Annotated in this window: 39 protein-coding genes and 2 pseudogenes; 19 read left to right on the top strand and 22 right to left on the bottom strand. The window is 35.7% G+C overall.

Going from position 1 to position 45434, the window contains the following annotated elements; all coding sequences use genetic code 11:
* Positions 1 to 541: 541 nt before the first annotated feature.
* From Q0358_RS08415 to Q0358_RS01270, 4 genes and pseudogenes are all read left to right on the top strand, one after another.
* Positions 542 to 2548: pseudogene (locus Q0358_RS08415) on the top strand (N-6 DNA methylase); the annotation flags it as partial.
* The gene (locus tag Q0358_RS08410; RefSeq protein WP_366120808.1) at positions 2543 to 4093 is read left to right on the top strand and encodes a restriction endonuclease subunit S; all 1551 of its coding nucleotides are present in this window, start codon (positions 2543 to 2545) and stop codon (positions 4091 to 4093) included. The pseudogene Q0358_RS08415 and the gene Q0358_RS08410, both read left to right, overlap by 6 nt.
* A 44-nt stretch (positions 4094 to 4137) precedes the next feature.
* On the top strand, positions 4138 to 4731 hold the full coding sequence (locus Q0358_RS01275; RefSeq protein ID WP_299546193.1) for a restriction endonuclease subunit S: 594 nt from the start codon (positions 4138 to 4140) through the stop codon (positions 4729 to 4731).
* A gap of 40 nt (positions 4732 to 4771) precedes the next feature.
* Positions 4772 to 5662 carry a fumarylacetoacetate hydrolase family protein gene (locus Q0358_RS01270; protein ID WP_299546191.1) on the top strand — a complete coding sequence of 297 codons (891 nt, stop codon included), beginning with the start codon at positions 4772 to 4774 and terminating at the stop codon, positions 5660 to 5662.
* Between the two features lie 5 nt (positions 5663 to 5667).
* Here the strand turns inward: Q0358_RS01270 and Q0358_RS01265 are convergent, their stop codons facing one another.
* Positions 5668 to 7260, bottom strand: coding sequence for an ABC-F family ATP-binding cassette domain-containing protein (locus tag Q0358_RS01265; protein WP_299546189.1), 1593 nt, complete (start codon positions 7258 to 7260; stop codon positions 5668 to 5670).
* 106 nt (positions 7261 to 7366) lie between these two features.
* On the opposite strand from Q0358_RS01265, the gene uvrB reads away from it, so the two are divergent.
* Positions 7367 to 9343, top strand: coding sequence for an excinuclease ABC subunit UvrB (uvrB, locus tag Q0358_RS01260; protein WP_299546187.1), 1977 nt, complete (start codon positions 7367 to 7369; stop codon positions 9341 to 9343).
* A gap of 100 nt (positions 9344 to 9443) precedes the next feature.
* Here the strand turns inward: uvrB and queF are convergent, their stop codons facing one another.
* The 4 genes from queF to moaA all read right to left on the bottom strand — a co-directional run bounded on the left by queF (position 9444) and on the right by moaA (position 12834).
* Entirely contained in the window at positions 9444 to 9914 is a 471-nt protein-coding gene (queF, locus tag Q0358_RS01255) for a preQ(1) synthase (protein WP_299546185.1), read from the bottom strand.
* A 3-nt stretch (positions 9915 to 9917) separates the two neighbouring features.
* Positions 9918 to 11129: a sodium/glutamate symporter gene (gltS, locus tag Q0358_RS01250; RefSeq protein WP_299546183.1), complete on the bottom strand. Its 1212-nt coding sequence runs from the start codon at positions 11127 to 11129 to the stop codon at positions 9918 to 9920.
* Positions 11130 to 11300: 171 nt separating this feature from the next.
* Positions 11301 to 11738 (bottom strand): DNA starvation/stationary phase protection protein, encoded by a 438-nt coding sequence (locus Q0358_RS01245; protein WP_299546181.1) that lies wholly within the window; start codon positions 11736 to 11738, stop codon positions 11301 to 11303.
* Between the two features lie 97 nt (positions 11739 to 11835).
* The gene (moaA, locus tag Q0358_RS01240; protein ID WP_299546179.1) at positions 11836 to 12834 is read right to left on the bottom strand and encodes a GTP 3',8-cyclase MoaA; all 999 of its coding nucleotides are present in this window, start codon (positions 12832 to 12834) and stop codon (positions 11836 to 11838) included.
* Between the two features lie 90 nt (positions 12835 to 12924).
* Here moaA and Q0358_RS01235 point away from each other — a divergent pair, with 90 nt between their 5' ends.
* The 5 genes from Q0358_RS01235 (at position 12925) to Q0358_RS01215 (ending at position 18256) form a co-directional block, all read left to right on the top strand.
* Positions 12925 to 13497: a molybdenum cofactor guanylyltransferase gene (locus Q0358_RS01235; RefSeq protein WP_299546177.1), complete on the top strand. Its 573-nt coding sequence runs from the start codon at positions 12925 to 12927 to the stop codon at positions 13495 to 13497.
* Positions 13498 to 13499: 2 nt separating this feature from the next.
* Positions 13500 to 14564, top strand: coding sequence for a flagellar biosynthesis protein FlhB (gene flhB / locus Q0358_RS01230; protein WP_299546175.1), 1065 nt, complete (start codon positions 13500 to 13502; stop codon positions 14562 to 14564).
* Positions 14565 to 14643: 79 nt separating this feature from the next.
* Positions 14644 to 16071: an Asp-tRNA(Asn)/Glu-tRNA(Gln) amidotransferase subunit GatB gene (gatB, locus tag Q0358_RS01225; protein ID WP_299546173.1), complete on the top strand. Its 1428-nt coding sequence runs from the start codon at positions 14644 to 14646 to the stop codon at positions 16069 to 16071.
* A 3-nt stretch (positions 16072 to 16074) separates the two neighbouring features.
* The gene (locus Q0358_RS01220) at positions 16075 to 16830 is read left to right on the top strand and encodes an EI24 domain-containing protein (protein WP_299546171.1); all 756 of its coding nucleotides are present in this window, start codon (positions 16075 to 16077) and stop codon (positions 16828 to 16830) included.
* Positions 16814 to 18256, top strand: coding sequence for a replicative DNA helicase (locus Q0358_RS01215; RefSeq protein ID WP_299546199.1), 1443 nt, complete (start codon positions 16814 to 16816; stop codon positions 18254 to 18256). Before Q0358_RS01220 ends, Q0358_RS01215 begins: the two co-directional genes overlap by 17 nt.
* Here the strand turns inward: Q0358_RS01215 and Q0358_RS01210 are convergent.
* The 11 genes from Q0358_RS01210 to Q0358_RS01160 form a co-directional block, all read right to left on the bottom strand.
* Positions 18249 to 18395 (bottom strand): FeoB-associated Cys-rich membrane protein, encoded by a 147-nt coding sequence (locus tag Q0358_RS01210; protein ID WP_299546169.1) that lies wholly within the window; start codon positions 18393 to 18395, stop codon positions 18249 to 18251. The two genes, Q0358_RS01215 and Q0358_RS01210, sit on opposite strands and share 8 nt — an antisense overlap.
* 42 nt (positions 18396 to 18437) lie before the next feature.
* On the bottom strand, positions 18438 to 19238 hold the full coding sequence (locus tag Q0358_RS01205) for a DUF4198 domain-containing protein (RefSeq protein WP_299546168.1): 801 nt from the start codon (positions 19236 to 19238) through the stop codon (positions 18438 to 18440).
* A 17-nt stretch (positions 19239 to 19255) separates the two neighbouring features.
* Positions 19256 to 19564 (bottom strand): hypothetical protein, encoded by a 309-nt coding sequence (locus tag Q0358_RS01200; protein ID WP_299546166.1) that lies wholly within the window; start codon positions 19562 to 19564, stop codon positions 19256 to 19258.
* The gene (locus Q0358_RS01195) at positions 19561 to 21819 is read right to left on the bottom strand and encodes a ferrous iron transporter B (RefSeq protein ID WP_299546164.1); all 2259 of its coding nucleotides are present in this window, start codon (positions 21817 to 21819) and stop codon (positions 19561 to 19563) included. Before Q0358_RS01195 ends, Q0358_RS01200 begins: the two co-directional genes overlap by 4 nt.
* Positions 21816 to 22037 (bottom strand): FeoA family protein, encoded by a 222-nt coding sequence (locus Q0358_RS01190; RefSeq protein ID WP_299546162.1) that lies wholly within the window; start codon positions 22035 to 22037, stop codon positions 21816 to 21818. The genes Q0358_RS01195 and Q0358_RS01190 overlap by 4 nt, the downstream gene beginning before the upstream one ends.
* A gap of 176 nt (positions 22038 to 22213) precedes the next feature.
* Positions 22214 to 23536, bottom strand: a complete 1323-nt coding sequence (locus Q0358_RS01185) for a major outer membrane protein (RefSeq protein WP_299546160.1) — start codon at positions 23534 to 23536, stop codon at positions 22214 to 22216.
* Between the two features lie 154 nt (positions 23537 to 23690).
* Positions 23691 to 23942 carry a hypothetical protein gene (locus tag Q0358_RS01180; RefSeq protein ID WP_299546158.1) on the bottom strand — a complete coding sequence of 84 codons (252 nt, stop codon included), beginning with the start codon at positions 23940 to 23942 and terminating at the stop codon, positions 23691 to 23693.
* On the bottom strand, positions 23926 to 24243 hold the full coding sequence (locus Q0358_RS01175; protein WP_299546156.1) for a hypothetical protein: 318 nt from the start codon (positions 24241 to 24243) through the stop codon (positions 23926 to 23928). Before Q0358_RS01175 ends, Q0358_RS01180 begins: the two co-directional genes overlap by 17 nt.
* A gap of 93 nt (positions 24244 to 24336) precedes the next feature.
* A complete protein-coding gene (lpxD, locus tag Q0358_RS01170) occupies positions 24337 to 25341 on the bottom strand; it encodes a UDP-3-O-(3-hydroxymyristoyl)glucosamine N-acyltransferase (protein WP_299546154.1) in 1005 nt (334 codons plus the stop codon).
* 8 nt (positions 25342 to 25349) lie between these two features.
* Positions 25350 to 25823, bottom strand: a complete 474-nt coding sequence (gene ilvN, locus Q0358_RS01165) for an acetolactate synthase small subunit (protein WP_299546152.1) — start codon at positions 25821 to 25823, stop codon at positions 25350 to 25352.
* A gap of 3 nt (positions 25824 to 25826) precedes the next feature.
* The gene (locus Q0358_RS01160) at positions 25827 to 27518 is read right to left on the bottom strand and encodes an acetolactate synthase large subunit (RefSeq protein WP_299546150.1); all 1692 of its coding nucleotides are present in this window, start codon (positions 27516 to 27518) and stop codon (positions 25827 to 25829) included.
* Positions 27519 to 27699: 181 nt separating this feature from the next.
* Between Q0358_RS01160 and gltX the strand changes: the two genes are divergently transcribed.
* From gltX to ispG, 3 genes are read left to right on the top strand one after another with little or no spacing between them, the layout of a single operon-like run.
* Positions 27700 to 29100 (top strand): glutamate--tRNA ligase, encoded by a 1401-nt coding sequence (gene gltX / locus Q0358_RS01155; protein ID WP_299546148.1) that lies wholly within the window; start codon positions 27700 to 27702, stop codon positions 29098 to 29100.
* Between the two features lie 56 nt (positions 29101 to 29156).
* Positions 29157 to 31334 carry a WD40 repeat domain-containing protein gene (locus Q0358_RS01150; RefSeq protein ID WP_299546146.1) on the top strand — a complete coding sequence of 726 codons (2178 nt, stop codon included), beginning with the start codon at positions 29157 to 29159 and terminating at the stop codon, positions 31332 to 31334.
* Positions 31335 to 31346: 12 nt separating this feature from the next.
* Positions 31347 to 32429, top strand: a complete 1083-nt coding sequence (gene ispG / locus Q0358_RS01145) for a flavodoxin-dependent (E)-4-hydroxy-3-methylbut-2-enyl-diphosphate synthase (protein WP_299546197.1) — start codon at positions 31347 to 31349, stop codon at positions 32427 to 32429.
* 1 nt (position 32430) lies between these two features.
* On the opposite strand, the gene Q0358_RS01140 is transcribed toward ispG, so the two are convergent.
* Complete coding sequence (locus Q0358_RS01140; RefSeq protein WP_299546144.1) at positions 32431 to 33240, bottom strand: HDOD domain-containing protein; 810 nt, start codon at positions 33238 to 33240, stop codon at positions 32431 to 32433.
* Positions 33241 to 33382: 142 nt separating this feature from the next.
* Between Q0358_RS01140 and rfaD the strand changes: the two genes are divergently transcribed.
* From rfaD to Q0358_RS01120, 4 genes are read left to right on the top strand one after another with little or no spacing between them, the layout of a single operon-like run.
* Entirely contained in the window at positions 33383 to 34399 is a 1017-nt protein-coding gene (rfaD, locus tag Q0358_RS01135) for an ADP-glyceromanno-heptose 6-epimerase (protein ID WP_299546142.1), read from the top strand.
* Between the two features lie 15 nt (positions 34400 to 34414).
* A complete protein-coding gene (rfaE1, locus tag Q0358_RS01130; protein ID WP_299546140.1) occupies positions 34415 to 35950 on the top strand; it encodes a D-glycero-beta-D-manno-heptose-7-phosphate kinase in 1536 nt (511 codons plus the stop codon).
* A complete protein-coding gene (gene gmhA / locus Q0358_RS01125; protein WP_299546138.1) occupies positions 35950 to 36510 on the top strand; it encodes a D-sedoheptulose 7-phosphate isomerase in 561 nt (186 codons plus the stop codon). The genes rfaE1 and gmhA overlap by 1 nt, the downstream gene beginning before the upstream one ends.
* The gene (locus Q0358_RS01120) at positions 36511 to 36945 is read left to right on the top strand and encodes a hypothetical protein (RefSeq protein ID WP_299546136.1); all 435 of its coding nucleotides are present in this window, start codon (positions 36511 to 36513) and stop codon (positions 36943 to 36945) included.
* On the opposite strand, the gene Q0358_RS01115 is transcribed toward Q0358_RS01120, so the two are convergent.
* From Q0358_RS01115 to purM, 5 genes are read right to left on the bottom strand one after another with little or no spacing between them, the layout of a single operon-like run.
* The gene (locus Q0358_RS01115; protein ID WP_299546134.1) at positions 36922 to 38157 is read right to left on the bottom strand and encodes a polynucleotide adenylyltransferase; all 1236 of its coding nucleotides are present in this window, start codon (positions 38155 to 38157) and stop codon (positions 36922 to 36924) included. The genes Q0358_RS01120 and Q0358_RS01115 overlap by 24 nt on opposite strands.
* On the bottom strand, positions 38135 to 38695 hold the full coding sequence (raiA, locus tag Q0358_RS01110; RefSeq protein WP_299546132.1) for a ribosome-associated translation inhibitor RaiA: 561 nt from the start codon (positions 38693 to 38695) through the stop codon (positions 38135 to 38137). The genes Q0358_RS01115 and raiA overlap by 23 nt, the downstream gene beginning before the upstream one ends.
* 40 nt (positions 38696 to 38735) lie before the next feature.
* On the bottom strand, positions 38736 to 39518 hold the full coding sequence (locus tag Q0358_RS01105; protein WP_299546130.1) for a shikimate dehydrogenase: 783 nt from the start codon (positions 39516 to 39518) through the stop codon (positions 38736 to 38738).
* 3 nt (positions 39519 to 39521) lie between these two features.
* A complete protein-coding gene (locus Q0358_RS01100; RefSeq protein ID WP_299546128.1) occupies positions 39522 to 40274 on the bottom strand; it encodes an SH3 domain-containing protein in 753 nt (250 codons plus the stop codon).
* A gap of 56 nt (positions 40275 to 40330) precedes the next feature.
* Positions 40331 to 41317 (bottom strand): phosphoribosylformylglycinamidine cyclo-ligase, encoded by a 987-nt coding sequence (gene purM / locus Q0358_RS01095; protein WP_299546126.1) that lies wholly within the window; start codon positions 41315 to 41317, stop codon positions 40331 to 40333.
* A 138-nt stretch (positions 41318 to 41455) separates the two neighbouring features.
* Here purM and Q0358_RS01090 point away from each other — a divergent pair, with 138 nt between their 5' ends.
* Positions 41456 to 43561, top strand: coding sequence for an RNA degradosome polyphosphate kinase (locus tag Q0358_RS01090; protein ID WP_299546125.1), 2106 nt, complete (start codon positions 41456 to 41458; stop codon positions 43559 to 43561).
* A 570-nt stretch (positions 43562 to 44131) separates the two neighbouring features.
* Positions 44132 to 45434: pseudogene (locus Q0358_RS01085) on the top strand (hypothetical protein); the annotation flags it as partial.

Genomic DNA, 45434 nt, shown 5'->3' with positions numbered 1-45434 from the left:
GCTATAAATACAATTTTTATCTTTGTTTAAATTTAAAATAAAGTTGTTTGGTGTTGTTTAAAGATTTGTGAGTCAATTTAAAGATTCATTTCTTAATTTAAGCTCTAGAATCACAAGTGTTGATAATGTTAAAACGCCTTTAAATCAAAGTTTTTTCCATTTAAAAACGAAGCACTTTGATTTTAAATAGAAAAAATAAATAAAGATAAAGCTAAAATCAATCTTTAAAAAGCATTAAAAGGTAAAAATATAATTTCTTAAATAGTCCTATTGAAAATAGTAAAAAGGAGCAATATATGACAACTTCTAAAGTAGAGCCTGAAAAAACAACTTTTTAATGCTTTAAATAATGTGGTATTATTTTTTTGTGATTATGAATAAAAGAATATTTTTGTGAGTGAATGGTATTTTAGTGGAAGTTGGTGAAGGAAGTCCTTGTTTTATGGGATTATGAGAAGATAAAGGCTATAATTGTGCAAGGAGTTAATTTAAAATAGGAATCACAAAAATAAATCGTAATTTGAAATATAAAGGGAAGCAAATGACAGAATGGAAAAAGGAAGTGCAAGTTGATGAATGGGTAAGAGAGAAGCTAAAGTCTATGGGCTTAAAGCTAGGCAAAGATGTCTTAGAAAAGGATGCAAGTGCTTATCTAAAAGACGCCCTAAAAGGTGCGAGTAAGACTAAAAAGCAAAGCGGCACAGGGATACCTGATTTTGTATGTGAATGCTATGATTTACCTGTTGTGATAGAGTGTAAGCTAGGTTTATTAATGCTAGAAAACAAAGAAAATCACAAAATAAGCCTTAGTCAAACATCTATACAAAACTACGCAATCAATGGTGCTTTACACTATGCAAAACATCTTATTAAAAGCAAAAAATATAAAGAAGTTATTGCCATTGGCGTGGCTGGAGATAGCGAACAAAAGGTTGCTGTTAAGATTCTTTATATCTATGATGAAAACACCTACATACAAGCGAAAAAAGGCGATTTTTTATTTTTAGAAAACAAAGATAGCTTTGCTGAATTTTATGAAGATATTATTTTAAACGATGAGCAAAAGCATAAATTCCTCCTTGAAAAACGCACTCTCATTACAAAACACGCTAAAAATCTTAATAAGCTTATGAATGACAATTCCATTTCCACACACGAAAGGGCATTATATGTTGCCGCTTGTTTGCTTTCACAGCAAGATATTAAAAACAAAGCGGGAAATGTGCTTAAAAAAGGCTTGATTCCAGATGATTTGACAAGTCAAGATGACGAGAATTACCGCGATAGTGTGAAGATAAAAAATCACATTGATGAGTTTTTGCGTCAAAGGGATTTAGACCAAGAGAAAGTAAAGCTAATGATAAATGCTTTTACGCGCATTTCTATCAATGCTCTAAGAGATAAGAAAAAGCAAAAGCACAAGCTTGTAGAAAAACTTTTAAAAGAAGAATCTAGCGTGAATAAGCAGATTTTTACTTATATTTATGAAAACATTTATAAAGAAATCAACATTCTTAATAAAAATAGCAAGTTTTACGATGTAATGGGTGAGCTATATAATGAGTTTCTAAAATATGCAATGACTGATGGCAAAATGGGCATAGTGCTTACCCCATCGTATGTAACTAAAATGATGGTGCAGATTTTAGAGATTAATGCAGATTCTAAGGTTATGGATTTAGCCACAGGCTCGGCTGGATTTCTTATCGCGGCTATGGATTTGATGATAGATTTTGCTAGAAACGCCCCCAATCAAAACGCCAAAAGTAAAAATGAAAAAATCGCTACCATAAAGCAAAGCCAACTTTTAGGCGTGGAAGAAAATACCGATATGTTTGCTCTAGCTACTACAAATATGATTTTACGCGGTGATGGCTCTAGTAAAATCATACAAAATGATAGCTTCCAAGTCGCCTTAGAGTTAAAAGAATTTAAAGCTGATAGAATCCTATTAAATCCGCCCTTTAGTTATAAAGAAAATGGTATGCCCTTCATCAAACAGGGGCTTGATAATATGCCACGCCACGCATTAGGAGCTATCATTATCCAAGATAGTGCAGGCAGTGGCAAGGCTAAAGATACAAACCAAGATATTCTAAAACATCATACGCTAAAAGCGAGTATTAAAATGCCTATGGATTTATTTGTGCCTATGGCAGGTGTGCAAACAAGCATTTATATCTTTGAAGCAAAAGTCCCGCACGATTTTGAAAAGCCAGTGAAATTTATAGACTTTAGAAATGACGGCTACAAACGCACAGAAAAAGCCTTACAAGAAGTGGATAATCCAATACAACGCTACATAGATATTCTTAAAATCTACAAGCAAGGCTTAAATGCCAAGCTTGATAATAGCGTGTATGAAAAGCCCATTAACTTAAACGAAGTGTATGTAGAAGATTTCATTAGTGATAGTGGAGCGGACTGGAACTTTGACCAACATAAAAAGATAGACACAACGCCCACTTTGGCGGACTTTAAAAAATGCGTGAGTGAGTATCTCGCGTGGGAAGTAAGCAATGTGCTGAAAAATCAAAATTCTATGCAAGGTGGGCTGGAGGGAAACGCCCTTAGCCCTCGTTTAGCAAAGCTTGAAAAAGACTTCAAGCAAAACGGGGGCGAGTGGAGAGAGTTTAAAATTACTCAATTATTTGATTATGAAAGAGGCACAAGACTAACAAAAGGGCATAGAATAGCAGGTAATATCCCACTTTTAACCGCAGGTGAGTTTAATCAAGGCGTTAAAGAATTTATAAGCAATGAAGAACAAAAGATATTTAGTAACGCCATAACTATTGATATGTTTTGCAACTCTTTTGTGCATATTAAGCCCTTTTGTTGTGATGATAATATTTTGGTTTTGACAGCCAAAAAGCAAATGAATCAATACCATTTAAGATTTATAAGCACCATTATTGGAAAAGATAAGCCCAAATATGGCTATGGCAAACAATATAGAATCGGTAGTCTTGAGAAGCATTATATCCCCCTGCCCGTTTTGCCCACCGCTTGTCATACTGAGCCTTTAGGCGAAGTATCTAGCAATACAGAATCTAGATTTTTCGCTAACGCTCAAAGCAAAGCTTCTTTAGAAAATGACAAAATAAACATAGAATCTAACAACTACCAAATAGCCTTTGACTATATGGAATCCTACATCAAGACACTTGAAGCCGAGCGTCTTCAAGAACTTGAAGCCGAGCGTCTTCAAGAACTTGAAGCCTATCTTAAGGTAACAGGCTTAAATGACTACACTCTAACGCAAAAAGAAAAAGAAGCTCTAAAAGCCTTTGAGAATCTAAGCGTGCCAAACGAGAGAGAGAGAGAGAGAGTAAGCGGCACGCCACACGAAGTGCCGCTTGAGGTTGGGCAAGATTCTAGGCTTAAAGCTTCTTGGGAGAGCTTTGCAAATTCTGCTTTAAGCACTTTAGCACAAAAAGAGTTAGAAACCATCAGCGCAAAAAATGGTATAGAGTGGAGAGAGTTTAAAATCGGCGATTTGTTTAAGATAAGCACACCTAAGAGAAAATTTAATGCCAATGCAATTCAATTTAATGGAAAATATCCTTATGTGGCAAGGGGAGATTCTAACAATGGAATTCGTGGATATATTGATGAAGATGAAGCTTTTTTAAATGATGCAAATACCATAAGTTTTGGACAAGATACTGCTACAATTTTTTATCAAACAAGCCCTTATTTTACAGGAGATAAAATTAAAATTTTTACCTTTAAAATGGGGGATTTAGATAGATATAAGGCAAACTTTCTTATTTCTACAATGAAAAAAGCTTTTGCTAACTTTAGTTGGGGAAGCAGCTCTTTTAATGTTGATATTTTGAAAAATGTGCGTGTATTATTGCCTATTTTATCTTGTCATACTAAAGCCACTGAGTCTTTAGATGAAGTGTCTAGTAATGCAGAAATTCAAAAAGGTATTTCACATCAAGATGACAAACAAAATCACTCTATCAATTTTGATTTTATGGAATCTTTTATTAAAGGCATTGAAAAAGAGCATATTAAAACGCTTTATGTATTTTGGGAAAATAAGCTAAAAGCTTATGATGCCGTTATTAGCGGGGGGGGGTAAGCTTTGCCCTTAATGAATATGAAGCATTTTGCAAAGAGCTTAAAATGCAAGATGTTAGCCGCCTTGAGCCTTGTTATAGTGAAGTGCCTCAAAATCTTAGGTGGAAAGAATTTAGAATTGGGGAGTTGTTTAAGATAAAGCCAACTAAGGCATATAAAATGACAAATGCGACTTTATTTGAGACAAAGGGCGATGTGCCTGTGGTAACAAACTCTAGTCTTAATAATGGCGTGAGTGCCTATGTGGGACTAGAGCCAACAGAAAAAGGCAATATGATAACTTATAGTGATACGACTACTTCAGATAGTATTTTCTATCAGCCTAGAGATTTTGTAGGATACTCACATATTCAAGGACTTTATCCTTTGGTGCATAAAGATAAATGGAATCGCTATTCCCTGCTGTATTTTGTAAGCGTATTTAGAAAAGTGAGTTTTGGGAGATTTGACTTTGGTAATAAGTTTAATAGAAAAATTGCTAGTGAAATGCGTGTTTTACTGCCTGTTTTAGATTCTAATAACATCAATTTTGACTTTATGGAATCTTTCATCAAAGTTGTGCAAAAGGAGTGTATCAAAGGCGTAGTGCTGTGGCAAGAGAGGCAAAGAAAGGCTTATGAAAAAGTAACCAATAGATAATTTATGTTAGAATCCTTTTAAAATTACAACAAGGATTCTTATGCATTTGATTACATTTTTACATCCATCAAGCAAGACTATGCAGCTTGGCGTTTTAAAAAAGGATTCCATCTATCCTTTTAGCACTGCTTTTAAAAGTGAGATTCCATATATTTATACAGATATGAATGTTTTTATTACTCATCACACACAAGAGATGTTAGAATCCCTAAAGCAAGTTAGTAAATATAAGCCTTTATGCACGCTAGATTGTGTGAAGTTGCTTGCTCCAATCCCTTATCCTAAACAAGATGTGATTTGCCTTGGGATTAATTATTTAGAACACGCTAAAGAATCTGCACGCTTCAAAAATGAAACACTAGATGAAACAAGAGAAAATGCCGTGTATTTTAGCAAGCGCGTTAATGCGGCAGTTGCTACAAATGCGAAGATTCCGTCTCATACAGACCTAACAAGTAAGTTGGATTATGAAGTAGAGCTTGGTGTGATTCTTGGACGCGATGCGTATAAAGTGCCAAAGCATAAGGCATTAGAATATGTTTTTGGTTATACGATTATTAATGATATTTCTGCGCGTGATTTACAGCAAAAGCACAAGCAATGGTATGCTGGAAAGAGTTTAGAGGGCAGTTTGCCTATGGGACCTTGTATTGTGAGTGCGGATTCTTTAGAACCACAAAATCTAAGCATTAAAAGCTATGTCAATGGAGAGCTTAGACAAAACTCTCATACTTCTTTAATGATTTGTGATGTGGCAAGCGCGATTAGTGAGCTATCTTCTTATTGCAAATTGCAAGCTGGGAGCATTCTCTCAATGGGGACACCAAGTGGTGTTGGTATGGGATTTACACCGCCAAAGTTTTTAAAAAGTGGCGATGAAGTGCGCTGTGAGATAGAGGGGATTGGGGTTTTGTGTAATGTGGTAGAGTAGAATCGCTATAAATTTTGCGATTCTAAATATTCTTCATAACTGCCACGAAAATCTACAATTTCATTGTTTTCTTTAAACTCAATAATGCGATTTGCATACGCGTCAATTAACTCCCTATCGTGGCTAATGCAAATCACATTGCCACTATATTTATATAAGGCTTCTCCAAGTGCGATAATTGCTTCTAGGTCTAAATGATTTGTGGGTTCATCAAGCACTAAGAAGTTGCCACCTTCTAGCATTAATTTACTTAACATCATACGATGTTTTTCTCCCCCGCTTAGAGCATTAATGCTTTTTTCTTGCTCTTCTCCATTAAAAAGCATTCTCCCAAGTGCATTTCTAATCTCTCCAGCTTCCTTTTTCTTATCAAATCCCCTTAGCCATTCATAGAGCGTTTCTTCTCCTTTGATTTGTTCGGTTGTGTTTTGTGGAAAATAGCCTCGCTCTATTGTTGCACCCCATTTTATGTTCCCACTTGCTGGCTTTAGATTCTCGCAAATAAGTTCGCAAAATGTTGTTTTTCCGATTCCATTACGACCAATTAGTGCGATTTTATCGCCGGGCAAAATTGTTAGATTAAGGTTTTTTAAGACGCATAAATCCCCATAGCTAAAGCTAAGATTTTCAATATTTAGTGCTTCATTGCCAATTGTGCGATTTGCTTTAAAAACAATACTAGGATCACGACGACTTGAGACTTCAAGGGTTTTAATATCAAGCTTTTCTAATTGTTTTTGGCGTGAAGTGGCTTGTTTTGCTTTGCTTGCGTTTGCAGAGAAACGCGCAATAAAGGATTCTAATTCTTCTTTTTCTTTGAGCTTTTTGTTTCTCTCCATTTCTTGTTGTTTTGCGATTAAAGTAGAAGCAATATACCAATCGTCATAGTTTCCGCTAAACTCACGCACGCTTTTAAAATCTAAATCTAAAATATGCGTGCAGACGCTATTTAAAAAGTGTCTATCGTGGCTGATAACTACAAGTGTGCCCTCGTGTCGCTTTAGTTGTTCTTCAAGGTAGCTAATTGTTTTTAAATCTAGGTTGTTTGTTGGCTCATCTAAAAATAAAATATCAGGTTTTGGAAAAAGAACTTGTGCTAGCAAAACTTTGAATTTATCGCCACCGGTTAAAGTTTGCATTAAATTTTCGTGGAGATTTGCAGGGAATCCTAAATCTTCTAAAATTTTTTCAATTTGCACATCGTATTCATAGGTTGGATCTTCTTCAGCACAAATCATTTCTAATTCTCCTAAACGCTCATTGACAGAATCGCTAAAATCTCCTGCATTATAAAGCATTTCTTTTTCTTTTATGGCGTCATAAAGGCGTTTGTTTCCATAAAGCACGCAGTCTTTAATGCTAAAATCTTCAAAAGCAAATTGATTTTGCCCAAGCACTCCTAAGCGTGCGTTTGGATCAAAAGCAATATCGCCACTTGTATGCTCTATCTCTCCACTTAGAATTTTTAAAAAAGTAGATTTTCCTGCTCCATTTGCACCAATTAGCCCATAACGCTTGCCTTTATCAAGTTTTAAATTCACATTTTCAAAGAGTTTTTTTGTGGCATATTGCATTCCAAGCCCTGTAATTTGAACCATAATATTCCTTTATTTAGATTGTGGGTATAAAATTTTGTTAGAATCCTAATTTTATCAAAAGAAAGATAAAATACGCATTTGCAAACTTTACAATTAGGTCAAAACAATGTTCGCCCTGCACTCTAAATTTAAGCCATCTGGAGATCAGCCAGAAGCCATTAAAACACTTAGTTCTTTTATTAAAAAAGGCAGTCAATACCAAACGCTAATTGGTGTTACAGGCAGTGGAAAAACCTTTTCAATGGCGCATATCATACAAGAATTGCAAATGCCAACTTTAATTATGACACACAATAAAACCCTTGCAGCACAGCTTTATAGTGAGTTTAAAGGTTTTTTTCCAAAAAATCATATTGAATATTTTATCTCTCACTTTGATTATTATCAGCCAGAAGCTTATATCCCAAGACAAGATTTGTTTATTGAAAAGGATTCTAGCATTAATGATGAGCTAGAGCGATTGCGTTTGAGTGCAACAACTTCTTTGCTTGCTTATGATGATAGTATTGTTGTAGCAAGTGTTTCTGCAAACTATGGTTTAGGCAATCCAAAAGAATATTTAGAGATGATTGAAAAATTTGAAGTTACACAAGAGTATCATCAAAAATCTTTGTTACTACGCCTTGTGGATATGGGATATAAGCGCAATGATAGTTTTTTTGATCGGGGGGATTTTAGAGTTAATGGAGAAGTGATTGATATTTTTCCAGCATATAGTGAAGAAGAAATTGTGCGTTTAGAGTTTTTTGGTGATGAGTTGGAATCTATCACACTTTTAGATTCCATAGAGAGAAAACCTTTAAAAAAGCTGGAATCTTTTGTGCTTTATGCGGCAAATCCTTTTATTGTGGGAGCAGATAGACTAAAACAAGCGGTTAAAAGTATTGAAGAAGAACTGCATTTGCGCTTAAAATTTTTTAAAGAACAGGGCAAAATGGTAGAATATGAACGACTAAAATCTCGCACAGAATTTGATTTAGAAATGATCCAAGCAACAGGCATTTGCAAAGGGATTGAAAATTATGCGCGACATTTAACAGGTAAAAAGCCCGGAGAGACACCATATTCTTTATTGGATTATTTTGCGCAAAAACAGCAGCCTTATTTGTTGATTGTTGATGAAAGTCATGTGAGTTTGCCACAATTTGGGGGAATGTATGCAGGCGATAGAAGTCGCAAGGAAGTGCTTGTAGAATATGGATTCCGCTTGCCTAGTGCCTTAGATAATCGTCCGTTAAAATATGAAGAATTTATTGTCAAAGCCCCACATTTTCTTTTTGTCTCCGCAACACCTGCACAAAAAGAGCTGGATTTAAGTCAAAAACACACAGCAGAGCAGTTAATTCGCCCAACAGGTTTGCTAGATCCTTTATATGAGGTGTTAGAAGTAGATAGGCAAGTTACGATTCTTTATGATAGAGCAAAGGAAGTTATTGCAAGAGGGGAGAGAGTGCTTGTAACTGCGCTAACTAAAAAAATGGCAGAAGAGCTAACAAAGTATTACAATGATTTGGGCTTAAGAGTGCGTTATATGCATTCTGATATTGATGCGATTGAGCGTAATCAGATTATTCGTGCATTAAGGGCTGGAGAATTTGATATTTTAGTTGGGATTAATCTTTTGCGCGAAGGTTTAGATTTGCCTGAAGTGTCCTTAGTCGCAATTTTAGATGCAGATAAAGAAGGGTTTTTAAGAAGTGAAACAAGTTTGATTCAAACAATGGGGCGTGCTGCTAGAAATGTCAATGGACGCGTGTTGCTTTTTGCTTCTAAAATTACACCTTCAATGCAAAAAGCTATGGAGATTACAGATTATCGTAGAGCCAAACAAGAAGCCTATAATAAAGCGCACAATATTACGCCACAAAGCGTTTCAAGAAAATTAGATGAAGATTTAAAAAATCAAGACTTAGGAATGCTTTATGAAAAAGCAAAAAAGGCAAGCAAAGAAAAAATGCCAAAGAGTGAGAGAGAAAAACTTGTAAAAGAGTTAAGCAAGCAAATGCAAGAAGCTGCTAAAAAGTTAGAGTTTGAAGAAGCCGCAAGATTGCGCGATGAGATCGCAAAATTACGCGCATTATAAAAGTTGGAATCTTAATTTGGATTCCAACTTTTAATCCACAGAGCTTAGATTGTTTTTAGGCTTGTAAAAGTCAATAAACTTTTTAAGTGCAGGTTTGCCTTTAACGATTATCAATGTTTTCTGGGTATAAATCGTGGTTTAACAGGCGGTATTCCGCCATTTGAGCGTATTTTGTGTTTGGGATTCCATAGTTTGCATAAGGATCAATGCTAATCCCACCGCGCGGAGTAAATTTGCCCCATACTTCTAAATAGCGTGGTTGCATAAGCTCTACTAAATCTTCAAGGATTGTGTTGATGCAATCTTCGTGAAATCCCCCATGATTGCGAAAGCTAAAGAGATAGAGTTTTAAGGATTTGGATTCTACCATTTTAAGTTCTGGGATATAGCTAATATAGATTTTTGCGAAGTCTGGTTGCCCAGTAATTGGGCAAAGACTTGTAAATTCTGGGCAATTAAATTTGACAAAATAATCTTTATCTTTGTGTTTATTCTCAAAAGTTTCTAAAACGCTTTTATCATAGTCAAACACATATTGTGTGCTTGCGCCTAAATGCTTTAAGGATTCCATATATTAGCCAAAAAATGGTAATTTTAGTGATGCGCTAATTACAATAGCATTAATAATGTCAATAAAAAACGCACCCACAAGTGGCACAACAATAAATGCTGTGTGGCTTGGTCCATAATGCTGTGTTACAGTTTGCATATTTACCATTGCTGTTGGTGTTGCTCCAAGCCCAAATCCACAATGTCCTGCTGCAAGAACTGCTGCGTCATAATCTTTTCCGCAGAATCTAAAGGTAACAAATATTGCATAAAGCACCATCATTACAACTTGACAAGTTAGAATAATAAGCATAGGGAGTGCTAAGGATACAAGCTGCCAAAGATTAATTGTCATTAAAGCAAAAGCAAGAAATAGTGATAAACTAACATTCCCAATAACTGCAACTTCTCTATCAAAGACTTGATGCACTTTTGTAGCCTGTAAAACATTGCGCAAAACTACTCCAATAAACAAACACCAAACAAATGTTGGCAATGTGAAGCTACCACCTTGAAAGAGTTTTGCAACTTCTGTTCCAACAAATAAAGCAATAACAATAAGCGCAAGAGATTCAATAAAAGAAGTAGCAGTAATCAAGCGTTCTTTTTCGGGTTTTTCAAATCCTGTTGGAGCTTCATCTTGCACGCTTGCTGATGGGAGTGTCAAGTTATGTTTTTTGACAAGATAATGTGCAACTGGACCACCAATGATTCCACCCATTACAAGCCCAAAAGTCGCACTTGCCATTGCTACTTCTAATGCTGCTCCAAAACCATAAGGAGGATTTTTGAAAATATCAGCCCAAGCAGCACCTGTGCCGTGTCCGCCACTCATTGTAACAGAACCACCCAAAAGTCCAATAGTAGGATCGACCCCTAAAAGTGTCGCAACACTAACGCCTACAATGTTTTGTAAAAATAACAATCCTGTTACAATAAATAAGAAACCTATTAAGATTTTCCCACCTTTTTTAAGTGAAGCAAAATCTGCACTTAAACCAATGCTTGTAAAAAATGCAAGCATTAAAGGATCTTTTAAAGAGCCATCAAACTTTAACTCAATGTTGCCATAAGAGTAAAGAATAAAAATCAAAATCGCAACGATAATTCCGCCAACAACAGGTTCTGGGATATTATAATCGCGTAAAAATTTACTGCGATTAATGATTAGTCGCCCTAAAAGCAAAACAAAAACCATAGCAAGCAAGGTTGCATAAAAATTAAAAGTTAAAACCATAAATATATCCTTTTATGTGAATATTTAGGTGTTATTTTAAATAAGCTTTGATTAGAAATGTATAAGAAGTTAAAAATTTTTGTGTCTTTTTTGTGTGTGTTTGTATCAATGCAAGCAAAATGAGAATAAAAGTAGCATTTGAAATCCCAAAAAGGATTCCAAATATAAAATTTAAGCAAGCTGTGCTTTTAACATCCAAATTGCTTTTTCTAAGCTTGCAACTTTCTCATCAGCTAGTGCAACGCTTGCTTTGTCATTAGCTTCTCCTGCAAGATCTGAAAGTTCTTTAAATGCTTTTAAGAAATATTCATAATCTGGCAAAATCTTTGTTAAAATCGTTTTAGAATCAAAACTAGTTGCGCTATCTTCTTGGATTTTGCTTGCTGCTAGCATATCTTTTAGAGTAACAAAAGGTTTCTCTCCAAGCTGCAACACGCGCTCTGCTACTGAATCCATTTGTTCAGCGATTTCATTATACATTTCTTCTAATGCCGAATGCACAGGGTGAAAATCTAAACCCTTAATATTCCAGTGGTAATTGTGTAGTTTAATGTAAAACACAGCAGAATCTGCTTGAATTTGTTTAAGACTTTGAATAACTTTACTCATAGTTTCTCCTTAAAATTAAATTTGATGGATTATATTATAAAGAATCTTAAAAGAAAATTATTATTATTTAGAAACAAATTTGTGATTCTATTTTCTCTTAACCGCCTGTTTGATAAAACGCACGCTTGGAGATTGTATCGCTATCCCAATCATTTTTCTCTGGTTTTGTAGCAATACAAAGCTTTAATCGTTCTAAAATCTCTTGAGTATTTCCTTGCAACATTGCTTCTTTAATGTCAATGGCATTTTCGTGATAAAGACAGGGGATAAGTTTGCCTTCGCTACTTAAACGGATACGATTGCAAGTTTTACAAAAATCATCATTATGAGGAGCAATCACACCAAAAACATAATCTCTCTCTAATTTTTTGCCTAAAATTTTGTAGATATCCTCTTTTGGGATTTTAAAGAGAGTTGCAGGTCCAAAAATTTCTTTTTCAAAAAGATTTGCTGTGTATTTTGTGCGGATATGTTCTAGGATTTTTGGGAGTTTTAAGCCTTGGATTCCACTTTTTGCGTGTGTGTTTTCCATAAACTCAATATAGCGCACCATTACACCTAAAGAAATTGCATATTCTAAAATTTCTACAATCTCACAATCATTAATGTTTAAAAGAGGCACCATATTTAGTTTGATTTTTAGCCCTGATTTATGGGCGGCTTGAATGCCAAGTAAAATCTTATCTAATCCATCTCTTTTAGAAATGCACTGAATATTTTCTTTTTTTAAAGAATCTAAAGAAATATTAATGCGCTTTAATCCTGCGTCTTTTAAGTCCTGTGCTATGGGGGCTAGTAAAAAGGCATTTGTGGTTAGAGCAATATCAATGTGTGGAGCAATTTGACAAATGCTAGCGATAAACTCTACAATTTTAGAGCGCAAAAGTGGCTCTCCTCCAGTGATTCTTATTTTTTTAACCCCTTCATTAATAGCAACTTTAATGAAGTTTAATACAGAATCCAAAGGCACATCCACACTTTCATCGCCTATATCCATTGGAGTGTTTGGCATACAATATGCACAACGGAAATTACACCGCTCTGTTACGCTAATACGCATATAATCAATGGTTCGTCCAAAGCTATCAATTAGCACACACACTCCTAAATATAAATGCGTAATCATACTAAAGCGCGATAAAAAAAGCTATAATTTTGCGGAAATTTTATGGATTTTGGAGAGATTTTGACAAAACTTACAATGCCTTGCGTAATTTTAAGCGGCGGTATGGGTAAGAGAATGGGTGGGTTTAAGCAAGATTTGCCCTTTTTGGATTCCACACTAGCGGACTTTCAAGCAGGGCGTTTAAGAGAGTGTTTTGAAAATGTGTATTTTTCAGCAAAAACTCCTATTTGCAATACTTTTGGAGTGGAAACGATTTTGGATGATAATTGCGCGTTTGACAAAGACTCAACTGCACCTATTTTTGGATTATTTAGCGCGCTTAAGGCTTTGCAAAGTGATGTGTTTGTGTTAAGTGTTGATGCGCCATTTTTCTCTTATGAGTCGATTTTAAAGATTGTAGAATCGGATTTTAAAAATAAAAGCGTGTTTGCTAAAAACACAAAAATTCATCCGCTTTTAGGGATTTATCGCTTTGGCGTTTTGGATTCCATTAAGACGCAAATTGAAAGACAAAATTATAGATTAATGGATTTATTAGAGATGATCAAAGTGGAATTTGTAGAAATTAAAGCAGAGCAAACACGGAATCTTAATACACCACAAGATTATAAAGAAGCTTGTGCTAGGAGATAGTTATGGCAGATGATGAAGAAAAGACGGAAGAACCCACCGCGCGGAAGATACAAAAAGCGCGTGAAGAAGGAAATGTTCTAAAAAGCCCTGATGTTAATGCGTTTTTAGGGCTTATTGTAGGATTAGCACTTGTGTTTTTGTGTTTTAATTTTTGGGTGCGTGGGCTTGGAAGTGTGTTTGAGCAGATTTATCAAGGCTTTTCTCAAGAATTTACACGGGCAAATGCGATGTCTATAACGCTTTCTTTGATGTTTCAAGTATTGTATTTGTTAGCACCTATTTTTGGAGCGTTAATGCTAATTGGTGTGGTGGCAAATGTAGGACAAAGTGGATTTTTGCTAACAGGAAAAGCAATTCAGCCAAAACTTCAAAAACTCAATTTCATTAAAGGAATGAAAAATTTAATTTCTCTTAAAAAACTTCTTGATGGTTTTTTGATCACTTTTAAAGTGTTAAGTGCTTTTATTATTGCGTTTTTTGTCTTTTTAGGTTTTATGCATGAGCTAACAACGGTTGCTCTCTTCCCTTTAGGCGATCAAATGCTTTGGTTTAGGGATAAGGCAATTATTCTTATTGGAATCCTTTTAGCGTTTTTTTTGGTAATGGCAAGCGTGGATTATATGATTAAACGCTATCAATACTTCAAATCCTTGCGTATGAGCAAACAAGAAGTTAAAGATGAATTTAAAAACCAAGAAGGAGATCAACAAGTTAAAGGTAAAATCCGCTCTTTAATGTTTCAAGCTGCGAGAAAAAGAATGATGCAAAATATCCCAAGTGCTGATGTCGTTGTAACAAACCCAACACATTATGCAGTGGCATTGCGTTATGATAGCAAGAAAGAGCGCGCGCCTAGAGTGCTTGCTAAGGGGGTGGATTTTTTAGCGCAGCGCATTAAAGAAATTGCCACAGAACACGAGATACCTATCATAGAAAATCCTCCACTTGCAAGAGCATTGTATAAAGATGTGGAATTGGATATGGAGATTCCAGAGTCTCTTTATCAGGCAATGGTAAATGTATTGCTTGAAGTGCAACGCATTAATGAACGACGCAAAAGCGCATAAAAATTGGAATCTAAAAATCTAATGTTTATACAATATAAAACGCGCTAAAATTGCGCCAAAACTTTTGCAAGGAAAAATAATGAGTGCTTTTGAAACAATCATCGGGCTTGAAGTGCATGTCCAGCTAAACACCGCTACAAAGATTTTCTGCTCTTGTGCTACAAGCTTTGGAGAAGAGCCTAATAAAAATGTCTGCCCCACTTGTCTAGGGCTACCCGGCGCGCTGCCTGTGCTCAATCGTGAAGCGGTGAAAAAGGCGATTAGCTTTGGCACAGCGATAAATGCGACAATCAACCAAAACTCCATCTTTGCACGCAAAAACTACTTCTACCCCGATTTGCCCAAAGCCTATCAAATCAGCCAATTTGAGATTCCCATTGTCGGGCGTGGGGAGATTGAGATTGAAGTAAATGGAGAGCAAAAGATTATAGGCGTTACACGCGCTCACCTAGAAGAAGACGCGGGCAAAAATATCCACGAAGGGCAGTTTTCTAAAGTGGATTTAAATCGTGCTTGCACGCCGCTTTTAGAGATTGTAAGCGAGCCAGATATGCGCAGTAGTGATGAGGCGATTGCCTATCTTAAAAAACTGCATTCTATCGTGCGGTTTTTAGGCATTAGTGATGCAAATATGCAAGAAGGCAGCTTCCGCTGTGATGCCAATGTCTCTATCCGTGAAAAAGGGGATTCTAAGCTTTACACACGCGTTGAGATTAAGAATCTAAACTCCTTTAAATTTATCCAAAAGGCAATAGAATACGAAGTGGAGCGGCAAATTGAAGCGTGGGAAGATGGCAAATATGAAGAGCAAGTCGTGCAAGAAACGCGCCTTTTTGACACCACAAAGGGCGTAACTCGCTCAATGCGTGGCAAGGAAGAAGCTGCGGATTATCGCTACTTCCCAGACCCAGATTTACTGCCTGTGTTTATTGATGAAAAGCTAATGCAAGAGGGCAGACAAATCCCAGAAATGCCAGACCAAAAGGCAGCACGATATGTCAAGGACTTTGGCATTAAGCCCTATGATGCAGGAGTGCTGACTTCTAGCCTTGAGCTTACAGAATATTTTGAATCTATGCTAGAGCTTGGTGCAAGTGCTAAAGGCTCTCTTACTTGGCTTACAACGGAGCTTTTAGGGCGATTAAAAGGGGAGAATACCCTGCAAACTTGCGGGATAGATTCTACAACGCTTGGCACACTTGTCAAACGCATTGATGAGAGTAAAATCAGTGGCAAAAGTGGCAAAGAGATTTTAGATGTGCTTGTGGAGCAAAAGGGCGGCGATGTGGATAGCCTCATACAATCTTTAGGCTTAGAGCAAGTCAATGATGATGGAGCGATTATAAGCGTGATTGATTCTATCCTAAGTGCAAATGCCGATAAAGTCGCCGAGTATAAAAGCGGCAAGGACAAGCTTTTTGGCTTTTTTGTAGGACAGGTGATGAAAAATGCAAAGGGTGTAAATCCCGCAAGAGTCAATGAGCTATTAAAAGAGAAGTTGCAATAAAAGATGGAATCCAAAACGCTAAAAAACACGCAAGAGTATTTTGAGCTTGGGCGACGCGATTTTTTCACGCCATATTTATTGAAGCTTACATTTTTGCCTTTGTTGCTTGCTTTTGTTTTGTTATGCGGAATCCTTTATGTGTTTGGTGCAGAATGGTATGTGCTTTTATATGAGTCTTTGCGTGTGGATTTTGGGTTTAGTAGTGCGTGGTTAGCTTGGATACAATTGCTTTTTGATTATGTGATTAAGGCTTCTGTTATTGTGCTTTTTGCTTTTGGCGTGTTTGCAGGTTCATTATTAATTTCACTGCTTGTGTGTGCCTTTGTTACTCCTTATGTTGTGCGATATATTCGCGATTTGCATTATGCAGAATGTAGCATTGATGGGAATGCAAATTTTTTTGTTGCATTGTTATGGCTCTTTGGTGTGTATGTGTGCTATGTGCTGTTTTTGCTTGCATTGTTGCCTTTTTATTTTGTGCCTTTTGTTGGAGGATTTGTGCTGTTGATTCCAAGCTATTGGCTATTTTCTAAGACAATGATTGCTGATGTTGGGGAGACGATTTTTAACAAGGAAGTATTTAAAGACTTAAAAACCACACAAAAAGGCAAAATTAGGAGTGCTATTATCCCGCTTTTTGGGATTAATTTAATCCCTTTTATTGGCTTTTTTTCTCCAGTGTATGCACTAAGTGTGCTAACACATTTGTTTTTTGATATGAAATTAAAGGAAAATTATGGAAATGCAAATTCAAATTGAAAGAGCAGTTTTAAGTTCAATTCTTTTTGATGCAGAACGATTAGATACAATTGCTGAGTTGCTAGCTCCAGAAGATTTTTCTTATACGCCACATAAAAATATCTTTTTTGCAATGCTAGAATTGCGTCGCACAGATCGCCCTATTGATGAAGAGTTTATTTTAAAGCTCTCCACAAAAGCGCGTCCTATTACTCAAGAAGAGATTTTAAATGTGCTAACAACAAGCCCTATTGGCGATATAAAAGCGTATGCAAATGAGATTAAAGATGCTTCAATTAAACGCAAGCTTCACTCCTTTGCAACCAAAATCCAAGAATCCACAAGTGATACAAATTCTAGCACGCAAGAAATTATGGATTATCTTCAAAGTGAGTTGTATCAAATCACAAACATACACGAAAGTCGTGATTTTAGGGACGCAAAAGAAGTTTCAGAAGCAACACTAGAACACATTAACACAATGAAAGCGCGCGGAAATCATCTCTTAATTGGCGTGGATACAGGATTTACAAGCTTAAACAAAATGACAACAGGTTTTGGCAATGGAGATTTGATTATCGTTGCAGCGCGTCCTGCTATGGGGAAGACAACGCTTGTTTTAAATATGGCACAAAAGGCGTTAGATACAGGGCGTGGGGTAGCTTTTTTTAGCCTTGAGATGCCAGCAGAACAATTAATGCTAAGAATGCTTGCAGCTAAAACTTCTATTGCTTTACAAAATTTGCGTGTGGGGAATTTAGAAGATGATGAGTGGAGAAATCTCTCAAATGCCGTAGATGTGATGAGTAGGGCACCTTTATTTATTGATGATAATAGCCTTTTAACTATTCATCAGCTTCGCACAAAGTTGCGAAAAATCAAGTCAAAACACCCAGAAATAGGTCTTGCAGTCATTGATTATTTGCAGTTAATGAGTGGAGCAAACAATAAAGATAGACATCAAGAGGTGAGTGAAATTAGTCGTGGCTTAAAAATGATTGCAAGAGAATTAGAGATTCCAATTATTGCACTTTCTCAATTAAATAGGGGCTTAGAGGCAAGAAGCGATAGGCGTCCAATGCTTTCAGATTTAAGAGAGTCTGGTTCTATTGAGCAAGATGCGGATATTATTTTATTTGTGTATCGCGATGCGGTGTATAGGCAAAAAGATGAAAGAGAGAAAGAGGAAGCAGCTAAAAAAGAAGGCAAAGAGTATAAAAGCACCTTTATCCCAAAAAACGAAGAAGATGCGGAGATTATTATTGGCAAACAACGCAATGGTCCAACAGGTGTAGTAAAACTCATCTTTCAAAAACACTGCACGCGTTTTGTGGATGCAAGCGAAGGGGGTCCGACTTTGCAAATTGTATATGAGGCTCAAGCAAATACACAGACAAGATTTACTCCACCAGAAGATAATGGCAAAATAGATGCGCCAATTATTTAGATTCTTTATTTTTCCTAGATTGTTCCTTGCATCCACAACTCCCACACCCACAACCTCCACTTTTTTTAGGGTAGAGTTTGTAGGCTAAATAACCAGCAGATAACACAAAAATTATTCCAAGTAAAAAGGAATCACTCATAATCTTCCTTAAAGTTGGAATCCAATTCCAATGTTTTTAGATTTATTGCAAAGGTTGCGCTTGCACCCAAATTACCGCATCTTGACTAAGCTCTTTGCCTTTAAACTCGCTTTTTGGTCCAACACCAAGAGCCGCAAATCCCCACCAGCCTGCTTTTGGAATTCCAAATGTGAATTCACCATCTTTGTTTGCTTTAATGCCAAGCGTTACAAAAGAATCTTGTGGGGCGTTTAGCTTTGATGTTTTGCCAAATGCGTTGTTTTTTTGATCCACATCAAAGTTTAAAAATTCCACCTCAATTTCTGCATAAGGCACGGGTTTTCCATTGCTTTTTACAATGCCTGTAAATGTGCTTCCCTCCCAAATTGCATAAGGTTTTGTTAAGGGGACAATCTCTGCTTCAAGACCTAAATCCTTGTCCCAACCTGTTGGTGCGCCAGAAAGATTTGCGATAACCTTTGTAAATTGTTGAATATAAGAATCTTCATTTTTTTCAAAATATGGAGTAGGCTCAAGCACGAAAACATAATCTCCAAGTCGTTTAAAATTATAAGTGATTTCATAGCCTTTGCCACTATTTGTATTTCCTTTCCAAGTTATAGGTTTAAGTGATTTTGCAAGATCTTCTTTTTGACCTTTTGGATTAATCACATAAAATTGCTTAACTGCTTCCATATCCATTGTGTGTTCATCGGCAAAAGGGTGTGTGAAAACTAAAGAAATCTTTTCTTTAGATTGCTTTTCGAGTGCGCTTTGTGGTAGATAAAGCATTTGAAAATGTGCCATTGCAGAACTTGCAAGCAAGCTTGCTCCAAGTGTTAATCCTAGAATTGTTTTTTTCATCATTTTCTCCTTTTAAGTTATTCTAAAATAGAAGAGCCAAGAATTTTAACTTCGTGTCCCTCTCCGCCAAAAAATACTGCTTCATATTCTCCAACTGGTTTTTTAAACACAGCTTCTCCGTGTTCATTAAACTTTGTTTCTATAATATTTTTACCATTTTGCTTGACATAGAAATTTACACCACTAGCACTTGAGCCATCACTAAAAGCACCCTCGCAAGTTACGCTGCCATCGCCATTGTCAAAACAATTCATAATCGCAGTATGTGCAAATACAGAGCTTGATAATCCAAGCATAACGCCGCTCAACATTAATAATTTTTTCATAAGATTTCCTTTGGTTTGGGTTTAATCAGTCCTACTCCAATAAGTAGCATAATAAACAATGCGTAAATTCCAATCATTAATGAGATTGCATCAATTTTGAATACATTTCCAATGCTATAAGTCAAAGAAGCGATAAGTAGCCCTAATGCCATAGGGTAAATAAGAGCAAAAAGCATCCAACGATAAGAATTTAGCTGGCTTTTTAAAACAATTAATGTAGCAATGCAAGGGGGTGTTAAAGCCATAAACAAAATCATAGCTAATGCGTGCAAAGCCGTATAAGAGCTGTTTTCTAAAATGGCAGTGTTTGCATTATCTAAGGATTTTTCTCCCTCAAAAAGTGCGCCAAGTGTTGCAACAAAACTTTCTCTTGCTGCAAAAGAACTAAGAAATGCTACATTAATACGCCAATCAAATCCTGCATATTGCGTAACGCTCTCTAATGCGCGCCCTACCTTTCCAAGATAGGAGTTATCAATTTTTTCAAGATTGATTTGCTTTAAAATATCTTTTTTCAAATAGACAAGAGATTTTAGTGCATTGCCAATAGTCCTTGCGTCTTTATCCTTGCGATCGCGAATAATTTTATAAAAAATCGCATTGTTTTGTTTGAATTGTGTATCTAGTTTTTCTAAAGCCTCCTTTGTTTTGATTTGTGCGCGTTTGCTTTTGTAAGCTTCTTCATAATTAAGTAGCGCATCAACTTTTTCTCTTGTGTTAATAGAATCAAAATAGGTGTTATTTTGTGTTTGATTCCAAAACTTTTCTAAACCTTGCTGTGCCAATGTTTCATAGTTTTTTGCACTCTCTTTAGAGAGTCCGGGAAATTGAATAAGCACAAAAAGAACAGCAGCTACGGCAACAACGATTGTTGCTACTTTTTTAAGATAGAGCCAAATTTTGTTTTTGATGGATAAAAACACATTTTTTATGCGTGGGAGATGATAGTTTGGCATTTCAAGCACAAAAGGAGCGGTTTTCTCTACTTTTAGGATACTAAGAGTTAGAATTTTTGCCATAATTAGTGCAACCATTATTGTGATTGTTGAAATAAAAAACATCACAAATGCTCTGTCTTCTACAAAAAATATAGAAACCAACAACACAAAAAAAGGAATCTTAGCAAGGCAGTTTAAAAAGGGAATCGTAAGAATTGTAGCAATCTTTGCTCTTTTGTCTGCAATCCCTTTTGTTGCCATTATCGCTGGAACTGCACATCCTCCAACAAAAACTCCCCCTAAAACATAAGGCAAAATAGATTGTCCGTGTAATCCATAGCTCCTAAAAACTCTATCTAAAATAAAAGCCATTCTTGCCATATATCCACTATCTTCAATGATTGCAATGATTGCAAAAAGTATGATAAAAATAGGGATATAGTTTAAAAGCGCAAGAACACTATTAACCATCCAAATCCCAAATTCTCTAATAAGAGGAGATGAAGTAAGTGTTGATACTGGAAGTAAATCCACCACAAATTGTTTAAAGCTTGCAAGCAAGGGCCAAGTGTAGTTTGTAAGCTCATATCCACGCACAATAGATAAATCATAGAGTAAGTAAATCACAAGAAGCATTAGTGGTAAGGCTAAAAACTTATTAAGAGCAATTGTATCAATAAATTTTGTGAAGTCCTTTTGTTTTGTTTCATATTTTATGATTTTATTGCTACATTTTGCTTCAATAAAGTCATAACGCTTTGTTGCGACTTCAATATCGCTTAAAGTTTTATCTGCTTTGTAAGTGTTTGGATTAAAACTTTTAGATTCTATTAAGGCAATAATGTTTTCTAAGATTTTTTCTTTTGTGTCATTTTGGTATCCTATGCTTGTTACAATAGGGATATTAAAAGCTTTTTGTAACCCTTCAATATCAAATGTATAGCCAAAATCTTTTGCAACATCCATCATATTAAAGCATAGAATTGTTGGGATTTCAAGCTCTAAAAGTTGTAGAGTTAAATATAGGCTTTTTTTAAGATTGCTTGCATCAATAATGTTAATGATTGCATCAATTTTGCCTGCTTTTAATTCATTTAAAGCGACACTTTCTTCTTCTGAATATGAAGTAAAACTATAAAGACCGGGCAAATCGACAATTTCAAGCATATAGTCTTTGTAGGCAAATTGCGTGCTTTTTTTATCCACCGTAATCCCGGGATAATTTGCAATGTGCTGTTTAATGGGACTAAAGAGATTGAAAATCGTGGATTTACCACAATTTGGTTGTCCAATTAATGCAATATTTAAGTGTTTCATCGATGAACTTCAATAGCTTTGGCTTCATTGGATCGGATTGCCACAAGGTAATTGTGAATCTTAATTTGCATAGGATCGTTTAATACGGAGCGTTTGCGGATTTCTAAAGTAACACCCGGAACAAATCCCATATCCAAGAGTTTTTGAAAAATCTCTCCTTCTAAGTGCATTGCGCTAATTTTTACTTTATCGCCTACTATACAATCATCTAAACACATTTTGACTTCCTAAAATATTATAAAATGATAAGAGTTATTATTATCTAATATTGCTTAAATTTATATTAATAGTCAGTCTTATTTTTAAAATATGAAATCTAAAATTTAGATTCCATATTTAAGTTAGGAGAATCAAGCAAAATTTACTTGATAGAAGTTTCTAAAAAATCTTAGTGCTAAAAAGAATAGATAGCTTCAAGCTTGAATTGATTTCTTTGTTCAGAGTCTATCTGTGCAGTGCTTTTTGTTTTTAAAATCGCATAGTAGCTGTGAAGTTCAATGTTTTGATTGTATTGCCAAGTAAAATTTGGCGTAACTTCATAAAAATCAATCTCATAGTTTGTTTTTGTGGCAAGATTGTTAATTTTATTTTTGCCTTTGACATAATCTATGCCTAAACTAAAATTTTCTAATGGAGAGTAAGAGAGACTTGCATAAAGTGTTTTTAGTTCTTTTTGTAAATCTTTATGAATTGCTCCGCTAATGGCTGAAAAGTTGATTTCTGTTGCATCATAATTATCAAACCATAGTGCGCCAACTTTTTGCAACGCGCCCTCATCATCTAAAGACACACCAAAATTATCTTTTGTGTTTGTGATAAAGCCTAAATTTAAAGCAAGTGGGAGATTAAAGCTAGCAAAATCAACTCCGGCTTCAAGGCTTATAAAGTCGCTTTTAGTTTGATATTTTTGCGTATTTTCCCCTAATGCAACTCTTAGGGAATCTATGCCTGCATTTTTTGTTTGTGCATAGGCGTATTGTCCGCTTAAATGAAAGATTTCGTGGCTAAAGGAAATTTCTGTAAAAAATGCGGAATCTAAAATATCGTCAATATGAAAATACCACGCTTGCGCATCTAAACTCCCTAAATCAAAAGAATAGTTTGTAAGTGTAGCAACTGTGTAAAGCGGTTTTGTAATGCTTTGATTGGGGAGTGCATCGCTTAAATCATCTAAACTCCACGCATCAAATGCACCAGCAACTAAAGAAATGTTGGGAATATCGTTGTTTAACATTAAAATTCCCGTCCCTCTATCATCGCCCTCATCATTTAGTGGTGTTGCAAGACGCATTTTGCCAAGAGTGATATTGCTCTTTGTAAAATCTGGTGTAATGGTTGCAAAAAATGTGCTAACTCCAAAATTTCCATCTTTTCCAGCTCCAAGACCTTCGCCTAAAAATGAACCTTTAGATTCATTTGCAGGAGAACCTTTGCCGTGATTGACATTGTTAGAATTGTCATAATATACACCAAGTGTTAAGGCGATATGATTTTGCACAGGGGTTTTTAGCTCTGCTTCTGCGTGCCAAGTATGATTAACTTCCCCTGTTCCATTGTTGTCTTTTAAGAAACCTTGATTTTTGAAGCGATTATCTTCGTATTCGTATTTTAAATAACCGCTAACATCCACGCCCTTAATAGCTTCTTCAAGGCTTTGTGCTGTTGCGTTTGCAGCAAGAAGGCTGAGGGTAGCTAAACTTAAATGTAATCCTTTCATATAACTCCTTTATGATTTTTATTATTAAAATGAAAGCGCAAGGATAGCATAAAATTTTTAAAAATAAGAATAATTTTTATTATTTTAAAAATATGGAATCAAAAATCCATTTGGATTCCATATTTTTAAAAGGCTTTGAAGAGTTATAAAGAATTTAGAGATTTTTATTAATTTTTTTCAATGCTTTGCGTAGTGCTTTGACTTGTTTTTTTGGGATCATTATGGATTGTTCATTTTGTATGGTGTCTCTTAGTGTATCATCAACACTAACTTTAATGCAAACAGCACCTGCATCTTTTCCGCTTTGACCGGGGATATTAAAAGTGGAAACCTCAATCACTCCTTTTTTGAAAAGACTACTTTTTAAAGGAATTGTATAAGAAAGTTTTTTAATTTTTTGCTTCATTGTCTTGTTTTTGCGTTTTTTTGGACTTTTTTGTTGAAGTTTTAGTAAGTTTTTGGACCTTCTTATTTTCTTTTTTGATTTTTTTATATGCAACTTTAGATTCTTTTAATGCTTTACGAATAGCTTTGATTTGACTAAGCGGTAAATGAATTTTCCAAGATTGTGTATCGCTAATTGACGCGCAAATACTAACCACAGCTTGACTATCTTTACCATAAGGCTCTTCAATAATCGCAAAATCAAGCGAACCATTTTCACAACCATTTAGTGAAATACTTTTGTAAATCTTTGCCTCTTTCATAATACTAACCTTTACCTTTAGATTTATTTTTTCTTTATTCAATGAGACAAGGATATTATATGATAACTTAAATTACTCTTATAAAATTATAAATTAAGATTTTTTTAACATTTTTTTCAAAAGTGCTTGAAGTTTTAACCATTCATTAATAGGCAAAAGCGGATGTCCCGAGAATTTACCATTTGATGGTAGGCTCTTTGAAATCGCGCCACGTGCCCCAACTTGTGTAAAATCTCCAATATGCAAATGCCCTGCACTACCGCATTGCCCACCTAAAACGACATTACGTCCTGTTGAGGTTGAGCCTGAAATTCCCGCTTGTGAAACAATAATGGAAAACTCTCCAATGTTACAATTATGCCCAATTTGCACAAGGTTGTCGATTTTTGTGCCTTGTTTAATGCGCGTTTCTCCAAAAACAGCTCTATCAATCGTTGTGTTTGCGCCGATCTCTACATCATTTTCAAGCACGGCTTTTCCATTGTGATAAATTTTAATATGCCGTCCATCTTTTGTGTGTGCATAACCAAATCCATCGCTTCCAATGACGCTATTTGCGTGGATTCTAACATTATCTCCAATCTCGCAATTCTTATAAATGCAAACACCCGGAAACAACACACAATTTGCGCCGATTTTGACATTTTCACCAAGGGTTACATTAGCTAAAATTACACAATTTTCGCCAATCTCACTTCCATTTCCAATAGTTACATTGTTAGCAATTTGCGCGCTTTTAGCGATTTTTGGAGGTATTGTTTCGCTAAAAAGTGGAGTAGCAAAATATTCTGTCAAATATGCCATTGCAAGATAAGGATTTTCGCAAACAAGCGCAAATGCTGAAGTTGGAATCGCATTTAAATGGCTTTCACGCACCAAAATTGCTTTTGCTTTGCTTGTTTTAATCTGTGGGATATAGCTTTCTTTTTCTAAAAATGTAATAGAATCACAAGTTGCATTCTGTGGGGATTCTAAGTTGGTAATAAAGTTGGAATCCAAAAAGCTAGAATGTGTTTCCCAGCCATTGCTTGTATAGTGCATTACACATTCTAAAACTTCTTTGTCTTTTAAAAGTGCGATAATCTCTTTTAACTCCATAGCTTCCCTTAGTTATTAGATTCAATCGCCAAAATTCCGCTACGCGTGATGTCTTTTGGCTTGTGAATTTTAAGCGCGCTTAAAAGCGTATTAATGCGTGCGTGTGTATCGCAAGCTACAAAAATTGCAAATTTATCATTTGCTTCTAAAAGTCTTCCATTAAATGCACTAAAAAGAGTGCTAATTGCGCTTAGGTTTGCTTCAATATTAAATTTTGCAAGCAAGGATTCTTGTTCTATAATTTGCTCATCTTCAAGCACTTTTAAGACAGGAATTAATTTATGAAGTTGCTTAAGGATTTGCTCAAGAACCTTATTATCGCCTCTTGTAGCAATAGTAATGCGTGAAAAGTTAGAATCCAAAATAGGCGCAACACTTAGAGATTCTATATTATAACCGCGTCCAGCAAACAATCCGCTAATGCGAGATAAAACGCCGTGTTCATTAAGAACGGTTACGGTGATTATGCGTTTGATTTCCATTGCCTACTCCTTATACTCTAGCATCATATTAAATAGTGCGCCACCAGTTGGCACCATTGGCAAGACATTTTCCATTCTATCAATACGCACATCAAGTAAAGCAGGTTTATTAGAGTGGATTGCAGCCTCTAGGGCTTCTATAAAATCTTCTTTTGTGGAGCAAACTCTGCCATAACCTCCAAAGGATTCCACAAGCTTCACAAAATCTGGCTGTTGTTCTAAATTTGTTTCAGAATAGCGATTTTCATAAAAGAAAGTCTGCCACTGCCTAACCATTCCTAAATAATTATTGTTTAAGATGATATTAATCACAGGGATTTGATATGCAAAACAAGTCATTAACTCTTGGATATTCATTAAAATTGAGCCATCACCACTAATATTTATAGAGATTTTATTAGGGTATGCTTTTTTTGCCCCTATTGCAGCAGGCAAGCCAAAGCCCATAGTTCCTAAGCCGCCACTTGTAATAAATTGTCTAGGTGTGCTAAAAGGATAAAATTGCGCAGTCCACATTTGATGTTGTCCAACATCTGTGCTAATAAGTGCGGAGTTGCCTAGTATTTCACCAAGTTTTTCAAGCACCCATTGTGGCTTTAAAGGTGTTGTGGAGTCTTGATAGCTTAAGGGGTGCAGTTTGTTGTAGCGTTCTAGTTGCTCTCTCCACGCAAGTGTAGATTTAGCGTCATAGTCTTCGCGTATAAGGGGCAATAGTTCTTCTAAAACACTTTTAATATCTCCAACAATAGGGTAATTTGCATTAACGATTTTGCTAATACTGCTTGGATCAATATCAATATGAATGATTTGCGCATATTTTGCAAATTCACTAAGCTTTCCTGTAACTCTATCATCAAAGCGTGCTCCAAGTGCGATGAGTAAATCTGACTCACTCATTGCCATATTTGCACAATAGCTCCCGTGCATTCCTACCATTCCTAGTAAATTTGGGTGATTATGCGGTAAGATTCCACGCGCCATTAGAGTTTCAACTGCTGGGATTTGCGTAACTTCACAGAGATCTTTAATGAGTTCTGCGCTCTCTGAAGCAATCGCGCCACCACCTAAGTAAAGCAAGGGCTTTTTGGATTCTTTTATAACTTGAGCAGCTTTTTTAATCTGTCTTAAATTGCCTTTATAGGTGGGTTTATAGGTTTGTAATTTGATTTCACTTGGATAATTAAACTCTCCCATTGTCGCACTAATATCTTTTGGGAGATCAATATGCACAGGTCCGGGACGTCCGCTTTTTGCAATATAAAAGGCTTCTTTTAAGATTCTAGGTAATTCTTCAATACTTTTGACAAGATAATTATGCTTTGTGCAAGGGCGTGAGATTCCAACAGCGTCAATTTCTTGAAAAGCATCTGTGCCAATTAGACTTGTAGGGACTTGTCCGCTAATAATCACTAAGGGTATGGAATCCATATAAGCAGTTGCAATTCCAGTAATTGTATTTGTAAAGCCCGGACCACTTGTAACAATAGCAACTCCCACTTCACCGCTAGCTCTAGCATATCCATCTGCTGCGTGAATGGCTGCTTGTTCATGGCGTGTTAGGATATGCTCAAAGAAGTTTTGCTTATAAATCTCATCATAAAGATTTAATGCAGCACCACCGGGATAACCAAAAATAACCTTTATGCCTTCATTTTTAAGTGCGTGCATTACCATTTCAGAACCATTTAATTGCATAAAAAATCCTAAATTAATTTTTGCTGGATTCTACTTTAACAAAACTTTAACAACGCTTTTAGGATTCTAACTTTAGGTAGTTACTCGCGGATTTTGTGGTGTGAAATTCTATGATTTTGAGGAAAAAATTTAGAATCTTTAAGGTAAGATTTCATTATAAGGATTAATATAAAGGAATTTTATGAGTAAGATTGTAACGCGTTTCGCACCTTCTCCTACGGGCTATTTACATATTGGAGGTTTGCGCACAGCATTATTTAATTATCTGTATGCTAGAGCAAATGGAGGAAAGTTTTTGTTGCGCATTGAAGATACGGATTTGGCGCGTAATTCCACAGACGCTAAAGATGCGATTATTCAAGCTTTTGATTGGGTGGGAATGGATTATGATGGTGAAGTGGTGTATCAAAGTCAAAGATTTGCGCTCTATGCAGAATATGTGGAAAAACTTTTAAAAGAAGGCAAAGCATATTACTGCTATGTGCAAAAAGAAGAATTAGATGTAAAGCGTAAAGAAGCGGAAGCAAAAGGACAGGTGTGGCAATATGATAGGCGTTATAGGGATTTTAATGGCACGCCACCAGAGGGTATAAAGCCTGTTGTTAGAATCAAAGCTCCACTTGAAGGTGAGATCGTGTTTAACGATGGCGTAAAGGGAGAAATGCGCATTAATGCAAAAGAGTTAGATGATTTTATTATCGCAAGAAGTGATGGGACGCCAACTTATAATTTTGTTGTTGCTGTTGATGATGCTTTAATGGGGGTTACTGATGTGATCCGTGGAGATGATCATCTAAGCAACACTCCTAAACAAATTGTGGTGTATGAAGCATTAGGATTTGCAATCCCTAATTTCTTTCATGTTCCAATGATTTTAAATCCAGAGGGCAGAAAACTAAGCAAACGCGATGGTGCAATGAGTGTAATGGAGTATAAAACGCTAGGATATTTACCGCAAGCACTTTTGAACTTTTTGGTGCGTTTGGGTTGGAGTTATGGAGATCAAGAGATTTTTTCAATGCAAGAAATGTTGGATCTTTTTAATCCTAACCACTTAAACTCCGCGCCATCTTGTTATAACACAGAAAAATTACTTTGGCTCAATGCTCATTATCTAAATGCTTTAAAAACGGAATCCTTAAATGCGATTTTGCCTTTTTATGGTGCAAATGTGCCAAATATGAAGGTGCAAGAGATTTTATATCCGGAGATCAAAGAACGTTCAAAGACTTTAGTGGAGTTTGTGGAGATTTTAGAAAAATGTTTAAATCCTGTGGAATCTTTTGATCAAAAAATGCGCCAAAAAGTGAAAAATGATGAAAATATTCACTTTTTTAAAGAATTTCTTGTGTATTTAAATGCGCTTAAGAAACCTTTAAAAACCCCACAAGAAGTTGAGAGTGAGATTGCAACATTTGCAGATTTTCAAGGATTGAAGGCGAAAAGTTTATTTATGCCCTTGCGCTATGCAATGTTAGGAAGTAGTGGTGGAGTTGGAATCGCGCCACTCATTGCTGCTTTAGGGGTTGAGATAGCAAAAGAGCGAATTTCAAGAGCATTAGAGGATTTACAAAAAGATTAAATAAAATGAAGGTATAATGGCTCACTATTTAGGAATTTTTGGGATAGGAGATGATGATGTTTCCAGTAAAAGGAAAAATAAGACTTGTTGGAAGCGCTCTAGGAATAGGGATCAGTGAAAATTTTGTGATTTGTGTGGATAATTTTTATAATATCTCTAAATTTGCAAAAGATCATTATGCAATTGATAGTGCGTTGCAGCTTGCAAAAGATATTGAACCCTTGCATCATTTTAGTAAAGCAGCAACAGTTTCTTATGCCACAGAGAAAGTTGCGCTAGGCTTTGCAAAAGCCACAAAAGGCGTTGTGGTAAAAACCGATTCTAATATTGCTCCTATTGCACAGCTCACTTGGCAGAAACTTCAAATCTCAAAAATTGCTTATTCTCACGATGATGGCTTATTGGCAACAGGAGGAGAAGATGGGCGTGTTCTTGTGTATTCTGCGGATAATCATCAACTTATTTTAAGTCTTCCACCTTTGCCAGATACGATTTCTTCTATTGTATTTAGCGATGATGATAGCTTAATTCTTTCTGCATGCTACGGTAAGAGTGCGACAATTTTTAATATTGTAAAAAACACGCAGGTTGCGACATTAAAAATAGACTATCTTATTGAAGATGCTTTCTTTTATGCAGAAAATACAAAATTATTTTGCGTAACAAAAGAAGGAAAAATTTTTGTTTATGACATTAAAGAAGACAAAATCATTAGTGAAACGCTACTTCAAGGGGCTTGGCTGACAACTTGTCATAAACTTGCAGGTGAAGAGTTTGCCATTGTTGGGGGCAAAGATAAGCAGCTTAGAATAATCCGCTTAAGTGATAATGCGCTTTTAGATTCCGTCTCTTTAGAGCAAAGTGGAATCACAACAATGCGTTTTGAGGGGAGCTTACTTTATCTTGGTTATTCTGATGGTGTGGTAGAGATTGTGGATACTGATGAAGCGCGTGAAGAAATGCTTGAGTTTTTAAATAAAGATGATTTAAAAGGTGCGCTTGGTGTGATTCAACAAAAGAATGTTTTTTTAAAAACAGACAACACATATTGCACGAAGTTAGAATCGCAATGGAAAGAAGCCTTAGCAAAAGCTATTGATTTGTTAGCAAAAGATCAAATGCAAGAAGCAACAGCAGTGATTGAGCCTTTTATGCTAGATAAGGCAAAAAAGGAAGAGTTTGATTATTATTGGCAGCAAAAGGAATTTACTGCAAAATTTATGGACGCACTAGAAGTAAAAAACTATGCAGAAGCCTATCGCTTAAGTGATCAACACCCTTATTTGAAAGACACGCTAGCTTATGAAGAAGTAGAAAATTTATGGAATAAGACTTTTGAAGTTTGCAAACGCTTATTGTTTCAAGATCCACAAGGAAATTTAGCTAAAGCGCAGGACTTGCTACGTCCTTTTACGCTAGTAAAATGTAAGAAGGATTCTGCTATGATGTTGCTTAGAAACAGCGATAAATATGTGCAAGCAGATAAGGAATATCGAGCAAAAAACTTTGTAGAATATTTCAAAATGACAGAACGCTTTCCTTTTTTGAAAGATGTGCTAATTTATAAAAGCGCGTTATTAATTGGAGATCAGATTATCCAAAGAGTTAATGCGCTAGAAAATCAAAATGAGTTTATTAAAGCTCTTGAAGTGTGTAAATTGCTTGCTTCTATGGCTCCTTTTAAAAATGAAGCAAACTCTAAAGTTAAAATTATTCAACTTAAACAAGATTTTGCACAAGCTTGTAGAGAGCGTAAGTTAAGTGAGGCTTTTAAACTAGCAGAAGAACACTATGAATTGCGGTCAATGCCAGAATATAAAATGCTCTATGATACCTTTAAAAAACACGAAAAAATCGCATTTAACTTTGCTGTGGCGGGTAATGGAAAAAGTGCATTAGACAACTTAAAAGATTATTTGCACATTGAATGCTGGGTAGATAAGATTGCAGCAATTTTAAAAATTGCGTATTTGGCAGAATTTACAAACAATGCGCCTGGGAAAACAGGTGCATTAGAAAATATTTCTTGGAAAGAAACATTTCAATATTACATTGAGCGTTATGGGAAGGATGAAGAATTAAAGAAGGTTGTTGGCGAAATGGGGTTGCAAAATGAGTTGGACAGCATCCCATTTGATGGAAATCCTAAAGGCTATCTTACAACAATTATTGCAGATTCTTTGCTATCCATTGATGATCAACCGCTACATCAACACGAAGAAGAGGGTAAATAGTTGGAATCCATTATGAAAGAGCGTTATAAAACTAAGCAAATTGCAGTGGGTAATGTGTTAGTTGGTGGTGATGCTCCTATTTCTGTGCAGAGTATGACTTTTAGCAAAACTTCTGATTTGCAAACCACAAAAGCACAAATTGATTGCTTACAGCTTGCAGGTTGTGATATTGTGCGTGTTGCTGTGAGTGATAACGAAGATGCAAACGCTCTAAAAACGCTTAAAAGTATGATTTCTTTACCGCTTGTGGCGGATATTCATTTTCGTTATAAGTTTGCTTTAATTGCTGCAGAATCTGTGGATTGTATCCGCATAAATCCCGGAAATATCGGCTCAAAAGAAAAAATCAAAGCCGTTGTTGATGCGTGTAAAGATCGTGGGATCCCTATTAGGATTGGAGTAAATGCTGGGAGCCTAGAGAAGCAATTTGAAGAAAAATATGGTGCAACACCTAAAGGAATGGTGGAATCAGCACTTTATAATATTAAACTTTTAGAGGACTTTGGATTTAATAATCTTAAGATATCCTTAAAAGCTAGCGATGTAGAACGCACAATCACAGCTTATAAAATGTTGCGTCCTTTGGTGGAATATCCTTTTCATTTAGGTGTTACAGAAGCTGGAGATTTAGAATCTTCTATGATTAAAAGCTCTATGGCATTAGGCACGCTTTTAATGGAAGGGATAGGTGATACAATGCGCGTTTCTATTACAGGGGAGCTAGAAAAAGAAATTGAAGTTGCGCGTGGAATCTTGCGTTATAGTGGGCGACAAAAAGAGGGGGTTACCTATATTTCTTGTCCAACTTGTGGGAGATTACAAGCAGATTTAGTGCCAATTCTAAAGGAATTAAAAGAAAGAATGCCAAAAATCACTGCCCCTATGCAACTTTCTGTTATGGGTTGCGCTGTGAATGCACTAGGAGAAGCAAAACACGCAGATGTTGCTATTGCTTTTGGAAATGGTGATGGACTTGTGATTAAAAAGGGTGAAATTGTTGGAAAATACAAGCAAGATGAACTTATTGATGTATTTATCAAAGAAGTGGTAATTACAGAATCAGAGATGCTACAAGCTCAAAAAGAAGGAAAATAAACTACACTACTTCTTCAAGTGTTTTGAGATTTTCAAGTGTGGCATTAAAGGAATCTAAATCTAAGTTGTAATGACGAACTTGTTGTAGTGCAATGTTGATTTGTGTTTGACTAGCAACATTAAAAGGATTAATTAAAGAATTTAGAACTCTTAGCGGATAAACATAAGCTTCTAAATGTTTTGGAATCTCATCTTCTAAAAGATAATGTGCCGTTTGCACCATTGTGTCTTCAAAATTCCAATGTTCAAATAAAAGCTCTAAAATCTCAAATTGATTGCAATGAATGAGAGAATTTTCAGAGTTTATAAAGTCTTTAGGATCAAATTTTTGCATAAATTCTTGTTCGTCATTTTTCTTTCTTAGACAATCTGCAATCACAACCATTCCAATATGCATAACAAGTGTATAAGGAATTAGAATTCCTAAAAGATCTTTTTTGTTTTGATACCATTGAAACAAAAAGGCACTTTTTAAGTTTGCAGCATTTACAAATTGATTTGTGTTAATTTTATAAGGACTCAAATCTATTTGCAGGCTTGATTTTACAGCACTTGCTATGGCTAGCCCTTTAGCAGTTGAGATTCCAAACATAGAAACCGCTTGGAAAACAGATTGAATTTTACGCGTATAACCATAAAGGGGAGAGTTTGCATATTTGATTAATTCTGTGGTTAAAAATGGATCTTTTTCAATGACACTGACAACTTGCTTGATAGTTGTTTCTTCATTTAAACAAATTTGTTGCAGTTTAGTAATAGTTTGTGGTAATGGTGGAAGTGCTTCAATATTAGCACTAATGAAACTTTTCATAAGAACAACTCTCAAAAATATTAGAGATAAAAAACTTTATAAATATAACATAAAAATCCATATTTTTGAGTCTTAATTTACGCAATATTGTAGCGGTTTTTGTTATAATCTTAAGCAGTATTCAAAAGTTTTAGGAGATAAAATGCAATACATTAATGATTCTTTAGAAGGGAAAAAGATTCTAATTACAGGTGGATCTGGGTTTATTGGTTCAAATTTAGCACTTTATTTCCAAAAATATCATAAAGCTGAAGTGGTTGTTTTTGATAGTTTTAGAAGTGAAAAAACTTTTAGTAATGGGCACTTTAGATCACTTGGGCATTTTAAAAACCTTTTGGATTTTCAAGGAGAAGTGATTGTTGGAGATATTACAAACAAAGACGATTTAGCGCGCTTACATTCTTATAGTTTTGATTATATCTTTCATCAAGCAGCAATTTCTGATACCACAGTAATGGACCAAGAAGCAATTTTGCGTGCAAATGTCAATGCCTATAAGGACTTGTTAGATTTATGTGTGCATAAGGGCGCGCAAATGATTTACGCTTCTAGTGCTGGTGTGTATGGAAATTCTCCTGCTCCAAATAGCATAAGCAATGGGGAGCTCCCAGAAAATGTGTATGGATTCTCCAAATTAATGATGGATAATCTTACGCAAAAATACTTGCAAAATTATCCAAATTTAAAGATTGTAGGCTTGCGCTATTTCAATGTTTATGGACAAAAAGAAGTGTATAAAGGCAAAACAGCATCAATGATCTTACAGCTTGGTTTGCAAGCATTGGCACAAAAAAAAGTGCGTCTTTTTAAAATGGGGGAGCAAAAGCGTGATTTTGTATATATTGAAGATGTGATTCAAGCAAATGTCAAGGCAATAGAATCCAAAAAAAGTGGTGTGTATAATGTTGGAAGTGGCAATGCGCGCTCTTTTAATGACATTATTGCGTGTTTAAAAATGGATTTAGGAGAGTTTGAAGTAGAATATTTTGAGAATCCTTATGCGTTTTTTCAAACACACACAGAAGCAAATATTGTGCTAACAAAAGAATTTTTAAATTACACTCCACGCTTTTCTTTAGAAGTTGGAATAAAAAATTATCTACCAGAGATTAAAGCAATCCATACAAGCGGTTTGTGGCAAGAAGCTTGCAAAATGTAGTTGTTAGGATAAAAAGTGAAACCAGAGATTTTAGTCATAGGAGATTTGATTTTAGATCATTATATTTGGGGGAGTTGTGAGCGTATTTCTCCAGAAGCTCCTGTGCAGGTGATTGATGTCAAAAAAGAATCTTTAAATTTAGGTGGTGCGTGCAATGTGGCAAGCAATCTTATTGGTTTAGATTCTAATGTTTGGATTTGTGGGGTAGCAGGAGAAGATGAAGCTGGAAGCACATTAAAGGCGGAGTTAGAAAAATTAGGGATTTATACAGATGGAATCTTTTTTCACGCAAATCGTCCCACCACGCAAAAATCACGCATTATTGCAGGACATCAACAAGTTGTGCGTGTCGATAGAGAAGATAAAACGCAAATTTCTAAAGAAGCTAAAGCATTCATCTATCATTTCACGCAATCTTTAATTTTAGATTCCAACATTGCTTGCATTGTCTTAAGTGATTATCAAAAAGGCGTGCTAGGTGCGGAGCTAACACAGCAGCTTATCTCTTTAGCAAAAAGCAAAGGCATTAAGATTTTAGCAGATCCAAAAGGTAGAGATTACACAAAATACAAAGGTGCGACACTGCTAACGCCAAACAAAAAGGAAGCCACAGAAGCCACCGGGATTGCAATTTGCAATGAAGAAAGTTTAAAACAAGCTCTTTTGTGTTTGCAAAATTTGTGCGATTTAGAAATTTCACTCATTACGCTTAGTGAAGATGGAATCGCTTTTATCAAAAACGATGATGTTGTAAAAAAGATTCCAACAATTGCTCGTGAAGTCTTTGATGTAACAGGAGCTGGAGATACGGTGATTGCTTCTCTTGCTTATATGTTAGCATTAAGAGAACCCATTTCACAAAGTGTGTATTTTGCAAATGCAGCCGCCGCTGTTGTTGTTAGTAAGCTAGGTTCTGCAACGGCAAGCAAACAAGAGATTTTAGCTTATTTAAAGCGTAATAATCTTTTAGATTCTACACTCGTTAATGCGGATTTTTTAAAGATTTTTGACACTAGAGAAGAGAGTTTTGATTTTAATTCTCAAATTAGCAAAATTTTAAAGCGCAAAACTCTAAATTTCTATGGAGATAAATGGGTTAAAGAAAGTGAGTTTGCGCCATTTTTAGAGAGTTTAGAGCAGTTAAAACAAGAGGGATTTAAGGTGATTTTTACAAATGGTTGTTTTGATCTTTTGCATTTAGGGCATTTAGATTATCTTCACAAAGCTAGAAAGCTAGGTGATTTGCTAATTGTTGGGCTAAATAGTGATCATTCTATTAAACGCCTAAAAGGTAATGCGCGCCCTATTAATTGCCAGAGTGATAGAATCGCACAGCTTTGCGCATTAGAATGTGTGGATTTTGTCGTGATGTTTGATACAGATACTCCAGAGGAGCTGATTGAAAAAATCCGCCCAGATGTGCTTGTAAAAGGTGCAGATTATGCGAATAAAGAAGTTGTTGGCGCAAATTTTAGCAAAGAAGTGCGTTTAATTGATTTTATAGAGGGCAAAAGCACAACGGCACTGATTCAAAAAATAAAGGAATCCTAATGCAACAAATCATTTTAGAAGAAATCAAAGCGCATTTACAAAGCGCGCAAAAGTTAGAATCTTTAGTGCCAAATTTAGAAATTGCAGCACAAATGCTAATTGATACACTTAAAGGTGGCGGTAAGATTTTGCTTTGTGGAAATGGTGGGAGTGCAGCAGATGCACAACATATTGCAGCAGAATTAACAGGGCGTTACAAAAAAGAGCGTCAAGGCTTAAGCGCAATTGCGCTAACAACAGATACAAGTGCGCTTACTGCTATTGGCAATGACTATGGCTATGATTATGTATTTTCAAGGCAATGTGAAGCATTGGCTAATCCTAAAGATTTGCTTTGGGGAATTTCTACAAGTGGAAATAGTAAAAATGTGCTAAATGCGCTAGATCGTGCGCGACAAATAGGTTGTAAGACGCTAGGCTTTAGTGGTAGAGATGGCGGAGCAATGCAAAATCTTTGCGATGTGTTATTAATCTCTCCTAGCAATGACACGCCAAGAATCCAAGAAATACATATTTTAATGGGGCACATTCTTTGCGATTTGATTGAAAAAAGTTATTAAATGTTTTTTGAAAAAATTATTTCAGCCTGTTCTAATGATGGATTTTCTTTAGAAAATGCTTTGTATAAGCAACTTCAAAATGGTGGTATCAAAGCGGATTTTGGAGATTTAAGTGCAAATCAAGATGGAATCTATTTTTCTTATCCAAACAATAAAATACAAAAAGTTCTATTCTATCAAGCAAAAATCCAAGAAGCCACCTTTAGAGCTAAAGGCGATCCAAGTGTGCATTTATGTGGCTGTAAGGCTTGTTTGGAAAATCTTAAAAATCCAGATTTTTTAGCAGTTGTTACTAATGATTTGAGATTTTTTCTAGAGATTTATTCGCATAAGGTGCAAATTAAGTTTTTTAATGACAAGCCTTTAAGTCTCTGTCAAGAATGCGTAAATCTTGTAGGCTTTAGTGGGGATTTAAAGGTGTTTTTGCAGAGCTAAAAATGCGGAATCTTTTTTTAAGATTCTAATTTTTTCTTTTAAAATCTGTGCTTTTATGGCGTTTGGAGTGGGGTTGTTTTGTGCAATCCACTCCTTTGGAGAATAATTCAAAAGCGTATTAAAGGTATTTAGTAAAATGTCTTTAAAGGCTAAAAAGTTGAAATCCAAAATGTCTTTACTAATGCGCCCTTGCTTATCTGCTAAAAGTAAGTCAAGTTGAAGTTCTAACAAGGTGGAATCCTTTTTGTAAGTATCAAAAAACGCCACACATTTACTAAGTCGCATTTGTGGAAGTAAATAGATTTTAATATGGTTTTGGATTAGAAGTAACATAGGTTTTTTGATTGTATTTGGGAGTGCAATATCTAAAAGTGGTGTGATGATGTTCAAATCATCGTGTCCTTGTGAGTTTCCAAAATTACGATAACAATAAGGTTTTGCAATATCGTGGTAAAGAGCAGCAAACTTTAACACTAAGTTTTTTTTAGATTCTGTGAGTTTTAACACTTCCATTGTGTGTGCAAAAACAGAAGATTCTAAATGGTGCAAATTGCCTTCTTTTAGGGTTGTTAGTGCATAAATGCTAGGGAAAATCACATCAAGTACGCCAAGTTCAAAAAGACTTTCAAAAAACACATAAGAGTTTTGCGCTAAAAGTGCGTTTTCAACTTCCTTATACACGCGATTTTTTTCTAAATAGCGCAATTCATCACGCATTTTATAAATTAAAACTTTTGTGCTTTGATGAATCTTCCATTCCACTCCAAACCTAGCACGAAATCTTGCAATCCTAAGCACACGCAAAGGATCTTCACAAAAAGCATCACTAATATGACGCAAAATCTTATTGTGCAAATCTTTGATGCCACCAAAGGGATCGTGATAAGTTTGTGTAGATTCATCAAATGCAATAGCATTAATAGTTAAATCACGGCGTTTTAAGTCTTCATCAAGGCTTACTTTATGTGTTTGTATGTTAAATCCATTATATCCTTGCTGCGTCTTTTTTTCGCGTCGTGCTAAGGCAATTTGAGAATTATCTTTTTGTAGAAAAACGGGAAAGCTTTTGCCAACTCTAAGAAGATGCTTAAAATCTTCTTCGCTAAAGCCAACAGCTACATAATCTTTGTCTTTAGTAGGAAGTCCAAGCAGTGCATCACGCACTGCACCACCAACAAGATAAATTTTTTTAATAGAGTCCGTATTTGCCATCAATTCGTTTATAAATCACGCGCATTTTAGAATCCTTATCGTTAAAGACGAAAAATTGTTGGGAGCTACTTTTTAATCTCTCAAGCGCATCTTCAATATCTAAAGGCTTATGCAAATCTAAATCCATAGGGACAATCTCATCTTCCCCTTTATTTGCCAAAGCTTCATCGCGCAAAATAGTTGTTACCATTAAATCTTGTGCTGGGATTGTGAATTTTTTGTTTTGTTTATCGTGATGACGGCGCAAAATCTTATGCATTCTGCCAATGGCTAAATCTACAGCTGCATAAAAATCCTTATCCACTTGATTAATCACAAGTGTATTAGAGTGCGCTAAAGAGAGTGTAATATCAATGCCAAAGGCGCGTTTTTTCTTTTTTTCTCCTTTTTTGCTGCCTTTTTTTTCTTGATAGGTTACAACAACGCGTGTGCTTAGAATATCAAGTTGATATTTCTCAAGGCTTTGCGTAAGGCTTAAAATATAATCTTTCATTGCTTCAGTGAGTTCAAAATGACGGGAAGTAATGATTGTATGCATTTGTGTTCTCCTTTGATGAAGTTAGGATTATTGTAGCATATTAAAGAATATCTTGCATACTTTGGCGTAAAATTTTTAAATCAAATGCGATATTTTGGGATTGCATAAAAATTTCAAAGGCTAAAATTGCTTGTTGGATTAGCATTGCTTTACCATCAGAAGTTGCTATATTTAGGGATTTTGCAAGCTTTAAAAAAGGCGTATCTTTGCCATAGATTAAATCAAAGGCAAAACGCGTATTTTTAAGCAAAGAGGTTAAACGCTCCTTTGTTAAAGGGAGTGTGTTGTCTATAAGTCCAGCTGGTGTAGTGTTAATCACTAAATCATAAGAATCTTTTGGGGCAAAAGTTTCAAAAGTGGCGCATTTAAAATCTTTAAAATCCAATAAACGCTTTTGCGATCGGTTAATGAGTGTAACATCAACTTCTTTTTGTTTTAAAATGTGAGCAACTGCTTTTGCTGAACCACCAGCACCGATGATTAGAGCATTTTTTGGAGCTAAATTTTCCACACAGAGATAAAACCCTAAAGCATCAGTATTGTAACCTAGCATTTTATTGCCTTGAAAAATAATAGTATTAACAGCTCCTATTTCGCGTGCAATCCCAAAAGTTTCATCACAAGAATTAAACGCAACTTCTTTAAAAGGCACGGTAATATTTGCACCCTTTAAATGTAAGCTTCTTAAGTGGTAAAAGGATTGATTTTCTTTGAGCAAATAACGCCCATAAAAGCCTGCAATTCCTAGCATTTTAAAAGCGTGGTTGTGCAAAATAGGAGAGAGTGAGTGGGCAATAGGATTGCCAATAACCGCAAACTGCATTAACTAATCACGTAAGATCAAGGAGCGTTTCACAACCCAGCCATTTTTGCCATTAGCCGTTGAATCTTGGATTTTGACCCAAATTCCATTTGTTTCTATAATGCTTACTGCATCATTTGGTGTGAGCTTGTTTAGGATTCTAGCTTCCGTGCTAGGATTTTCTCTAATATTTAAGCTTGGCACTTTAGAGGCATACAAGGCTTGTGAAGCTTCTGTAATGTTGGAATCCATTTTAGATTCCATAGTTTGCGGTGCTTCTGTAATGTTAGGATTAATGTTAGATTCCATAGCTGGTGTTGTTGTTTCTTTCACAAAGCGTTTTAGTGCCCAGCCAATAGGCTCTTTAGTGCTAGAATCTGCAAGCAAAATCCACCCATCTCTTTCTTCAAGGCTTATCGCGGTTTGCGCAGGGGTGAGTTTGCCAACAATGTGGGATTGTGTGTTCGTATCTTTACGAATATTTAAGGATTTTACACGACTTGTTAAGTGGCTAATAGGCTTTTGTTCTGGAAGTTGCTGTGGTGTTGCCAAAGGTGCTTCTAAAGGACTTTGTTGCGCTTCTTTAGGAATTTCTCGTGCGATTTCTTTTGGAGTTTCTATAATGCTTTGCATAGATTCTTCTTCAGAAATTGGAGTTTGTAAAGATTCTTTTTTCTTTAAGAGTTCAAAAGCAGAGTAATATATAACAAAGGTCAGCAATAACACAAAAATAGGTAAAGGATAAACCTTTAAAATTTTTTTTAAGCTCTCAAGCATTGATATTTTTCTCTAATTTTTGGATTTTGGGCTAGATTATAGCAAAAAATTATCTTTTACACAAACTCAACGCCTTTATCTCCGTTTTCAAGTGTTCCTAAAATATAACCTTCTTTAGCGATTGAATCTGCATCTTTTGGATCAACAACAAGCACCATTCCAACACCCATATTAAAAGTGCGGTATTTATCAGTGTCTTGGACATAATGGCAGAGCATTTCAAAAATCGGTAACTGCTGAATGTTTTTTTCAATGATCTTCGCACTAATCCCATTAGGTAGCACGCGTGGGAGATTTTCTACAAGTCCGCCCCCTGTGATGTGTGCTAGAGCTTTGAGCTTGCCTTGAAGTTTTTTAAAAGTTTGGACATAGATTTTTGTTGGCTCAAGCAAGGTTTCAATTAAAGGCTTTCCTTCAAAGTTGGAATCTAAGGCAATATTGTGTTTTTCTAGGATTTTTCTAACGAGTGAATAGCCATTAGAGTGGATTCCACTGCTTGGAAGTGCGATTAAGACATCACCTGCCTTTGCTTGTAAGGGACGCTCTACAATTTCTCTTTCTGCAATCCCTACTGCAAATCCTGCTAAGTCAAAATCCTTATCTTTATACATTCCGGGCATTTCCGCACTTTCTCCACCAATTAACGCACATTGTGCCTCTAAACAACCTTGTGTAATTCCGCTAATCACTTGCAAAGCGGCGTTTTTATCAAGCTTCCCTGTGGCGTAATAATCTAAGAAAAACAACGGAGTTGCAAAGTTGCAAATTAAATCATTTACACACATTGCAACTAAATCAATCCCAACACTATTTAAGATTCCACTATCAATGGCTAGTTTTAGCTTTGTGCCAACGCCATCTGTCGCTGCTAGCATCACAGGTTCTTTATAACCACTAGGGAGCAAAAACGCACCGCTAAAAGATCCGATTCCACCTAAGACATTTTGATTGAAAGTTTGTTTAACAAGCCCCTTTAAGCCTTCTACAAGGGCATTTCCTTCAGCAATATCTACACCAGAATCTTTATAGTTTAATTTATTCATTTCTAATCCCTAAGGCAAATTTCAAATCGCAATCATAGCAACTTAAACCTTACAAATTCTTACATTTCTATAAGGATTCAAGGCAACTTTAACGCAACTCAATATATAATAGAATGAATTTCAAATAAAGGGGTTTAGATGTCACAAAATTCTTTAAATAAGTCTGCTAATTTTATTAATCGCGAATTGTCTTGGTTGCGTTTTAATACGCGCGTTTTAAGTGAAGCGCAAGATATAAACAATCCATTGCTTGAGCGTTTAAAGTTTATCGCAATTTATGGCACAAATTTAGATGAATTTTATATGGTGCGTGTTGCGGGACTAAAACGCCTTTATAGCGCAGGGATTACAGAGAGCGGTCCTGATAGGCTAACTCCAAAAGATCAATTAGATGAAATCAGAAGCTATTTAAAAGCCGAAAAAAAACGCCTAGAAGATTGCTATTTTGAGATTAAAGGAGAGTTAGCAAAACTTGGATTGCATATCAAAACTTACGCACAAGGTAACAAACAAGAAAAACAAGAATTAAAAGAGTATTTTTTAAACCATCTTTATCCCATTGTTGTGCCTATTGCTGTTGATGCAACACACCCTTTTCCGCATTTAAACAATCTAAGTTATGTGCTGGCATTAAAACTTCAAAGCCTAGATAATCCTAGTGAAGTTAAATTTGGAATGACGCGTATTTCAAGAATGCTCCCGGGATTTGTGCAGTTAGGAGATGCTTATTTTTGTACAGATTCTATTGTGGCAGAATTTACAAATGAGCTTTTTCCCGGCTTTAAGGCGTTGAGTTGGAGTGCATTTAGGGTTACAAGAAACGCAGATATGGAGATTGAAGAAGAAGAAGGCGATGATTTTATGGCATTAATGACAGAGGGGTTAAAATCGCGCCGAAAAGGTGAGATTATTCGCCTTGAAATCGATAAAACTGAAGATTTAGAGCTAAAAAACTTCATCACACAATATATCCAAGTTACCCCAGAAGATATTTATGAATGCGAAGTTCCGATGAATTCTAATATTCTTTGGGAGATTGTAGGAAATAAAAACTTTGCAAAGCTCACATTCCCTAGTTATACTTCTAAGATTTTGCCTCCACTTGATTCTAATGCAAATATTTTTTCTGTGCTTGATAGCCAAGATATTTTGAGCTTTCAGCCTTATGAGAGTTTTGATCCGGTAGTGAATTTTATCCAAAGTGCCGCAAAAGACCCTGATGTTTTTTCCATCCGTATGACACTTTATCGTGTGGGCAAAAACTCTCCGATTGTAAAGGCGTTGATTGAAGCTGCGGAAAATGGCAAGCAAGTAACCGCCCTTGTGGAGTTAAAAGCAAGATTTGATGAAGAAAACAATCTCCACTGGGCGCGCGCATTAGAATCCGCTGGAGCGCATGTGATCTATGGAGTTCCGGGACTGAAAGTGCATGCAAAAATCGCTTTAGTGATTAAAAGCATTGGCAAAGAGTTGCGCGAATATGTGCATTTAAGCACAGGAAACTATAATCCAAGCACAGCAAAAATCTACACAGATATTAGCTATATGACTTCTAAGCGTGCTTTTACACAAGATGCCACTAAGTTTTTTCACAACCTCTCTGGCTTCTCTCATAAATCTAAACTTAGCGTATTGCTTGCTGCTCCTTTGCAAATCAAGCCAAAAATTTTAGATTTAATTGAAAATGAAGCAAAAATGGGAAGCGAAGGACGCATTATCCTAAAGGCAAATTCTGTGGTAGATACAGATGTGATTTTAGCACTTTATAAGGCTTCAAATGCAGGGGTAAAGATTGATTTAATTGTGCGTGGAATTTGTTGTTTGCGTCCTGGGATTAAAGGGGTTAGCGAAAATATCCGCGTGATTTCTATCGTGGGTAAATACTTAGAGCACGCAAGGATTTATTACTTCAAGCACGCTGAAGTGCCAATCTATTTCGCAAGTGCGGATTTAATGCCAAGAAACTTAGAACGCCGTGTAGAGTTAATGACGCCTGTTTTTGATGATGAGCTAGCAAACAAGCTATTTGAAATCATAAAAATCCAAAGCGAAGATAACGCTAAAGCACACGAATTAGGTTCTAATGGAGAATACACAAAACTTGCCCCAAAAAGTAGTGAAAAGCCAATTTCTAGCCAAAAAATCCTAGAAGAACATACAAATGCGCTATATTCTTCGCTCAAACAAGAAGAACGCGCAATCAAAGCAAAAAAATTAGCAAGCAGAATGTTTAAAGAAAGCTAAGTCCAAAAACAAGGACTTAGAAATGTAAGCGTAATTACTAAAAATAAAATTAAAATCTTTTATTAAAATTTAATCTAAAAAAGTCATTTAAAAAGGTATAATTCAAAAATTTTTTAATTTTGCAAACAAAGGAGAAATTTATGCAAAATCATCTTCCATTGACTCTGTGGGGGGGGGGCAAATCCTAATTATCAGCCACTAAAACGACTTACTTCTTCAATCTTCTATGGTTCATTAGTTTTAACAACCTTACTTACAAATGTCAATGCAGATGATATTGAGATTCAGAAAGGTCAATCTGAAAATAGAGTTGATATTTCTAATGGTGTTACTAAAGATAATGTAATTATTAATGGAACTGTAGGTCCACAAGGGATTCACAATAACGGAACGATTAATAATGATATTACTATCAATCAAGGCGGTAGTGTAACAGGTGGAATCCATAATAATAAAGGTGCTACAATTTCTGGCAATGTTGATATTAAAGGTGCTCTTGTTGGCAGGGTAAATAATGCATCAAACATTAAAGGGGATGTTATTGTAGACGGTGGCAGTATTGATGTAGGTGTGAACAATCAAAGAGTGAATGCCATAGGAAATGAAGGCACTATTGATGGTTCAATCCATATAAAAAATGGAACTGTAACAGGTGGAAATAATTTTTCTAGTTATGGTCATGTTGCTGTCTATAATAGCGGAACAATTAACAAGGATATTAAAGTTGATAGGGACGCCATCTTAAATGGTGGAATCGTGATTCATAATCTTAATCAAGGGGGTCGTGGAACAATAAAAGGAAGCATTGATGTAGGGGGAAACATTAAAGGCACTAATGTTGGTATTTTAAATTGGATGTCGACCATTGAAGGAGGTATTTCTGTTAAAGATACTGCTAACATAACTGGAGGTATTTGGAATAGATATGGGGGAAGAATTAATGGAAAAATTGAAGTTGATGGGAAAGTTAATGGAAATATTACTAACGGAAGTCAGGGTTCCGATAATACTGGGCACGGTGGAACAGTAATTGGAGATGGCATTACAATAAATGCAAATGGTAATGTTACAGGTAATATTATTAATCATAATAAAGCGCAAATCAATCAAGGTGGCATAGTTATCAATGGTGGAAGTTTAGGCGGTAATATCCAAAACTCCGGCACAATTAGTAAAATCTCCATCAATGGCGGTAGCGTAGGTGGCGACATTAAAAACAGCGGAACCAATGCAAAAACAGGAAATATTACTATTAACAATGGTGGAAGTGTTGGTGGTTCTATCATTAATGAAAATGGTGCAACTTTCTCAGATAACATTACATTAGAAAAAGGCTCAACTCTAGGTGGAATCCAAAATAATGGAGCAAACTCCACAATGAGTGGAACCTTAGATTTAAAAGGTAATGTCGGCACAATCTCTAATGCAGGGACATTTGATAGTGATTTAAATCTTAATGAGATTAGCGTTAATACAATTAACAATTCTAATACATTCAATGGAAATTTAACAATTAGTGGAGCAAGCGTTCAAGCCATTAATAACACAGGTGGCACTATCTCTAAGGATATTACAATCACAAATGATGCAAAAGTTGGCACTATCTCTAATGCTGCTGGTGCAATCATTGCAAAAAACATTTCTGTTAATAACTCTACACTAGCAGGTATTAATAATGAAGGAGAAATCCAAGAAGAAGTCAAGCTAGAAAACAAAGGAATCTTAAATGCCTTAAGCAATTCTGGCACAATCAAAAAAGTCTCAATCGCCAATGGTTCTAAACTAGCAGGCAATATTACAAACTCTGGCACAATTACTAATGGTATCACAATTGATAAAGCAAGCCTAGAAGGAAATATTACAAATTCTGGAA

Source organism: uncultured Helicobacter sp., from assembly GCF_937893305.1.
Classification (GTDB): Bacteria; Campylobacterota; Campylobacteria; order Campylobacterales; family Helicobacteraceae; genus Helicobacter_D.
This window is presented reverse-complemented; position numbering and strand designations above follow the sequence as displayed.

What these genes read in the sequence shown, in the direction of transcription:
- gmhA (WP_299546138.1), top strand. Translation starts at nt 35,950, where the DNA reads ATGCAACAAATCATTTTAGAAGAAATCAAAGCGCATTTACAAAGCGCG.
- Q0358_RS01175 (WP_299546156.1), bottom strand. Translation starts at nt 24,243, where the DNA reads ATGAAAGAGGCAAAGATTTACAAAAGTATTTCACTAAATGGTTGTGAA.
- Q0358_RS01100 (WP_299546128.1), bottom strand. Translation starts at nt 40,274, where the DNA reads ATGCTTGAGAGCTTAAAAAAAATTTTAAAGGTTTATCCTTTACCTATT.
- Q0358_RS01160 (WP_299546150.1), bottom strand. Translation starts at nt 27,518, where the DNA reads ATGCAATTAAATGGTTCTGAAATGGTAATGCACGCACTTAAAAATGAA.
- Q0358_RS01185 (WP_299546160.1), bottom strand. Translation starts at nt 23,536, where the DNA reads ATGAAAGGATTACATTTAAGTTTAGCTACCCTCAGCCTTCTTGCTGCA.
- gatB (WP_299546173.1), top strand. Translation starts at nt 14,644, where the DNA reads ATGAGTGCTTTTGAAACAATCATCGGGCTTGAAGTGCATGTCCAGCTA.
- Q0358_RS01210 (WP_299546169.1), bottom strand. Translation starts at nt 18,395, where the DNA reads ATGAGTGATTCCTTTTTACTTGGAATAATTTTTGTGTTATCTGCTGGT.
- purM (WP_299546126.1), bottom strand. Translation starts at nt 41,317, where the DNA reads ATGAATAAATTAAACTATAAAGATTCTGGTGTAGATATTGCTGAAGGA.
- Q0358_RS01220 (WP_299546171.1), top strand. Translation starts at nt 16,075, where the DNA reads ATGGAATCCAAAACGCTAAAAAACACGCAAGAGTATTTTGAGCTTGGG.
- Q0358_RS01205 (WP_299546168.1), bottom strand. Translation starts at nt 19,238, where the DNA reads ATGAAAAAAACAATTCTAGGATTAACACTTGGAGCAAGCTTGCTTGCA.
- Q0358_RS01090 (WP_299546125.1), top strand. Translation starts at nt 41,456, where the DNA reads ATGTCACAAAATTCTTTAAATAAGTCTGCTAATTTTATTAATCGCGAA.
- ispG (WP_299546197.1), top strand. Translation starts at nt 31,347, where the DNA reads ATGAAAGAGCGTTATAAAACTAAGCAAATTGCAGTGGGTAATGTGTTA.
- Q0358_RS01120 (WP_299546136.1), top strand. Translation starts at nt 36,511, where the DNA reads ATGTTTTTTGAAAAAATTATTTCAGCCTGTTCTAATGATGGATTTTCT.
- Q0358_RS01275 (WP_299546193.1), top strand. Translation starts at nt 4,138, where the DNA reads ATGCAAGATGTTAGCCGCCTTGAGCCTTGTTATAGTGAAGTGCCTCAA.
- rfaD (WP_299546142.1), top strand. Translation starts at nt 33,383, where the DNA reads ATGCAATACATTAATGATTCTTTAGAAGGGAAAAAGATTCTAATTACA.
- Q0358_RS01265 (WP_299546189.1), bottom strand. Translation starts at nt 7,260, where the DNA reads ATGGTTCAAATTACAGGGCTTGGAATGCAATATGCCACAAAAAAACTC.
- Q0358_RS01180 (WP_299546158.1), bottom strand. Translation starts at nt 23,942, where the DNA reads ATGAAGCAAAAAATTAAAAAACTTTCTTATACAATTCCTTTAAAAAGT.
- gltS (WP_299546183.1), bottom strand. Translation starts at nt 11,129, where the DNA reads ATGGTTTTAACTTTTAATTTTTATGCAACCTTGCTTGCTATGGTTTTT.
- raiA (WP_299546132.1), bottom strand. Translation starts at nt 38,695, where the DNA reads ATGCATACAATCATTACTTCCCGTCATTTTGAACTCACTGAAGCAATG.
- queF (WP_299546185.1), bottom strand. Translation starts at nt 9,914, where the DNA reads ATGGAATCCTTAAAGCATTTAGGCGCAAGCACACAATATGTGTTTGAC.
- Q0358_RS01140 (WP_299546144.1), bottom strand. Translation starts at nt 33,240, where the DNA reads ATGAAAAGTTTCATTAGTGCTAATATTGAAGCACTTCCACCATTACCA.
- Q0358_RS08410 (WP_366120808.1), top strand. Translation starts at nt 2,543, where the DNA reads ATGCAAGGTGGGCTGGAGGGAAACGCCCTTAGCCCTCGTTTAGCAAAG.
- ilvN (WP_299546152.1), bottom strand. Translation starts at nt 25,823, where the DNA reads ATGGAAATCAAACGCATAATCACCGTAACCGTTCTTAATGAACACGGC.
- Q0358_RS01245 (WP_299546181.1), bottom strand. Translation starts at nt 11,738, where the DNA reads ATGAGTAAAGTTATTCAAAGTCTTAAACAAATTCAAGCAGATTCTGCT.
- Q0358_RS01115 (WP_299546134.1), bottom strand. Translation starts at nt 38,157, where the DNA reads ATGGCAAATACGGACTCTATTAAAAAAATTTATCTTGTTGGTGGTGCA.
- uvrB (WP_299546187.1), top strand. Translation starts at nt 7,367, where the DNA reads ATGTTCGCCCTGCACTCTAAATTTAAGCCATCTGGAGATCAGCCAGAA.
- Q0358_RS01190 (WP_299546162.1), bottom strand. Translation starts at nt 22,037, where the DNA reads ATGTGTTTAGATGATTGTATAGTAGGCGATAAAGTAAAAATTAGCGCA.
- Q0358_RS01105 (WP_299546130.1), bottom strand. Translation starts at nt 39,518, where the DNA reads ATGCAGTTTGCGGTTATTGGCAATCCTATTGCCCACTCACTCTCTCCT.
- Q0358_RS01200 (WP_299546166.1), bottom strand. Translation starts at nt 19,564, where the DNA reads ATGAAAAAATTATTAATGTTGAGCGGCGTTATGCTTGGATTATCAAGC.
- Q0358_RS01270 (WP_299546191.1), top strand. Translation starts at nt 4,772, where the DNA reads ATGCATTTGATTACATTTTTACATCCATCAAGCAAGACTATGCAGCTT.
- Q0358_RS01195 (WP_299546164.1), bottom strand. Translation starts at nt 21,819, where the DNA reads ATGAAACACTTAAATATTGCATTAATTGGACAACCAAATTGTGGTAAA.
- gltX (WP_299546148.1), top strand. Translation starts at nt 27,700, where the DNA reads ATGAGTAAGATTGTAACGCGTTTCGCACCTTCTCCTACGGGCTATTTA.
- flhB (WP_299546175.1), top strand. Translation starts at nt 13,500, where the DNA reads ATGGCAGATGATGAAGAAAAGACGGAAGAACCCACCGCGCGGAAGATA.
- lpxD (WP_299546154.1), bottom strand. Translation starts at nt 25,341, where the DNA reads ATGGAGTTAAAAGAGATTATCGCACTTTTAAAAGACAAAGAAGTTTTA.
- Q0358_RS01215 (WP_299546199.1), top strand. Translation starts at nt 16,814, where the DNA reads ATGCAAATTCAAATTGAAAGAGCAGTTTTAAGTTCAATTCTTTTTGAT.
- Q0358_RS01150 (WP_299546146.1), top strand. Translation starts at nt 29,157, where the DNA reads ATGTTTCCAGTAAAAGGAAAAATAAGACTTGTTGGAAGCGCTCTAGGA.